This is a genomic window from Streptomyces pyxinae (assembly GCF_024756275.1).
Lineage (GTDB): Bacteria > Actinomycetota > Actinomycetes > Streptomycetales > Streptomycetaceae > Streptomyces > Streptomyces pyxinae.
This window is the reverse complement of record NZ_JANUGQ010000010.1, coordinates 1-57,671: the sequence shown is the minus strand read 5'-3', so window position 1 is coordinate 57,671 and position 57,671 is coordinate 1. Positions and strand designations below refer to the sequence as shown.

Below are 57,671 nucleotides of genomic sequence, written 5' to 3'. Positions count from 1 at the left end.
ATTCGACCGTGTTCGGCGGCGTTCGATTGCTTTCGGCCGCGTCTGACAAGGGCCGACAGCGTTTGACGGCGTGCGACGTCACCCCATGGCGTTCGACGAGTGGATGGAGACCATCATGACCGAGAACACCAAGCCGGTTGCCGACGACAACAACGACGAGACCCCCGAGGTCGAGGCGCACGGCGAGTCCGTCCTGGACCTCCAGGGCACCACGTCCGTGGACTCCGACCGGAGCGTCGAGGGCAGCTGTGTCAGCGTGCTGAGCGTGGTGATGGACCAGAACTGACCCCGGCACCGTGCGCCCCGGGGCACCACGGGGCGCACGGCCGGCGGTCCGGACCGGGGCGGCTCCGTCATGGCGGAGTCCGCCCCGCCGCCCGTCCGGGGTCTGCTCGCGTGGCCCCGCCGGCCTCCGGGGTCTGCTCGCGTGGCCTCCGCCGCCCGTCCGGGACCTCTTCGCGTGGCCTCCGCCGCCTGTCCGGTCCGCTGCCCCGCTGTCCCGCCGCCCGGCGGGCCCAGCCGACCTCACCGACCGTCCGTCCCCTCAGCCCGCGGGAGCCGGCGATGGCCTCAGCACTCCGCACCAATCGTGACTTCCGGCTGCTCTGGATGAGCGGCCTGTTCGCCGTGCTCGGCACCCAGATGACCGCGCTCGCCCTGCCGCTGCTCGTGCTGCGGGAGACCGGGTCGCCCGTCCGGGCCGGCGCCGTGGGCACCGTGACCGTGGCCTCGCTGCTGCTCACGATGCTGCCCGGCGGGGTACTGGCCGACCGGACCGAACGCCGCCGGCTGATGCGCCGCTGCGACCTGGGCAGCCTCGCCGTGGTCACCGCCCTGGTCGTCGCGGTGCTCGCCGGCCGGGTGCCGCTCCCGCTGGTGCTGCTGGTGGCCGGCGCGGGCGCGGTGATCGGCGGGGTGTACGGCCCCGCCGCCTCGGCCCTGGTGCGCTCGGTCGTGCCTCCGGCCGACATGGGTACCGCCACCGCCCGGCTCCAGGCCCGCTCCTCCACCGCCCGGCTGATCGGCCCGCTGGTGGGCGGCGCGCTCTTCGGGCTCCACCCGGTGCTGCCGTTCGTGGCCGAGGCCGCCGGGCTGCTGGCCTCGGCGGTCTGTGTCTCCCTGGTCCGTACCCGGTCGGAGCCGGCGGTGCGGTCCGGCCCGGTGTTCAGCCGCCGCGAACTCACCGCCGGGCTGGTGTTCCTGTGGCGGCTGCCGTATCTCCGTACCGTGCTGCTGGTCTTCGGGCTCGGCATGAACTTCGCCTTCGGCGCCCTCACCTTCACCGCGCTGACCGTCTTCTCGGACGGCGGGCGCTCCGGACTGGGCAGCGGGCTCGTGGTGGCCTGCACCTCGGCCGGCACCCTGGCCGGCGCGCTGCTGGCGCCCCGGCTCCACCCGGAGCTGCACGGCCGGCCGCTCATCACCGCCACCTGCTGGACCTGCGCGGCCACCGCCGGGGTGCTGGCCGTGGTCCGGCTGCCGCTGGTGGCGGGGGCGCTGTGCGCGCTCTGCATGTGCCTGGCGACGGTGGCCAGCATCGGCTTCCTCACCACTCTGCTGGTGGTCACCCCCGGCGACCGGGTCGGCCGGGTGCAGAGCGCGGCCGGGTTCCTCTCCTCACTGGTCCAGCCGCTCGGCCCACTGGCCGGCGGCGCCCTGCTCACCGCCCTCGGGCCCGGTGGGGCCTTCACCGCCCTGGGCGCGGTGCTGGCGCTCTCGGCCGCCGTGGTCACCCTCGCCCCCTCCGCGCGCGGCCCGGTGTCCCCGCCGGACGTCCAGGCGCCGGCAGCGGACGTCCCCGCCTCCGGCCCGTCCGGCGGGGCGGAGGCGGTGGACGTCCCCGCGCCGGCGGCGGACCCCACGGGAGCGGGAGCCTCCGCGACCGGCGCGACGGCCCCGCTGGACGGCTCCCGCCCCTCCGGCGGCGATCCCGTCCGCCCCGCCCCCGGACCCCGTCCCTGACCGGACCCCGGCCCGGTCGACCGGCTCCCGGCCCGTCGACCGGGCCCCGGCCCGTCCCGTACACCCCCACCCGGGGCCGTCCCGCGCCCGTACCCCCGAACGCGCACGGCCCCGGGCGAGCAGATGAGGAGAGACCGTGCCCCGCCTCCAGGAGACCCAGCTCCACTGTCTGGCCGACCGCAGGTACTACGAGGCCCCGGCCCGGCTCCGGGACGAGGCCACCCGGTACCCCCTGGACCGCGCCGAGCCGCCGGACGGCTGGGTCCGGGCGGGCGCCGGGCTCTGGACCTCGCTGATCCCCGCCGGTGTCGTCCCGCCCGAACAGGGCTGGAAGATCCATGTCTCCACCGTGCCCGCCGGGGCCGGCCGCACCCTGGAGATCACCGCCCGGCTCTGCCGCGAGCACCGGGTGCCGTTCAAGTTCCTCCGCAGCGAGCAGGCCCTGCGCCTCATGTCGGACAAACATATGAAGCGGAGCGGCAGCGGCAAGTTCCTCACCCTCTACCCGCCGGACGAGCCCTCCTTCCTGCGGCTCGCCGAGGCACTGGCCGTCGCGCTGAAGGGCCGCCCCGGCCCGTACATCCTCAGCGACCTGCGCATCGGGAGCGCCCCGGTCTTCGTCCGGTACGGGGCCTTCCGGGCGCTGTGGTGCCGGGACGAGCACGGCGCCACCGTGCCCGCCCTGCGCCACCCGGACGGCCGGCTGGTCCCCGACACCCGGGACGTGGTGTTCCGGTTGCCCGCGTGGGTGAAGGTCCCGGCGGAGCTGCGGCCGCACCTCGCGGCCCGGGCCGCCGCCCGCGACGACGGCTTCCCGTACACCGTGGAGCGGGCGCTCCAGTTCTCCAACGCCGGCGGCATCTACCTCGCCCGCCACCGGGAGACCGGGCGGCGGGTGGTGCTGCGCGAGGCCCGGCCGCACAGCGGGCTGGACCGGGCCGGCGACGACGCCGTCACCCGGCTGCACCGGGAGCACCGCGCGCTGACCCGGCTCGCCGGGCTCGACTGCGTACCCGCCGTCCACGGGGTGCGCCGGGTGTGGGAACACCACTTCCTGGTCGAGGAGTACATCGAGGGCACCACCCTCCTGGAAGAGCTCGTCACCCGGTACGCCATGGTGCACGGCGATCGGTCCCCGGCCGAACTCGCCGCCTATGGCGCCTGGGTGGCCGGGGTGACCGAGCGGCTGCGGCGGGCGCTGGACGCGATCCACGCCCGGGGGCTGCGCTTCGGCGACCTCCATCCGTCCAATGTCATGGTGCGGCCGGACGGCTCCCTCGTCCTGGTCGACTTCGAGTACGCCACCGACCTGGACGACCCCGCCACCCCGCTGGCGGGCGCCCCCGGGATGCAGGCCCCGGCCGGCACCCCGGGCGCCGCGGCCGACCGGTACGCGCTCCGGGCGCTCTGGCTGCATCTGCTGATACCGCTGACCGAGATGGCCCACCACGACCGGGACAAGGCCCGCACCCTGGAGCGCTGGGCCCGCGCCCGCTTCGGCCTCGGCCCCGACGCCGGCCCGCCCCGGCCTGCCCTCCCCGGTCCCGGTTCGACGGACGAGGGCGGTACGGGCGAGGCCACCGTGGCCCGGTTGTTCGGCGGGCCGGTCCCGGACTGGGCCGGCCTCCGGCGGGGACTGCTCGCCGGAATACGGGCCGGGGCGACGCCGGAGCGGACCGACCGGCTCTTCCCCGGGGACCCGGCCGGCTTCGGCAGCGGGGGAGTCTGCGCGGCGCACGGCGCGGCCGGGGTGCTGCACGCGCTGCGCCGTACCGGCGCCGAGGTGGCCCCCGAGTGGGTGGAGTGGCTCTCCGGCGCGGCCCTGCGGCGCGACCCCGCCCGGCCCGGCGGACTGTACGACGGGCTGCCCGGCGCCGCGCTGGTGCTGGACGCCCTCGGCCGCCGGGCCACCGCACGGGAGCTGCTGGACCGCGCCCTGGCCGCGCCCCCGGCCCCCTCCGCCGATCTGCTCACCGGCCGGGCCGGTACGGCGCTGGCCGCCCTGCGCCTCGCCACCTCCGCCTCCTCTGCCTCCACCACCTCCCCCTCCGTCTCCGCCACCGCCGCTGCCGGTGGGGCGGCCGCCCGGCCCGGCGCCACCCGGCCCGATCCCGCCCTGCTGGAGTACGCCCTGCGCACCGCCCGGGAGCTCGACGCCCTGGTCCGGGGCGACCGGCCGGCCGGGCTCACCGCACCCGCCTCGGCCGGGCTGCTGCGCGGGCTGAGCGGTGTCGCCCTGCTCCACCTCGAACTCCTCGCCCACACCGGTGAGTCCTGGCTGCTGGACGCCGCCGGCGCCGCCCTGCGCCGGGACGCGGCACACTGCGCCCCGGGCCCCGGCGGCACCGTCCAGGTCCGGGACGGCAGGCGGCATCTGCTCTATCTCGACCAGGGCAGCGGCGGCTTCGCCCTGGTGGCACGGGAGTATCTGGCCCACCGCCCGGACGCCGAGCTGGCCGGGCTGCTGCCGGGTGTCCGCCGGGGCTGCGGGCTGGAGTTCGTCCGGGAGCCGGGCCTGGTCACCGGCCGCGCCGGGCTGCTCGCCGCCGCCCACGCGCTGGACGCGCCGGACGCCGGTGCTCCGCAGGCCGGTGCTCCGCGCCCCGACGTGCTGGCCTCCGCGCGGAACCTGGCCTGGCACCTGGTGGCCGACGGGGACCGGCTGCTGGTGCCCGGCGCCGGGCTGCTGCGCTTCTCCGCCGACCTGGCCACCGGTGCCGCCGGGGTGCTGCTGTCCCTGCACACCCTGGCCGCCGCCCCGGGCGCGTACGGCCCGGGCGAACTGCTGCGGCTGCTGACCCTCGGCTGACGCCCGGGGCGGCGGCCACCCGGCCGCCGCCCCACGGCCGCTCACCGGCCGGCCGGGGCCCGGCCCCCACCGGCCCGTACGGTGTCCCCTCAGCGGCTCGCCCCGGCAACCACCGAGCCGGCCCCGGCTACCACCGGTCCGGCCCCGGCCCCCACCGGCCCGGCCCCCTCCGCCACGGCTCCGGCGGCGGCCCGCTCCAGAGCGAACAGCCTCACCATCCGGGGCAGTTCATAGAGCGCGGCATGCGCCGTCACCTCACCGCCCGGCGAGGTCACCGCCCCGGCGTCGATCAGCGCTTCCACCGCGCGCACCGCCTCCCGCTCCCCGCACCCCAGCGCCAGCGCCGCGTCCGGCAGGGCGAACGGACCCTCCGGCACCCGCCCGGCCAGCCGCTCCAGGTCCCGGCCGCGCGCGGGCGGCAGATCGCGCCAGCCGTGCGCCAGCCGCTCCCGTACCGACACGTCCCCGGCCACCAGTTCGTCCAGCGCCCCGGCCGGATCGGCCAGCCGCTCCGCGAACTCGGCCAGCGGCAGATGGCGCAGCACCGCCAGCCGCATCCCGCTCACCCGGACCGCCAGCGGCAGCAGCCCGCACGCCTCCGCCACCCGCAGCGCCGCCGCCCGGTCGGCGCGCACCCGGCCGGGCCCGAGCAGCCGCTCCAGCAGCGCCAGCGCCTCCGCCGGGGCCAGCGGAGGCACCGCCATCCGCTCCACCGGCGCCAGCCCCGGCAACTGGCCGCGCGCGGTCAGCACCGTACGGCCCAGGCCACTGCCCGGCAGCAGCGCCCGGACCGCGCGCTCGTCCGGTACGTCGTCCAGCACCACCAGCGCCCGGTGCCCGGCGAGCCAGTGGCGCCAGCCCTCGGCTCCCTCCGACGCCCGGCCGCCGGACTCCGCCCCGGCCAGCCGGCCCAGCTCCGCCAGCACCTCCGCCCGGGGCCGGGGCTCCCCGGCCGCGTCCCGCATCCGGACGACGCACCGCCCGTCCGGGAACCGGTCGCCCAGCCGCCGGGCCGCCCGCACCGCCAGCGCCGTCTTGCCCGACCCGGCCGGCCCCGACACCGCCACCGTCCCACCGCCGTCGGCCTCCAGCGCCGCCAGCAGCTCCCGCAGCGGTTCGCCGTGCCCGGTGAAGTCGGCCAGATCCGGCGGGAGTTCCGGCCGGCGCCCGGCCGCCGGAGCCGCCTCCGGGCGGAGCGCCTGCCGGTGCCCGCCGTCGCCCGCCAGCAGCGCCCGGTACCGCCCGGCCATCGCCCCGCCCGGCTCCAGACCCAACTCCCGTGCCAGCAGCCGCCGGTAGTCGTCGTACACGGCCAGCGCCTCCGCCTGCCGGCCGGACTGGTGCAGCGCCGACATCAGCGCGGTCTGCAGTCGTTCCCGCAGCGGGTGCCGCTCCGCCAGCTCCCGCAGCCCCTCCACCACGACCGCCGCGCGGCCCACCGCCGTCTCGGCCTCCGCCCAGTCCTCGTGGACGGTCAGACACCGGTTCTCCAGCCGCTCCGCCTCCGCCCCCAGCGACGGCGACTGCCGCAGCCCGTGCAGCGGCGGCCCCTGCCACAGGTCCAGGGCCTCGCGCAACAGCGGGGCGGCCGCCCGGGGTTCGAGCCCGTCGGCCGCCCGGGCCAGTCTTCGGAAGCGCAGCACGTCGAGCTCCTCCTCGGCCACCCGCAGCAGATAGCCGCCACAGTCGTGGACCAGCCGTTCCCGGCCCGGCACCCGGCCGGCCGGCGGGCCGAGCAGGGTGCGCAGCGCGCTCATGTACACCTGGAGGTTCTTGCGCGCCGTACGAGGCGGTTCGTCCGGCCAGACCGCGTCGGTGAGCGTCTCCACCGGCACCGGGGCGTTCGGCCGGGTGAGCAGCGTCGCCAGCACCACCCGCTGTTTGTACGGGCCCGGACAGAGCGGGGTGCCGCCCCGGTGGGCCGAGAGCGGCCCGAGGACCGAGAGCCGGAGCGGACCGGACGCCGGCACGGGCGGGAGCGAACGGGACATGGGCGGCCTCCGGGGGAGAGGAGCGGCGAACAGCCGTACGCGGGAGCGGAGATACCAGCGCCGGTACGAGAACCGGTGCTGCTGCTCCGATGGTTCGGCCGCGCGGGCCGCCGCGCATCGGTGCCGGACCCGTATGTTCGGCCGCGCGCCCCCATTCCGCGCCGCCGGGCCCGTACATTTCCTGCCGCCGCCCGCGCCCCCGGCCGCCGCGCCCCCATGTTGCCGCCCCCGCGCCCGCCCGGCCCCCGCGAGGCGCCCGCCGCCCGGACCCGCCGGGCCCACCGGCACCAACCGGCCCCCGGCCCCTTGACATCGGGCCCACCGCATCGGGTGCACCGGGCCCCCGCCCCCGCCGGACCGCTCAGCCGGCCTCGGCCGCGCACTCCGCCGAGAAGTCGCAGAGCGCCGAACGGTCCGGCCGCCCGGTCTTGTTCAGCAGGCTGGCCATGTGCTTCTCCACCGTGCGCGGCGAGATGGAGAGCCGCCGGGCGATCTGCTGGTTCCCCGGCCGCTCCGCGAGCAGCACGAACACCTCGTACTCCCGGGGCGTCACCCCGCTGGTGCGCAGGGACACCGGGATCCGGTCCCGGCCGTCGCGCCGCTGCGGCACACTCGCCCCGGCCCGCCGCAGCGCGGCCCGGCAGGCGGCGGCCACCGGCCGGACACCGGCGCCGTGGAAGTACTCCTCGGCCGTCCGCAGCCACCCCACCGGCTCGCCCCAGCCGTCCGCCAGCCCCGCCTCCGCTGCCAGCCGCAGCGCCAGATGCCGGACCACCGGGAACGGTCCCGCGGCCCGCTGTGCCTCCGCCAGCGCCCGTGCCGCGCCGCCCGGATCGCCCTCCCGGCCCCGCAGCACCGCGTCCGCCACCCCCAGGAACGACCGGTTCCAGGCCAGCCCGGCCCCCGGTGCCTCCGCCACCGCCGCGTACTCCTCCCGGCCCGCCGCCCCGGACAGCACCCGCAGCAGCGGACGCAACCCCCAGCGCCCGCCGAGGTAGTAGAGACTGGGGTGCGCCGACTCCCACTCCAGCGCCGCGTCCAGCTCGGCCAGCGCCCGCGCCCGGTCCTCCTCCAGCAGCGCCCCCACCGCCCGGCACAGCCCCCGCTCCAGCGGCACCAGCGGGGACTCGTCGCCGCCCGCCCGGCGCAGCCGCGCCAGTGCCGCGTCCCGCTCCCGGCGGTGCCCCCGGTGGGCCGCCAGGGTGGCGTCGGCCAGGAGCAGATAGCGGTGCGCCCCGAGGTTGCGCACCCGGGCGCTCGCCTCCACCGAGCCGTCCACGATCTCCCGCGCCCGCTCCCACCGCCCGCACAGCACGGCGTTCATCGCCAGCAGCCCGTCCACGGTCTGGGTCAGCGCCAGCGCCCCCACCTCCCGCGCCGCCGCCCGCGCCGTCTCCAGCCGGGCCGAGTCCCCGGTCCGCATGAACGCGTTGGCCCCCAGCCGGATCAGCGCCTCCACCCGCCACACCGGCAGCCGGTGCTGTTCCGCGATGGCCAGCATCCGCTCCAGACAGGCGTCCGCCTCGTCGAAGCCGTGCTCCCGCTCCAGCAGGGCGAGCAACTGCCACGCCTGGCAGGCCACCACCGGCAGCCCCTGCGCCCCGGCCACCTCCGCCGCCCGCCGGGCCCGTTCCCCGGCCGCCGCCCGCCGGGCCCGCTCGCCCGCCGCTGCCTCGTCCCGGGCCGTGTCCCGCCCTCCGCCGGCACCGTCGTCGCCCCGGTCCGGGAGCAGCGCCAGATGGCCCTCCACCACATCGAGCGCCGCCTCCTGACCGGGCAGCGGCGCCGGTCCCAGCAGGGCGCGGGCCGCGGCGATCTGCCGGGCCGCCTCCTCCCGCTGCTCGGCCATCACCGCCGCCCAGGCGATCCGGGTGTGCGCCCGCGCCCGCTCCCCGGCTGCCGCGGACCGCACCGGCACCGGCGGCAGCTCCCGGGCCAGGGCGAACGCCGTGTCCAGCCGGCCCGCCTCGGCCTGCGCCACCGCCAGCGAGGCGGTGACCCCGGCCCGGTCGCCGTCGGCGGCCAGCCCCCGGGCCCGCTCCAGCACCACCGCCGCCGAGCCGGACGCCCCGGCGGCCAGCAGCCGGTCCCCGGCCCGGGCGAACTGCCGTGCCGCCGCCGCCCGGTCGCCCGAGGCCAGCAGCAGCGCGCCCAGCAACTGCGGCCCGTCATCGGCCGGTTCACCGCCCGCCTCCTCGACGGCCCGCACCGCGCGCCGGGCCAGCGCCGCCCGCTCGGCCGGCAGCAGCGAGGCGAGCAGCGCCTCCGCCGTCAGGGCGTGCCGGAAGGCGTACCGGTCGGGCGCGGCACCGTCGGGCGCGATGATCCCCGCCTCGGTCGCCGACCGCAGATGGGCGAAGAGCGCCCGGTCCGCGAAGCCCGTCACGGTCTGGAGCACGGTCACCGAGAACCGGCCGCCCAGGGTCGCCGCCGTCAGCAGCACCTCCCGCACCGGCTCGTCGCACCGCTCCAGCCGGCGCGCCCAGCTGCGCACCACATCGGTGGGCACCGAGGGCCCCGGCCCGGCCGCGCACTCGGTGTACTCCCAGCCGCCACCGGTGCGTCTCAGCCGGCCCGTCTCCAGCAGATCCGCGAGCAACACCTCGACCAGATACGGGTTTCCGCCCGCGCGGCCGGCCAGCCCGCCGAGCGCGGCCTCCGGTATGCCGCCGGGCTCCGCCTCCAGACAGGCGGCGGCCATCTCCCGGACCCGCGCCTCCCCGAGCGGCGCCAGCTCCCGGACCACGGCGGTGCCGCGCCGCTCCGCCGACCGGGCCAGCTCCAGCGCCGGCCCCGGCTCCGGCCGTAAGGTGCCCACCAGCAGGATCGGCAGGTCCGCCACATTGTCGGCCACGTACTCGACGACCGCGATCGTCTCGGTGTCCGAGTCGTGCAGGTCCTCCAGCAGGATCACACAGCCCCGCTCCCGGCCCAGCACCGACAGCAGCCGCAGCAGCGCCTCCGCCAGCTCCACCACCGACTCCGGGTAGCCGGGCGCCCCGGTCTCCCGCCGCCACTCCGGCACCAGCCGGGCCAACGCGGGGCGGTACGGGTCGAGTTCGGGGTCGGTCGGGGTGCCGGCCGCCCGGAATCGCGACGCCAGTGCCTCCGCCAGCGGCCGGAACGGCACCACCAGACCGGTCGAGGTGGCCCGCCCGCGCAGCACCGGCACCTCGGCGGCGTAGGCGCGGAAGGCGCACTCGGCGGCCAGCCGCGACTTGCCTATCCCGGCCTCGCCGAGCAGAAAGACGGCGCGCCCCGCACGCCGTCCCGCGGCGTCCAGGGCGCTGCCCAGCAGGTCGATCTCGTCGTCCCGCCCCACGATGACCGATGACGTCGCACGCATGGGCGCAGGCTACTGGAGCGCCCGGCGGTGCGGCAGGGCCCGAAGGGCCCCCGGCCGCCGTGTGGTTGATCCGGCGATCCGGCGATCCGGCGGGATCACGCGCGTCCGGCGGGACCCCGTGTCCTCGCACCGGACCACGGGAGAAGGGCCGTCCGAACCGGGGGAGCCGGTCAGACGGGGATGGTCATGGTGGTGTACGGCACGTCGTGGCTGTATCCGGCGGTGCCGTCGGAGGCGCTGAGCAGCCGGCTGCGCAGCCCCAGGGCGCCGCCGAGCGCCAGCGTCACCCGGCCCGCCGGGTGCTCGGGAGCGGTCTCCTCGGCGGCGGCCGGTGCGACGTACATGGCCGGTTCGCTGATCTGCATGGTCCCTGCCTCATCGGGTGGTGGGATGGACGGTGAAGGAACGATACGGAAACGGTGCGGATCCGAGCGGTACGCGGTACGGGTCCGGCGGTGGGCGGTACGGGTCCGGCGGCGGGCGCCCGTCAGGGCGGTGCCTGCCCGGTGACGGGGGCCGGGAGCCGGGCCGCACCCGGGTCCGGGCGCGGCGGCGGAGCCGTACGGGACACCCCGCCGGGCCCCGGAGCGGTGCCCGCCGGCGTGAGCGGGCCGGGGGCCCCGGCCGGACCGAGCAGCAGCACCGACGGCACCCGGTCCGGGAACCCGGCCCGCAGCAGTCCGAGGCCGGTCCCGGCCAGCCCGGTCAGCAGCCCCGGGTGCGGAACCCCGCCCGGGGTGCCGCAGCGCGGCCCGGCCTCCTCGGCCGCCGCCAGCAGCGCCCCCGCCCGGCGCACCCAGTACGGCCGCGCCTCCGGCAGGGCACCGTGCCCGAGCAGCTCCAGCACCCCGGCCTCCCCGTGGCAGAGGCTGTCGTCCGGCGCCGGACCGCCCCGGCAGAGCGCGGCGGTGGTACGGCGGGCCCAGGCCGCCAGCTCCGGATCGGCCAGCGCCGCCGGGCTGTCCGCGATCGCCAGCGCCACCCCGGTACGGCCCCGGCACCAGGAACCGGTCCGGTCCAGGTCCGGTGAACCGGCCGCCGACCGCAGCGCCGCCAGCCCCGCGTCCCGGTGCCGGGCGCTCCCGGCCGCCGCCGCGTAGCGCAGCAGCGCCCAGCCGATCCCGGCCGCGCCCTCCGCGAACCCCGGCTCCCCGGCCGGGCCCGCCGCCAGCAACCGGTCGGCGCACTCCCCGGCCGCCCGCCACCACTCGGTCCGGCCCTCCGCCCGGCAGGCGGCGGTCAGCACCGCGAGGCCCCCGGCCGTACCGGCCCGGACGCCGTGCTCGCCCTCGGCCAGGGCGGCCGCGCCGGCCAGCCGCAGCGCCGGCCCGGCCAGCTCGGCGGTCCGCGAGTCGTCCAGCAGCCGGGCCACCCCGGCCAGCGCGTACGCGATGCCGCCCAGCCCGGCGAACGCCCCGGACCCGACCGCCGTCACGTCCGCCGGCCGCTCGTGCAGCGCGTCCAGCAGCCCGGCGACCGGCGCCAGGGCCGCCCCGGCCCCCTCCGCGTACCGCTCCGCCCCGGTGAGCGCGGCCAGTTGGGCGAGGAAGAGCGCCGGTCCCGGATAGCCGCCCGCGAGGTCGCCGGCCATCGGGCCGACCCGCCACCAGCGCTCACCGAGCAGTTCGAGCCCGATCCAGTTGGTCCGGCCGCCGTTCCGGTACGCCCCCGCCAGCAGCCGGTCGCCCACCGAACGGGCCGCCGACAGCAGCCGTTCCGGCTCCGGCGCGGCATCCGCCGTCCGGGTCCGCCGGGCACCGGCCGGCCGGTGCGCGGGCTCGGGCGAGGCGCCGGCCATGGCCGCCCGGATGAGCCACTCCTGGTCCTGGCGGTCCACCGTGTCCAGCGCCGCCACCTTCGCCGCCGCCCGCGCCAGCCCGCTCTCCGCGAGCCCCGGCAGTCCGCTCCCGACGAGCCCCGGCACATCGCCTTCCGCGCGTGCGGGCAGCCCGGACCCGCCCGGAAGACCACCGGCCCCCGAGCCCCACAGCCGTGTCCCGCCCGGCCGGGTGGTGAAGAGCGGCACATCACCGGCCCAGAGCTGGGCCGTCTCGTCGTCCTCCAGGCCCGGGAACCCGGCCGCGCCCAACTCCCCGGTGCGCAGCGCCCCGAAGACCTCCTGCCGGGCGGCGGCCTCGCGCAGCAGATCGGGATGGGTCGACTCGTCCAGCAGCGTGCTGTAGATCCAGGTCGGCCGGGCCACCACCCGCACCTCGTCCCCGGCGAACAGCTCAAGCAGCCCGCCCGGGCCCAGCAGTTCCTCCCGGGCCCCGGCGAGCGCGGTGTACGCCGCCCGGAACCCCTCGCAGAGCGCGTCCGTGTACGCCGCCGGGGAGACGCTCCGGCCGTCCAGCCGGGGGCGGTTGGCCGACTCCGCGAACCGCCCGGGCCGCCGCACCAGCCGCATCCGGTCGGTGCCCGCGTCCGCCCAGTCCGCCCGCGCCACCGGCGAGACCGCCGCCCGCCCGCCGCCCGCCGCCGACATGTCCAGCGCGCTGTCGTCCCCCACCAGCAGCTGCGGCAGCAGCCCGACCCGGTGCACCGAGGCATGGAGGGCCGCCGCCGCCGGATCCCCGGGCCCGGTGGCGGAGGGCGGTGGGGGGAACGGCGGATGGAACAGCGTCTCCACGTCCACCAGCACCGGGTGCTCACCGCAGGCGATCAGGTTCTCGTGGTGCAGATCGGTGCCGTCCAGTACGTGCAGCAGCGCCAGCAGCGCTCCCTGCCGCCGGTAGAACACCGCCACCCGCGCCGCCGAGGCGCAGGGCCGGGCCGCCATGAACTCCGTCCAGCCGTACGCCCCCCGGTCCAGCACCGCCGGGGTGCGCAGCTCCGGCACCCCGGGCAGCTTGCCGAACCAGGAGACCAGCTCGTTGAAGTGCCGGTGCGCGGCGAGCGGCCGGGGCTTGTAGACCAGCCGGGAGCCGTCCGCGAACCGCAGCAGCATCACACTCCGGCCGTCGCGGTGGCCGTCCCCCGCGCCCGCGACCACCGAGACCAGCCGCCCCGGGCTCCGGCCGCCCGCACCGGACGGACCGCCCGGCAGCGCCGGCCGGTCGGCGGCCAGCCTGCGGAGCATCTCCGCCAGCGCGGCGACGGCGTCGACGGCCGCCCGGCCGAGCAGCCGGCCCAGCACCGGATAGCCGCCCAGCAGCGCCGCGAGCCCCGCCCGGCCCCCGGTGCGCCGCAGAAAGTCCCGGAACCGCGCCCGGGTGTCCGTACCGCCCAGCAGCCCCGCCGCGCCGGCCCGGTGCAGCTCCAGCACCAGGGTGCGGGCCGCGAGAGCGGCCAGCCGCCGCCCGAGCCGCCGCTCGAAACCGTCCCGGACCGCCAGTACGTCGACCAGCTCGCGCACCTCGTCGGGGAGGTCCCGGGCCAGCCGGTCCCCCGCGCCGGCCGTCAGGGGGGCGAGCAGCCGTACGAAACCGGTCAGGCCGGGGTGCTCCTCCTCGGGGACCACGGCCTCCTCGGGCGCCGACGCCACCGTCTCCCGGACGAAGGCGGCCCAGTCCGGCTCGGCGCCGGCCGGCTCGCCGGGCAGCAGTGCCGGTGTCCACCACCGCCCGGCGAGCCCGTGGCACCCGCTCCCGGCCGTTCCGCCGGGAGCCGCCGCGCGCGGACCCGGGCCCGGCCGGACGGGCTCCGCGCGATCGCCCGCCGGACGCTCCCCGCCTGCCGTGTCCGCCGCCGCCATCGCACCTCCTCCGTCCCGCCGGTACCGGTCCGAGCCGGCCGGCCACGCCGCTCATCATGGCGCCTCCACCGGGCGGCGGGCATGGGGGAGTGGCCCCCATGTTCCGCCCGGCGCACCCACCCCGGGGCGCGCTCCCGGCGCGCCGCCCCCGAAGATCCCCGGGCGCCCCCGGCCGCCGTCCCTGTACCCGAGGACTCCGGCCGTCGTCCCCGTGTCCCCGAAGATCTTCGGCAGCCGCCCCTCGGGGCCCCGGCCGTCGTCACCGCCGCCACCGGGCGCGCCCGCCTCGCCCCGCAGCCGGCTGTCGCCCCCGCAGCCGTCCCGTCCGCCGTCCCCGTCCCCCTCCCGAAGGCCCCCGGCCGCCGTTCCCGTCCCCGGAAAGCCCCGGCCGTCCCCGTTCCCGAAGATCCCTGGCCGCCTCCTCCCGGGGCCCTGGCCCTCGCCCCCGTGGCGGCAGGGCCCGCCGTCGGTCCGGCCCGCCCCGGCTCCGGCGGCCGGTTCCGCTCGCCGCCCGTACCCCCGTGGCATGCGCTCCGCCCGCCGGGGCACCCGCTTCCCCGTCCGACGCCCGGCCTCCTCGGCCCCCTTTCCCCCGACGCCCCCGCCCCCGGACCGACCGGGTCCACCGGACCGACCGGACCGGCGCCCGGGGCCGACCGGCCCTCCCCGGCGGGGACCGGACCCGGCATGCTGATCACCACACGGCCCCGTCCCCCCGACCGGGCCCCATCCCGTACGGAGGCAGACCCATGACCCGCGCCGTGGCAGTCGGAGTGGACGGATCGCCGGAGAGCCTGGCGGCGGCCGACTGGGCCGCGCACGAGGCGGCCCTGCGGGGCGTACCGCTGCGCGTCGTGCACGCCTGGTCCTGGCAGCCGCTGGACGTCCCCGTGGTCCAGGACCGCGAGGCCGAGGCGGAGTCGGCCCGCGCGGTGCTGGCGGAGGCCGCGGCCCGGGTGGGCGGCCGGCACCCCGGTCTCGACGTCACCACCGAGCTGCTCGCCGACGCGGTCGTGCCCGGCCTGCTCGCCGAGGCCGGGCGCTCCGAGGTGCTGGCCCTCGGCACCCGGGGCCACGGCGCCCTGATGGGCTTCCTGCTCGGCTCGTACGGCCAGCAGGTGATCGCCGGCGCCACCCGGCCGGTGGTCTCGGTCCGCGCCCGCGACGGCGGCACCACCGTCCCGGCGGAGGGCGAGATCCTGGTCGGCCAGCAGGGTTCCCCCGAGGACAGCGCGGCGGTGCTGGGCTTCGCCTTCGCGGAGGCGGCGGCCCGGGGCGCCGGCGTCCGCGCGGTACGGGCCTGGAGCCTGCCGCCGCTGTACGCCTGGAGCCCCGGCTCGCTGGCGCTGGCCGACGAGGCGGGCGGCCTGGAACCCTTCGAGCGCAAGGCGCTGCGGGCGGCGCTGGCGCCCTGGCGGGAGCGGTACCCGGACGTGCCGGTGACCGAGCACGTGGAGATCGGCAGCGCGGGACAGGTGCTGCTCTCCGTGGTGGCCCGGGCCCAGCTCCTGGTGGTCGGCCGCCGGGTCCGCCGGGTGCCCGCCGGCGCCCGGGTCGGTTCGGTGGCGCATGCCGCGCTGCACCACGCCCCCTGCCCGGTCGCCGTCGTCCCGCACCCGGCCTGACCCCTCCGGGACCGGGTCCCTCTCCGGCCCGGTCCCGCTTCTGCTGCCGGCCCGGACCCGTCCCCGCCCGCCCTCTTCCGGCCCCGGGCCGCTTCCGGGGCGGGTCCCGGCCCGGGCCTCTTCCGTCCCGCCCCCGCTCCGGCCCGGCCCCCTTCCCGCTCCCCTTCCCCGCCCGCCCGACCGCCTTCCCGCTTCCCGCCCGGGTCCGTTTCCGCCTCCCGTCCCCGCCCGACCGCCCTCCGGCCGGGGCCCTTTCAGGTCTTCGGGGGCCCGCCCCGTCCCCGACCTGCCGGGCCGTCCGCGAGCCCGCCGCCCGGGTCGATAGTGTGGACCCCGGGCCGGTCGCCGACGGGAAAGGGATGTGTGTGGGCGTGGAGCAGCCGTTGTCACGGATGCCTCAGATGCGGTTGGACGAGCTGCTGGAGGAGTTGCAGGCACGGATCAACGCGGCGCGCGGTACCCGGGACCGGGTACACAGCCTGCTGGAGGCCGTGGTCTCGGTCGGCCGTGAGCTGGACCTCTCGCAGGTGCTGCGGCGGATCGTGGAGGCCGGGGCGCAACTCGTGGACGCCCAGTACGGGGCGCTGGGGGTGATCGGCCCGGACGGCCGGAGCCTGTCGCAGTTCCTCACCTCGGGCCTGACCGAGGAGCAGATCGCCAGGATCGGCCCGCTGCCGGCCGGCCACGGCCTGCTGGGCGAGCTGATCCGGCACCCGGAACCACTGCGCCTCTCGGACCTGGGCAAGCACACCGCCTCGTACGGCTTCCCGGCCCATCACCCCCCGATGCGCACCTTCCTCGGGGTACCGATCCGGGTGCGCGACGAGGTGTTCGGCAACCTCTACCTCACCGACAAGCGGGGCGGCCTCGACTTCGACGCGGAGGACGAGTCGGTCATCACCACCCTCGCCGTCGCGGCCGGCGTGGCGATCGACAACGCCCGGCTCTACGAGAGTTCCCAGCGCCAGCAGCGGTGGCTCACGGCGAGCACCGAGATCACCAACAGCCTCTTCTCCGGTGACGCCCGCCGCGATGTGCTGGCGCTGATCGCCCGCCGGGCCCGGGAGATCACCTCGGCCCGGCTGGCCGATGTCACCGTGCCGGTGCCGGGCACCGGCGACCTGGTGGTCGAACTGGCGGTCGGCGCGGACGACTCCCTGGACGGCCTGGTGCTCCCGGTGCAGGGCACCCTCTCCGGCGCGGCCAGGACCTCGGGCTCCCCGGTCACCTCCGTCTGTCTCTCCCGGGACGACCGCTTCCCGGCGGACCCGCGCCGTGAGCAGGACCTGGGGCCGGCCGTCGCGGTCCCGCTGGGCACGGCCGGCGAGGGCCAGGGCGTGCTGCTGCTGGCCCGGGACGCGGACCAGCCGGTCTTCACCGAGAGCGAGCTGGAATCACTGCTCTCCTTCGCCGGGCAGGCGGCGCTGGCCCTGGAGCTGTCCCAGCGGCGGCGCGACGCCGAGCAGCTGGCACTGCTGGAGGACCGCGACCGGATTGCCCGGGACCTGCACGACCTGGCGATCCAGCGGCTGTTCGCCACCGGCATGACGCTGCAGAGCGCCGCCCGGCTGGTCGAGCACGCGGGCGCGGCGGAACGGGTGAGCCGGGCCGTGGACGACCTGGACGAGACCATCAAGATCATCCGGTCGACGATCTTCGGCCTCCGGGCCCGGGAGGACTCCGCCGCCCCCAGTCTGCGGGCCCGCGCCGCCCGGGCGGTGGGCGAGGCCGGTACGGCGCTGGGCTTCCCGCCCCGGCTCAGCATGGAGGGCCTGCTCGACACCGATGTGCCGGCCGAGGTGGCCGACCATCTGGTCGCGGTCCTGGGCGAGCTGCTCAGCAACGCCGCCCGCCACGCCCACGCCACCCGGGTGGAGGTCGCCCTGCGGGCCACCCCCGGGGAGGTGACACTGACCGTCACCGACAACGGCCGGGGCGTACCGGAGGGCGGCCGGCGCAGCGGCCTGCGCAACCTGGCCGAACGGGCCCAGCAGGTGGGCGGCACCTTCGGGATCGGGGCGCCCGACGGCGGCGGCAGCCGCTTCGTCTGGACCGCGCCGCTCCCCGCGGCGTCCTGACCCACCGCTCCGGCCCGCTGTACGGTCCCGCTGTCCGTCCCGCCACTCCGGCCTGCCGTACGGGTCCCGCCGGCCGGTCCTGTGCCGCGACCCGGTGGCCCGGCCCGGGTCCCGGGCGGCGGGACCGACTCGGCGCCGCTCCGGCGGGGCGTCGGCACCGGTCCCGTACGGCCTCCGCCTGCCTCGGCCGGAAACCGTCACCAGGTCCGGACGGATGATGAGGGCCGCCGCCAGGGGCCGGTCACCGAGGGCCGGAGCGTTCTTCGGCGCCGCTCCGGGGCGACCGGGCCCACCGCCGGCCGGATGCGGCCGGGCGGTGGGCCGTGGCGGCGGCCGGTCCGCCCGTCACGCGTAACTGCACGGGACGTCGCGGTCGACGCCCAGCGCGCGCAGCACCCGGCCCGGCCACCTGGGCACCCGGCACAGCCGCAGCCGGGTGCCCGAGCGCGCGCAGCGCCGGTGAAGCCGGACGAAGAGATCGGCGCCCGAGCTGTCGCAGAAGGTCACGGCGGTCATGTCCACCAGCAACTCGTCTCCCGAGTCCTCGGTGAGCAGCCGGTCGAGCGCCGGCTCCAGCCAGCCGACGGTCTCGATGTCGAGCTCCCCCGCCAGGGCGACCGCGACGGTGGCGCCGTCCGGTCGTTCGGCGGTCAGCGAGAGCGGAGTACGGGACATGGCAGCCTCCACGGGGTCGTACGGCCCGCCGGTGTCTCGCCGGGCGAGTCCGGCCGGACGGTGGAGAGCGGACAGGACGCTCGGTGCCGGCCGTGCGACGCCCGGCCGTCCACCCACCCCATCAGGAGCCGGGACCCACCGGGAGGTCCGCAAGGCCCCGGGACGGGGCCGAAGGTCCCGACCACCCGCCGCCCGAGGCGTGCCCGCTGCCCGCTGCCCGGAGCCGCACCCGCACGGCCCCCCGGGGCCCGGTGCCGTACGCGCACGGCCGCGCGAGGTCAGGGGGCCTATAGGTCCGGTCCACCCGTCCTCCGTCCGTCGCGATCTCCGGCACACCGGAAGCGAACTCGCCCCCCGGGAAACGGCTTCGCGGTCCGCCCCGACCGCGCGGCCCCCCGGGTCCTCCGCGCGATCCCGGAGCCGGACGAGGCCCGCCGCGGCCTGAGTGGGCGTATGGCGGGCTTCAACGGCTCACTCACCGGCCGGAGTCGGGTGAGATGACGGGCAACCACCCTGTCTGCCGGGGCCGTTCCGCTGGTGATCTGTTCCTCCGGGGCGCCGGGCGGTCCCGGCGAGCGGGGTGGGCGGACCATCGGGCCTCCCCGCGCGGGACGCCGGTCGCCCTGAAGGCGGTCCGGCGGCGGCGGTACGCCGACGACCCGGCTCCGGGAGCGGTCGCGGCGCGGGGCCGGGATCGCCCGGCGGGTGGGCGGCCCCTGGATGGTGCCGCCGGCGGCCGCCGGGCCGCCCGGCTCACGCCCCGGCCACCAGCATCCCGCCCGTCGCCAGCATGGTCGCGGCCACCAGGCCGTCCAGCACCCGCCATGCCTTCGGACGGGAGAGCAGCCCGCTCAGCAGCCGGGCGCCGTATCCGAGTGCCGAGAACCAGAGGAGGCTGGCGAGCGCGGCGCCCACCCCGAACACCCAGCGCCCCGGGCCGTGGTCCGAGGCCACCGAGCCGAGCAACAGCACGGTGTCCAGGTAGACATGGGGGTTGAGCCAGGTCATGGCGAGACAGCTGAGCACCGCCGCCCGGCCCGAGCCCGAGGCGGCGCCCCGGCCGTCCAGGGCCGCCGCCCCGGCCGCCGGGCGCAGGGCCCGCCGCGCCGCCAGCAGGCCGTAACAGAGCAGGAAGGCGCCGCCCGCCAGCCCGACCGCCGTCAGCGCGGCGGGCCACGCGGTGACCACGGCCCCGACCCCCGCCACCCCCAGGGCGATGAGGGCCGCGTCCGACACGGCGCAGATCGTCACGACCCACAGGACGGCGTGCCGGTGCGCTCCCTGGCGCAGCACGAAGGCGTTCTGCGCCCCGATGGCGACGATGAGGGAGAGTCCGGTGCCGAAGCCGGCCAGGGCCGTGGTGAGGATGCCGTAGGTCATGCGGACGACGGTAGGGAGCCGCCGCAAAACAGTACAGCTAAAGATTCTTACGTATCATTAGCGGCTGTGATGGACGAGCTGCCCCTGGACCAGGTCAGGACCCTGCTCGCCGTGGTGGACGAAGGCACCTTCGACGCCGCGGCGGCCGCCCTGCATGTCACGCCCTCCGCGGTGAGCCAGCGGGTCAAGGCCCTGGAACAGCGCACCGGCCGGGTGCTGGTCACCCGGACGAAACCGGTGCGCCCCACCGAATCCGGCCGGATCGTCGTACGGTTCGCCCGGCAACTGGCCCGGCTGGAGCGGGACGCCCGCGCCGAACTGGGCCTCGACGACGCCCGGGGCCCGGCCCGGCTGCCCATCGCGGTGAACGCCGACTCGCTCGCCACCTGGCTGCTGCCCGCGCTGACCCGGGTGCCGCAGGACCCGCCGATCTGTCTGGAGCTGCGCCGCGAGGACGAGGCCCATACGACGGCACTGCTGCGGGAGGGCCAGGTGATGGCGGCGGTGACCTCGTCCCCGGACCCGGTGGCGGGCTGCACGGTGCGCCGCCTCGGACTGGCCCGCTATCTCCCGGTGGCGAGCCCCGCCTTCACGGCCCGGCATCTGACCGGGTCCCCGGACCAGGATCTGCGGGACGCCCCGGTGATCGTCTTCGACCGGCGCGACGACCTCCAGGACGCCTTTGTACGCTCCCTCTCCGGCGGTGCCTCGGGGGCGAGCCGGGTGCGCCACTGCGTGCCCACCTCGGAGGGGTTCGCGGACTCGGTGGTGGCCGGTCTCGGCTGGGGTCTGGTACCGGAGCCGCAGGCCCGGCCCCTGTTGCGCGCCGGCGCCCTGGTGCCGCTCGCCGAGGCGCGGCCGGTGGACGTCCCGCTCTTCTGGCAGCAGTGGAAGCTGGACTCGCCGGCGCTGGCCACGGTCGCCCGGGTGGTCACCGAGGCCGCCGCCCGGGCCCTCCGCGAGCCGGGGACGGCCGGCTGAGGAGCCGATGGCGGGAGTGCCGGCGGCGCTGGCTACCGTAGCGCCATGATCAACGCCGAGGATGTCCGCCGCATCGCCCTGTCCCTCCCCGAGACCGTGGAGAAGGAGGCATGGCGCATGCCCACCTTCCGGGTGGCCGGGAAGATGTACATCACCGTCCCCGACGACCAGACCTCGTTCGCGGTGCGCTGTCCCCGGCACGAACGGGCCGAACTGATCGCCGCCGAGCCGGAGAAGTTCTGGGTGCCGCCGCACGAGGCCGCCTCGGCGTGGGTGCGGGTACGGCTCGCCGCGCTGGAGGACCTCACCGAGCTCCGCGACATCCTGGTCGACTCCTGGTGCCAGGCCGCCCCGGACCGGCTCACCGAGGCCCACCCCGGGCTGCGCCCCGGGTCCCCGGCGGCGGACTGACCTCCCGGCCGGTCCCGGAGGAGCGCGGACCGGTTGCGCGAATGATCTTCGGCTGCGTACTGTCCCGCACGGACGTCGTACGGCCTCTCCCGGGGCCGCCCGTTCCCGCCTTCTCCCTCCGAGCGGGCCCGCGCCGTCCCGCAGGGTGGCGCTCGCGCCACCGCCACGGGGTCAGAGAGTGAGCACACCGATGCAGCCGACGTTCGTCCTGGTTCACGGAGCCTTCGCGAGCTCCTTCTCCTTCGCGCCCCTCCAGGCCGAACTCGGCCTGCTCGGACACCGTTCGGTCGCCGTCGACCTGCCGGGACACGGCTTCGGGGCGAGCTGTCCGCGCGCGTACCAGGCGCCGCAGAACCTCGAAGAGTTCGCCGGCGCACCCGGCTCCATCAAGGGGGTCACGCTCGCCGACAACGCGAACCACCTGATCGGAATCCTCGAACGGGCCAAGGACAACGGCCCGGTGATCCTGGTGTCGCACAGCCGTGGCGGCATCACGGCCACCGCCGCGGCCAACACCCGGCCGGACCTGATCGACCGCATCGTCTACGTCTCGTCCTGGTGCCCGGTCACCCTGGACGTGGGCGACTACTACGCCGAGCCGGAGATGGCCACGGTGGACACTGCCGCCCTGGCCTTGGCGCTGGCCGGGAATCCGGGCGAACTCGGCCTGCTCCGCGTCAACTTCCGCACCGCGGACGCCACCGCCCTCGCCGCCTTCAAGGCGGCCTTTCTCGCGGACGGCACCGACGACGAGTTCCTGGTCCTCCTCAACTCCTTCCAGCCCGACGAGAACCTGGACACCGGCACCTCCGCCGACCGGGCGCAGGCGGCGACCTGGGGACGCGTCCCGAAGACCTATGTGCGGCTGGCCGACGACGCGAGCCTGCCCCTCGCCCTGCAGGACCGGCTGATCCGGGAGGGCGACGCGCTGACGCCGGACAACCCCTACGACGTCCGCACCCTTCCGGGCAGCCATCTGAAGTGGCTGCTCGACCCCGCTCCGGCGGCCCGGCTCCTGGGCGAACTCGCCGCGCTCACGGCCCGGTCCGCCTGATCCCGGGCGGAGCGGCGCCACCCCGGAAGGCGCCCGGGGGGAAGCCGCCACCCATCCCCTTCGAAGCGATTCCCTTCGAAGGGCCGCGGGGCCGCGGGGGTCGCGGGGACGCGAGAGGCCACGGGGCGGGGCCGTCGCCGCAACGGCTGTCAGTGGCTCCTGACAGGATCCCGGGCATGCGACCTCTGCTCCTCGCCGACATAGAACACGCCGTACGCGCCAGCTGGAGCGCCGAGACATGCACGCCCGAGTTCCGGGCGCGCTGGACCGGGGACAACCCGGCCCGGGACCAGTGCGGGGTGACCGCGCTGGTTCTGGGCGATCTGCTGGGCGGCGCGCTGATGCGCGGCGAGGTCCATGTCGGCGGAGTGCGCGTCGACTTCCACTGGTGGAACCGCCTGGAGCCGGGGATCGAGATCGACCTCACCCGGGAGCAGTTCGCACCGGAGGAGACCGTCACCGAGGGCGTCGTCGTCCCCCGCCCGCCCGTCACCGAGCTGCGCCGGCTGCGCGAGGAGTACGAACTCCTGCGCACCCGCGTCCTGGAGAAGCTCGGGCTGCCGAACACCCCGGTGCGGTGAGGCCGGCCCGGCACCGGACGGGCTGCGGGCGCCCGGGACGGCCACCGCCGCCCCCGCGCACCGGTGAGGAGGCGAGCCGCCCCTGGCTCCGCCGCACGGCTGAGGAGGCGGGCCGCCCGGCCGCCCCCGGCCCGGCGGCGGAAGGCCGGGGGCACCCCACGGCGGGGGCCGGTCCATCTCACGCCGAAGGCCCAGGGCGTCCGACGCCCACTCAGGGGCGGGGACTGGATCCCACCCGGGGCCCCTGATGGTCCCGGCGCCGCCCGGGGCCCCGGCACCGCCCATGGTTTCCGGGCTCGCGGGGCGCCGCCCGGGTCGGGCCCGGGCGGCGCCCCGCCCACTCGCCGGATCCGCCTCACCCACCATCCGCCGTGGTGAGCCCGCCCCATGGCCGGCGGGCCGCTCCGGGCCGGTCCCCCGGCCCGGCGGCGGTCGGCCCGGCCCATGCGCCGGACCCCCTCCTCACCCGCGCCCCGCCGCGCTGAGCCCGTCCCGCAGCCGGCGGGCCTGCGCCGCGAACCGGGAGGAACCGGTCCGCCCGGCCGCCGCGTCGAGTCCGGCCGGTACCGGTCCGGTGGCACCGCACCGTTCGACGCAGTCGGCGGCCACCGCCAGCAGCTCGCCCGCCCCACTCGGCACGGAGCCGGGCTTCTCGCCCTGTCCGGCCCCGCCCTGTCCGGCCCCGCCCTGTCCGGCTCCGCCCTGTCCGGCCCCGCCCTCCACCGGCAGCAGGGCCGGCAGCGCGGGAGCGAGCACCGCCCAGGTGGTGGCACAGGCGCCGGTGGCCGCCGCCGTACGCGCCGCGTCGGCCAGCCGGTTCGGCTTGACGGTGCCCATCCCGATCAGCTCGGCCAGGTCCCGGCCGACCCGAGCGGCGTCCAGCTCGCCCCGGGCCGCCAGCACCAGCAGCGCGTCGACCGCCGCGAGCCGGTCCTCCGGGTGCCGGGCGCCCAGTCCGGTGGCGACCGCCAGATGCAGCACCGGGCCGGCCTCGCCGCCGAGTTCGGCCAGCCGGGGCAGCTCCGCGCAGGCACCGCGCTCCCCGGACACGGCGCAGGCGGTGAACCCGGGCAGCGCCCAGGCGGCCTGGAGCTCGCGGTCCTCGGGCAGTACCGCGCCGCGCAGACCGTCCAGCGAGTCCCAGTGCCAGCAGCGCTCCGTGAGGCCCGTGTGGGCGCGGCCCAGCGTATGGAAGGCCGGCGGGAACTCCCGCAGCGGCAGCAGCCGTTCACGGGTGGCCACCACGACGCGGCGTACCCCCGCGCGGGCCCGCCCCCACAGGTGGCCGGGCCGGTGCGGTGCGGGTTCCTCGACCCGGCGCTCCAGCCGGTCCGCCGCGTCCCCGGGAGCGACGAGCCACCGCGCCAGCCGGTCGCCCGCCGGGCTGCCGGCCGCCGCGGCCAGGGAGGCGGCGGCCGGGTCGCGCCGCACCCGCAGCAGCGCCTGCGCGAAGTCGGCGGGGGCCGGCTCCAGGCCCAGACGGTGATAGGCGGCGAGCCGCCCGGCCAGCTCCTCCGGCTCGATGGCACCCGTCTCCCAGCTGGGCGTGGCGAGCAGGAACGGCGGCGGAGCGGTCCGCACCCGGTGCGCGACCTCGTACAGCCGCGCCCTGAGCACCCGCTCCAGCGCCTCGTGCGGGCAGTCCCGGCGGCTGCCCTCCGCGATGTCACCGGTCAGGTCGGCCGGCCGCACCCGGCGCAGGACCGCGGCGGCCACCAGCTCCAGCCAGCCAAGGCGACCGGGGTCCACCCGCCCGTGCTCGTCCCGCTCCCAGCGCCACCCGGTGGCGAGCACTGGCTCCAGCGCCTCGGCCAGCGCCGCCCGGTCGCGGTGCGCGTGCCGCACCAGCCCGTCGAGCGCGACCTCGAACCCGGCGGGGTCCGGCCGCCGGGCCCGTACCAGCGCGGCCACCAGCTCCACCGTCTCGGCGACCGTCTCCGGCGCGGGACACAGGCGGCGCGGCACCGGTGCGGGTGGCAGTGTCTCCTCGTACGGCTCCCCGGCGGTAGGGGAGAGGTCCGCACCGAACAGGGCCGCGGCGGCCGGCTGGTGCGCCGGGCTCAACAGGGCCGCTTGCCCGGCCAGTTCCTCCCGCAGCGCGTCGTCCCCGGGCCGGAGATGGCGGGTGACCAGCGCCAGCGCGCGTTCCTGGAGGGCGGTGTCCCCGTGGCCGAAGGCACCGGCCACGGCGGGCAGCAGCACCTGCCGGGCGCCGGGGTCGCGCCGCAGAGCCTTGCCCAACAGCACCAGTTGCGCGCGGACCAGCTTCTTCTCCGGGCGGAACAGCACCGCGTCGGACAGCTCCGCCAGCCGCTCGGCGGTCAGCTCGCCGGCCTCCCAGAGGCGGGTCGCCACCTGCTGGGCCTCGGCCGCCACCGGGGACGGGGCGTCGGCGGCCAGCGCGATCCAGTCGGCCAGGTGCCGCCGCTCCTCCTGCGGTGTGAGTTCCAGCTTCCGGAGAACGGCGGTGAAGACGCGCAGCTGTTGCGGCCGGCCGCCGCGCAGCAGCCGGGCGAGGGTGCTCCGGACCAGCGCGGGCCGCTCCAGGGTGCCGTCCCCGGCGAGCCGGGCGAGCGCCGCCGGCCAGTGCTGCGGCCGCTCCGGGTCGCCGAACCGGACGAGCGCGTCAGCGGGCTCGACGGTCTCGAACAGCCGCGCCACCAGCTCCCGGACGGCGGGTTCCGCGCGCAGCGCGTCGTCGAGCCGCACCCGGTCCCGGTCGCCGTATCCCAGCGCGACCATGGCCGTCGCCCAGCCGCGGACGAACGCATCGGTGGTGGGAACCGGGCAGCCGGCCAGCCGGACCAGCCCCCTGATCAGTGGATAGTCCTCCTCGGCGGTGCTCGCCCGGTTCGCCAGCCGGTGCGCCAGATCGCCCAGCCAGGCCGGGTCGCGGTCGGCGTAGAGGGCGAGCAGCCGCTCGGTGGGCAGCCCTTCCCAGTCCCGCAGTTCACGCGCCCCCAGCCAACTGGCCGACGCGGCGGCACCGGTGTGGCAGACCGCGCCGGCGAGCACCAGGGCGACCCGCATGTTCTCGCGCTCTTCCCACCGGTTCCAGCCCAGGGCACGGAACTCCTTGCGGAGACCGGGGAGTTCACGGGCCAGATCGCACCGCTGGGCCGGGGTGAGCCGGGCGGCCAGCGCGGGCACCGCCTGGTGGCGGCCGGCCCGGATCGCAGCGGCGACATACCCGGCCACGCCGTGGGAGACCCCGGACACGGTGCCGTCGCCGGGGGTGTCGGGGGCGCCGGCCGGGCCCGTGGCGACCGTGGCGTCGGCGGGGTGGCCGATGGCCAGGGCGCGGGCGGGGCCGGCGATGAGGGCCGCCTCGGCGCCGGTGGCGGTGTTGGTGTCGGCGGTCCGGCTCATCGGGTGGCTCCGGCGGTGGCGGCGGTCGGGGCGACGGGAGCGCCGGCGGCGCGCCGCGCGATACGGACGGCGAGCGCGTGCTTGCACGGGCCCCGCCGGCCCCGGTACTCGGCCCACCAGAGGCAGGTGCAACTCAGGACGGAGCCCGCCGACTCGCGGACCTGGTAGCGCTGTTCGCCGGAGACCACCTGCGCGAGGCCGCCGCCGCCCAGCGTCACGGCACCCTCCGCCACCAGGGCGCGGGCGGCGGTGAGCCGCGGGTTGTGGCGCTCGGCGCGCCCGGCGTCGTACGGCAGCTCGCGATGGAAATAGGCCGCGTCGGCCATGTCGTAACCGACCCGGCCGGCCGTGCCCAGCCGGGCCAGCGCGGCGCGCACCCGGGCGACGCCCAGGCCGGACTGCCCGGCCAGGTCGGCGGGGTCGATCCGGGGCTCCCAGGCGAGCAGGACGGACACCAGCTCCGCGTCCCCGGCCGCCTCGTCGGTGGCCAGCGCCTCCAGCACCCCGCCCTCGCCGGAGAACCCGCGAGCGGGGTCCGGCGACAGGGTCAGTGTGAGCCGCATCCCGGGCAGGGACACCTCCCAGGCGCTGGAGGTGGCCGCCCCGTCGGGCACGGCGGGCCCGTACACCCGCAGTCCGGTGGCGTGCCGCAGCACCCGCTGGAGCGCGGCCAGCCGCTCCGGGCCCGGCAGGCAGACGGCGCCGGGGACGGGGCGGGTGGTGGGGCGCAGCGTACGGCCGGCCGCCACCACCCACATCGGGCCGCGCGCCGACGCGGAGCCGGCGGCGGTACGCGGCAGCGAGCGCAGGAAGCGCACCGCCTCGGCCGCGTCCAGTTCGGCGCGCAGGTCGAAGCCGGCGCAGACCACCTGGGACTCGGCGAAGCCGCGCAGCCAGCGATCGGGCAGCGGCACCTTCTTCTCCACCACCGGGCCGTCCAGGGTGGCGACCGCCAACTCGTCCGGACCGACCCGCAGATGCATCGGGTCGTCACCGCCGAGCCGTGACAGGGCCTCGCGCAGCGGGTTGTTGACGTCGACATTGGTGGTGCCGTGCCCGGTACCGGCGCCGTCCAGGCCCTCCGGGAGAATGTCGAGGCGGGCGTAGACCCCGCAGCATCCCGAGAACGACTCGAAGCGCAGCCGGTCGCCGTTGCCCGTGACGACCGGATCCAGCGAGGAGCGCAGGGTGCGCTGGTAGTAGCGCGTGCCGGCCACGTCCGCGACGGCCAGCAGCGCGCGGGCGGCCGCCCCGGGAGAGGTCAGGAACCCGGCGAAGAAGGCCGGATGGGCCTCCGCCCCGACCGGTGTCGACCCGCCCGCGGTCTCCAGACCGAGAGCGGCGCCACCGGCCTCGGTGACCAGGGCGGAAGGGCGTGCGTAGGCGTATGCCTGAACGGATCGGCTCATGGTCGGCACGCTAGACGCCACCACTGACAACGTCCCCGGATCCGTGTTTTCACGACGGCCGTTGGCCACCGGCGGCACCGGCCGGGCCGTGGACCGGACCCCGGGAAACGGTCGCGACGCGCGGTGGCGCGGCGCACCACGGCACCGCGCCACCCCGGGAGACCGGACGGAAGGTCAGGCGCCGCTCTGGACGGGCCCGATGAGAGTGCCGGCGGCGACCGCCAGCCTGCCCTCGGCGAAGGACGTGCCGGGAATGTCGCCGCCCGGGGCCCGGAGCGTGAAGGACACCTCGTCCGCGGGGACGCTCCGGGCGTTGTTGGGAACCTGGATGTCGAAGTGCACGGGATGCCCGGGCCCGAAGACCACCTTGGTCCGCTGGTCGCCGTAGTGGCCCGCGGTGACCCGGCTCTGCGAACCGCGGTACGAGAAGTGGACGCCGGCCGGGGAGCCGGCGAGGTCGCACGCCTCGTATCCGCGCGGCGCGGTCAGGGTGACGCGGTAGTGGTGGTGCCCGGCGCTGCCGGGCGCGTCGGTGATCTTCGCGGTGTGGTTGGCCGGACGGCACGCGGATGGGGCGCCGCCGCTCCGCGCGGGCGCGGCCTGCGCGGTGCCCGCCCCCGCGGCACACAGCAGCGCGGCGGCGAGAACGGCGGCGCTCTTCCGGGTGGTACGCATGAACACTCCTAGCCTTGCTTGGCCTTGCTCACTATTGCCTGGCTCGACGGTCCGTCGGAGCGGGTGCCCCGCCAGAATCATGGTCAGTACACCTTTGCCCTGCCGCTACGGGGAAATGCCGTGGATACCCCATACGGCCGGATCTCCTCGCCCCCGCCCCCGGACCGCGGCCGGCCTGTTACCGTGCCGCACCCGACCACCGGAGCCCACCTCTCTCCACCCCTCCCCGGCCTGCCCCGGCGCACCGCGCGACAGGCCCGGCGACCGGGCGAGTCCGGCCCCGGCCCCATGGCGCGCCACGGGAATCGGCGGTCCACGGCGGGCGCGGCCGTACGTTTCACGCCAGACTCGGCAGCATGCGTCCGGGAGATCGAACCCGCGTCCCGCGCCTGCCTCCTCCAGGTGAAACCGCCGGGTGGTGTCATAGGGCGGCACGGACCGGGGAATGTCTGTCTCGGCGGGCCCGGTTCAACCGGCGCGGCTCCCGCCCGGAGTGGTTTCGCAATAGCTTTCCAGCAGGGCCCGCTGCGCCGAATTCATCAGATGGGGCCTCCGGCGTGCCGGGCTCCAGCAGCCGGACAGGACGTACGCCTCGGCGAAGGGTGTTTTCTCCTCGCCGACGATTCCGTGCAACTCGACAGACGACGGCCGGATCCGCAGAACTCGGAGGGATACGCGCAGCGGCGCGGACTGCCAACGGACGAGCCGGTAGTAGCGAATGCGCTGGCGCAGCGTGAGGTGGATCGTCTGGGGCGCGTCCGGCGCCCCGGGGGCCGGCGATTCCGCGAGTTCTCTGACCAGGGCGCCTCGCGCCTCCTCGACATAAGCGGCGATCGTGGCGTCGCCGACCACTCCGAAGGCGTTCACGTCGGACCAGCGAACTTCCACGTGGTGAATGAACGCTTTGTGGTGAATGAACGCTTTCACGGATGTTTCCCCTTCTCGCGTCCTGGGGCCGGTTTTCCCGAACTACCCCTGTTCTGCGGCGGTTATCCCTTTCCCATGACGTAGGTGCGGAGGACTTGTGGCTGTGGCAGATGGCGAACCGGTCCGCGCGGCGGTGCGTGAACTGGCGCTGTTTCTCGGGACGAGTGTGGAGGACCCCGGATTTCTGGCCGACCCGAACCGGTGCCTGACACCCGCGATGCGCGCCCGGTCCGTGCACCGGCTGCCCGGCGGTGCCCTGGCCGTCCTGGGACACGCCGCCTGCGCCGAGGTGCTGGGCGACGCGCGGTTCGGCCATGGCGCCGGCGAGCTGTACGAGACCTCTCTGCTCGGGCTGCCGGCGCGGTCCTTCCTCCAGCTCGACGCCCCCGCGCACACCCGGCTGCGGGGGCAGGTCGCGCGGTACTTCAGCGGACGCCGGGTGCGGGTGCTGGCCGAGCGCGTCACCCGGCACAGCCGTGAGCTGGTCCATGGGTGCCCGGACGGCCCCGGCGACTTCGTCGCCGGCGTCGCCGAGCCCTTGGCGATGGCGGTCATGAGCGAGGTGCTGGGGGTGCCCGACCAGGAGCGGAAGGCCTTCCGGCGCGATGCCCGGCTGGTCGTCCAGGGTCTCGACCATCCGGCCCGCGTTCTCGACGAACCGGCCGTCGCCCGGGCCCGCTTCCGGCTGGTGCGGTTCTTCCACCGCCAGGCCGCCCGGCCCCGTGGGCCGGCGGAGCAGGACGGTCTGCTGAGCACTCTGCTGCGCCCGCCGGACGGTCCTCCGGCCGACATCCGCGAGGCCGTGACCACCTGTGGTCTGCTGCTGAGCGCCGGGTACGACACCACGGTCAGTCTGCTCTCGCACGCGGTGGCGCAGCTGAGCGGCGACCGTTCCGGGCGGCTGTGGGCGCTGGCCCGCGACCCGGCGCTGGTGGACGCGGTGGTGGAGGAGGTGCTGCGGCTCCACTCTCCCGTGCAGGTCGCTCCCCGCGCCGCGCTGTGCGATGTGGTGCTGCGGGGCGTCCCGGCGGCGCGCGGCACCGTTGTGCTGCCCCTGCTGGCCGCGGCCAACCGCGACCCGGACGTCTTCGATGCCCCGCACGCCTTCCGGCCCCGGCGCCATCTGCCGAGGGACGGTGGGAGCCGGGCGGCACGCCACCTGGCTCTCGGGGCCGGCGCGCACTTCTGTCTGGGAGCGGCCCTGGCCCGGCTGACCGCGCGTACCGCCCTGTCGGTCCTGGCCGGGCGGCCGCCGCGGCTGCGCGAGGCGCCGCGCGACTACCAGAACAACGTCGTCGTACGCGGTCTGCGCCGCCTGCCGGTCGACTGGCCCCCGCGCCGGACGGCGACCGCCCCCCACCCGTCGTCCGGTGACCCGGCCCCGGCCGAAGACACCGCACCGGGCGGGGGCGCGGCCCCGACCTGTCCGGTCCTCCACCCCCGAGGAGCAGCACATGACCAGTAACCTCTTCCCGCACCTGGTGAGCGAGTTGGAGCGGGTCTTCGACGTCGAGCCCGGAGCCGCCACCCCCGACACGACCATCGAAGCGCTGGGACTGGACTCCCTGGCGCTGCTGGAGCTGGTGACCCGCTACGAGGACGAGCGGGGTGTCGAACTGCCGGAGGCCGCCGAGGCGGAGCTCGGCACCTCCTCCACTCTCGCCGACATCTGCGCGGTCCTCGAACGGGCCCAGTCGCCGGTGGGGAAGTCCGGCCCGTCCGGCGAAGGAGCGCACTCGTGAGCCGGGCCGCGGCGGTGACCGGGATGGGGCTGCTGACCCCGGCCGGTACCGGCGCCCGGGCCCTGTGGGAGTGTCTGTGCCGGGCCGAGTCGACCGCGGCCCACGACCCCGCCCTGGCCGGGATGCCCGTCGACTTCTCCTGCCGGGTACCGGACTTCGACCCGGCGGGCCTCAGGAACATCGCGTGGCGCACCAACCGGTTCATCCAACTGGCGGTGGCGGCGGCCCGCATGGCGGTCACCGACTCCGGACTGGCCCCCGGCGGGTGGGACGCCCCGCGCGTCGGTGTCGTCATGGGCGTCGGCACCGCCGGCATGGAGCACTGGCCCGGTGAGGCGGAGAAGCTTCTGCACGGCAGGCTGCGTGCCGTGTCCCCGCTCGCTCTCCCGCGCTCCATCCCCAACATGGCAGCCGGTGAGATCGCTCTCGACCTGGGTGTCACCGGCCCCAACCTGTCCGTCTCCACCGCCTGCGCCTCCGGTGCCACGGCCCTGGGTGTCGCCAAGGACCTGCTGGCCAGCGGCCGCTGCGACGTGGTCCTGGCCGGCGGGGCCGAATCACCCCGCGCGTCACAGATGGCCGCCGTGTGTTTCGCCCGGATGTCCGTCCTCTCCCGAGGCCGCCACGGTCCCTCGGGAGCCTCCCGTCCCTTCGACGCGGACCGCGACGGGTTCGTGCTGGGAGAGGGGGCGGCGGTGCTGGTCCTGGAGAGCGCCGAACACGCCCGGGGCCGCCGGGCCGCCGTACGGGCCTGGCTGTCCGGCTACGGCGCCTCCGCCGACGCCCACCACCCCACCACCCCCGACCCCCGGGGCGGCGGCGCCTCCGCCGCGATCGGCGCCGCCCTGGCCGAAGCCGGCCTGCGCCCCTGCGACATCGACCACGTCAACGCGCACGGTTCCTCCACCGAGCTCAACGACCTGTACGAGGCCCGGGCCCTGTGCCGGATCTTCGCCGAGCCGCCACCGGTCACCGCCAACAAGGGGTCCCTGGGACACGGGATCGGTGCCGCCGGAGCCATCGAGGCGGCCTGCGCCGTGCTGACTCTCCAGCACCAACTGCTGCCGCCCGTCGCCAACTTCACGCGCCTCGATCCGCGCATCGACCTCGATGTCGTCGCCGGCACACCCCGGAGGCGGACCGTGCGGGCGGTCCTGAGCAACTCCTTCGGTTTCGGCGGCCAGAACGCCGCACTCGTCCTCACCCGGGCCTGATCCACGCGCCCGGCCGCCGGCCCCGCGAACCGTACTTGCCGCCGGCCGTCGGCCCCGTACCGGGCTCCGGTCCGGCCGCCGGCCGCCCGCCCAGCCCAGCCAAGGAGCACGCCATGTGTGGAATCACCGGATGGGTCGACCACGAGCAGGACCTGACCACCCCGGCGGCGCGCGCGGCCCTGACCACCATGACCGCCACCCTGGCCGGCCGCGGCCCGGACGCCGAGGGCCTGTGGACCGGCCCGCACGCCGCGCTGGGCCACCGGCGCCTGGTCGTCATCGACCCGCCGGGCGGCGGCCAGCCGAAGAGCGCCACCGAGAACGGCCGCACCCTGGCCGTCCTGGTCCACAGCGGAGAGGTCTACAACTACCGCGAACTGCGGTACGAACTCCAGGGCCGCGGCCACCGGTTCGAAAGCGCCGGCGACACCGAGGTCGTTCTGCGCGCCTACCTCGAATGGGGGCCGGCCTTCGCCACCCGCCTCAACGGCATGTACGCCCTGGCGGTGTGGGACGCGCGCAGCGAGCGACTGCTGCTGGTGCGCGACCGCCTGGGCGTCAAACCCCTCTACTACCACCCGACCGGTACCGGCGTGCTCTTCGCCTCCGAACCCAAGGCGCTGCTCGCCCACCCGGCCGTCGACGCGGCGGTGGGCACCGACGGACTGCGGGAACTGCTGTCCCTGACCGGGACCCCCGGCCACGCCGTCTACAGCGGAATGCGCGAAGTCCGTCCCGGCCACGTCCTCACGGCCGGCCGCCAGGGCATCAGCGAGAGCCGCTACTGGCAGCTGCGGGCCCATGAGCACACCGACGACCTGAAGACCACCGTCTCCACGGTGCGCGGCATGCTGGAAACCGTCCTGGCCCGCCAGACCGTCGCGGACGTGCCACTCTGCTCCCTGCTCTCGGGCGGCCTGGACTCCAGCGCCATCACCGCCCTGGCCGCCCGCCGGCCGGGCCGTGCGCGGCTGCGTTCCTTCTCCGTCGCCTTCGACCACCACGAGCGGGACTTCACCCCCGACCTGATGCATGTCGAGTCCGACCGCCCCTACGCCCGGGCCCTGGCCGGTCATGTGGGCACCGACCACACCGACATCGCCCTGGCCACTCCCGGCCTGATGAACCAGGCCAACCGCCGTGCCGCGCTGCACGCCCGTGATCTGCCCTCCGGCCTCGGGGACTTCGACATCTCCGCGCTGCTGCTCTTCCGGGCCGTACGCGCCCACGCCACCGTGGCCCTGTCCGGCGAGGGCGCCGACGAACTCTTCGGCGGCTACTTCTGGTTCCACGACCCGCGGACCGCCCGGGCCGACACCTTTCCCTGGCTCGCGGCCATGGACGTCTACACACAGGCGGGCCTCGGTGACGCGCCCCTCTCCACCCGTCTGCTGGATCCCGCCCTGGTCGGCGCGCTCGACCTGCCGGCCTACCGGCGCGACCGCTACCGGCAGGCGCTGGCCGGGGTGGCGCACCCGGGCCGGACCGACGCCCTGGAACACCGCATGCGGGAGGTCGGCCATCTGCACCTGACGCGCTTCCTCCCACTGCTGCTCGACCGCAAGGACCGCATGAGCATGGCCACCGGCCTCGAAGTGCGCGTCCCCTTTTGCGACCACGAACTCGTCCAGTACGTCTTCGGCGCCCCCTGGAGCATGAAGACCTCCGACGGGCGGGAGAAGAGCCTGCTGCGCGCCGCCGTGGCCGACCTGCTGCCCGAGGCCGTCCTCCGGCGCCCCAAGAACCCCTATCCCACCGTCCGGGACCCCCGGTACACCCGTGCCCTGCGCACCGCTCTCACCGAGCTCGCCCACGACCGCGCGGCGCCCGTGCACACCGTGCTGGACCGGGCCGCCGTCCGCCGGGCCCTCGCGCCCGGGACCGATGCCAAGGACATGCGCTACGCCGCCGAACTCGTCCTGGACCTCAACACCTGGCTCACGGACTACCGCGTACGGCTGGACCTCTCCTGACCGCCGGCCGGGGGCGGGGAAGAGTCCGCCCCGCCCCCGGCCGGCTCAGGTGGCCGGTCCGCTCACACTCCTCCCGGGGCTCCGCCCGGGAGCGGGCAGGCCGCCCGGGTGTGGTCGTAGGTGGCCGTCGCGCGGGAGTGGGCCCACTGCGGGGCGAGCAGCGCGTCCGCGAGCTGGGCCGCCGCCGCCGGGCTCTCCACGATGTAGCCGTAGTCCTGCAGCCAGGACGGGTAGAGGTTCTTCGACCCGAGGTAGAAGGCCGACCCGTCCACGGAGACGAGTTTGTGGTGCTGGGCGTAGGGGTGGCCGTCGGCCCAGGTGGCACTGCCGGAGTGCCGGGCGGTGGCGAGTTGCAGGGTGGCGCACATCACCGCTTCGGCCCGCGGCACACTCTTGGTGGTGAGGGCCAGGCGGTTGCGCAGGGCGTCGCTGATCTCCTTGAGGGAGGTGATCTGCGAGTAGCCGCCGCTGCCGATCGCCCCGCGGTTGGCGGGGTCGCTGACCACGATGCGCACCTTCACCCCGGCCGCCATCCTGGCCGCGAGTGTGTCGTACAGGCGGACGTCGTAGCGCGGCAGTGGGGGACAGGTGGCGTGGAGATCCTGCTGGGAGATCTCGATGTGACTCCGCGCGCTGCCGACGAGTGCCCGGAGGGCGCTCTCCTCGGGGTTGACGGTGTCGTAGTCGCGGTCGGTGTTGGTGTGGTCGTGCAGCCCGACCAGACAGGTGGTGTCGGACGCGGGGGCCGTCGTGGACAGGGCCGGCCGGTACGACGAGGAGGGGTCGGCGCTCTGCACCCCGACTCCCAGTCCGCCCACGGCGATCACGGGAACGTTCCCGGTCGCGGCGAGCGGGGGGAGGGCCTTCTCCAGCGAGGCCAGGCAGCCGGCGCCGGGGGAGGCGGCGAACCAGACTTCGGTGACGCGGTGGGCGCGTTCGCAGGTCCAGGACCACAGCCGGTCGAGATAGCGGCTCGCCGAGCGGGCCGCGGGGCCGCTCAGCGCCAGGTCGGCGTCGGAGACGGGGTGGGTGGTGGTGAGGTAGTCGTTCTTCCAGCCGTTGATGCCGCCGGTGATCACCGACTGGCCGTCCACCACGAGGAGTTTGGAGTGGTTCCAGGACAGACCGGTCTTCGAGGTCGTCATCGTCGCGACATTCAGTGTCACACTGCCGGCGGCCTCACCGAGCCCGGCCCGCAGCTGGTCGCGGTAGGCCGAGGGCAGCACGTTCAGGTGGTAGATCGGCGCGGCCCCCGCCAGGACGCGCACCGAGAGTCTGTGGCCCGCGGCGACCGACTGCTTCAGCCCCGCGACGATCGCGTCCTGGAACGCCCCGTCCGGGAAGGGCGCCAGCGTGGATATGTCGACGCTGGTGGTGGCGCGGGAGATGTTCTCGGTCATCCTGGCCAGCAGCTGCCGGCTGCCGGGGCGGTCGGCGCAGCCGGCGTCCCCCCAGCACCCCGGTGTCTGCAACAGCCAGTCGGACGCGCCCCCGCCACCGGTGTCCAGCGCGTTGCCGCCGGTGCGCTCCCAGACCTGACCCTCCAGACCCGGGGAGACGTCCCGCAGGACGCTCTCGACGGCGTCCAGATGCGGCGCCGGTTCCGGCACCGGGGCCTGGACCGGCGGCGCCGGGGGCAGAGCCGCCGCCGGAGCGGCGGGCAGCGCCGGGCCGATCAGCGCGCACAGCGCAGCGGCGGTCGCGAGACGGCGTAAACGGCCGAACCGGGGAGAAGTCATGGTCCCTGTCCTTGTCGGTCGGGGTCGGTGGTCGGAAGTCGGAGGCCGAAGACCTCACGAAATCCGCAGGCGTCCCTGCGGACACCCACGGATGATCATGAGAATCTACCAACCCGGACCCACCACCCCGCTCCCCCGGGGACCACTCCCGCGCCCGGCGCCCCTCCCGGCGGGCGCGACTCAGGACACGACGGCGATACGGGCGGCCACGCAGGGGTCCTCGTTGCGGTACCCGAGGCGGGTGTAGAGGCGTTCGGCCGGGGCGTTGTGAGTGAGCTGCCACAGCGTGCAGAAGCCGTACCGGCGTACGGCGGTACGGGTCAGCCAGGCGGTCAGCGCGGCGCCCAGTCCCTGGCCGCGCAGCGCGGCGTCGGTGGCGACGGACGCCATCAGCGGAGCGCCGCTGTCCCGCAGGCTGCTCAGGGCGCCGCAGGCCACCAGCCGTCCGTCGGCGCCGTCGCGGATCCCGGCCCAGAGGCTGACGTCATGGGAACCGGGGCCGGTCGAGTGGGCCGGGCTGTGCCTCCCGAGAAAGGCGCGGAGCTCCTCGTGGTGGGACCCGTCGAGCGCGGTCACCCGCTCCTCGCCCCGCTGGACGGCCGGCTCCTCCAGGGTCCAGCGGAAGACCCACTCGACGGCGTCGGTCACCGGCAGATGCCTGGCGACCAGGGAGTCGGTGCCACCGGGGCCGGTGAACTCCCGTACGGTGCCGGGCAGTCCGTGCGCGGCGCGCAGCACGAGTCCGGCGGCGGCGTGCGGAGCGCCGACGCTCCACAGATGACCGCGCGCGCCGTCGAGCCAGGCGGCGGCACCGTCGGCGGACCAGCTGTACCGGTCGGCCGGGCGGTGCCGCGCGGCACCGAAGCGCAGCAGGGCGGAGCCGGTGCGCGACTCCAGGCCCTGGTCGAAGAGGCCGGCGGTCGGGGGAAGGAGCGTCGTTGCCTGCATCACTCTCTGAGAGGGGAAGGAAGGGACGGGCGGGCTCTGAGAGGGGAAGGAAGGGACGGGCGGGCTCTGAGAGGGGAAGGACGGGACGGGCGGGCTCTGAGAGGGGAAGGACGGGCGGAAGCAAGGTGACGACCGGTCACACGCGCGGGCGCGGACGGTACGTCCGGGGCGCGGACGGTAGGACAAGGGTGGGGCAGGGCCGCGCCTGCCGGGCGCACCACTGTCGCACACCGCCCCCGCCCCGGCGCAAACGCGCGGGGGCGGGGGCGGTGATGGCCACGGCGGGGGTGCCTCAGGCCATCGGGGTGTCCAGCACCGCCTTGCGGTGGCTGAAGGTCTCCAGCGAGTAGTGGCCGTGGTAACGGCCCATGCCGCTCTCCCCGACACCGCCGAACGGGAGGTCGGGAACGGTCAGATGCGCCACGGGCAGGCCGAAGGTGAGACCGCCCGAGGACGTCTCGGCGGTCAGGCGCTGACGCGTGGTGTCCGACTCGGTGAAGGCGTACAGGGCCAGCGGCTTGTCGCGCTCGCGGATGAAGGCGATGGCCGCGTCGAGGTCCGCCACCTCGACCAGGGGCAGGATCGGCCCGAAGATCTCCTCCCGCATCACGGGCGAGTCCGCCGCCACCCCGGCCAGCACGGTCGGGGCGATGTAGCGCGTGTCCCGCTGGTGCGTGCCACCGGTGACCGTGCGGCCCGAGCCGAGCAGTCCCGCCAGCCGGTCGAAGTGCCGCTCATTGACGATCCGCCCGTACTCCGGGCAGGCCGCCGGGTCCTCCCCGTACAACTCGCGCACCGCCGATGCCAGTTCCTTCTCCAGCGCGCGGGCCGTCTCGGGGTCGGTCAGGACGTAGTCGGGGGCGACGCAGGTCTGGCCGGCGTTCATGAACTTCGTCGCGGCCAGCCGGGCCGCCACCACCGCCAGGTCGGTGTCCCGGTCCACGAACGCGGGTGACTTGCCGCCCAGCTCCAGGGTCACCGGCGTGAGGTGCTCGGCGGCGGCCCGCATCACGATCCGGCCGACCGTGCCGTTGCCGGTGTAGAAGATGTGGTCGAAGCGCTGCTCCAGCAGGGCGGTGGTCTCGGGCACCGCGCCCTCCACCACGGCCACCGCGTCGGCGTCGAGGTAGCGCGGCAGCAGGTCCGCGAGGGCGCGTGAGGTGGCCGGCGCCAGTTCGCTGGGCTTGGCCACCACGCAGTTGCCGGCCGCCAGCGCGCCCACCACCGGGGCCAGCAGCAGCTGCACCGGGTAATTCCACGGGGCGATCACCAGGACCACACCGAGCGGGTCCAGCACGGTGTGGGCGACGGAGCCGCCCAGCCGCTCCGGCACGGCCGCCGGCCGCGGCCGCAGCCACTCGTCCAGGTGCTCCAGGGTGTGGTCGATCTCCCGGATGGTGAAGTCGATCTCGGTGCGGTACGCCTCCGCCCGGCCCTTGCCGAGATCGGCGCGCAGGGCGGCGGCCAGGTCGTCCCCGCGCTCGGTCAGCATGCCGCGCAGGGCTTCCAGCTGCCCGGTGCGCCAGGACACCGTCCTGGTGCGCCCGGTACCGAAAACGGCACGCAGCCGGGCGACGACATCGGCGGGGGAGGGGTGGTTCGTCATGGTGTCTGCTCCAGGGAAGGGGCGGGCCTCACGGTCTTCCGGCCGGCGGATCGAGACCCGTTCGGTGCATATAGCAACTATATCCGTCCGGATATTCCGCCCCACCGGGGTGTCGTCGCGATGCGGCGCCGGGGCCGGCCGGGTGGTGGTCAGGTCACCAGGCGCAGTGAGGTGGCCGCGATGCCCAGGCGTACGCTCTGCCCCCAGGTCAGCTCCAGGGCGTCGGCCTCCATCCCGTCCCCGAAGGCCACGATCCGGTCCGACTCGACGGTCAGCCGCAGCTCCTGCCCCCGTTCCAGTCCGCCGGCGGTCCTCGATGTGCCGGTCGCGGGAGAGGGCCAGGCCTCGCGGACGAACCACAGGAGGCGTGGGTCGCACGGCGCGGGCAGCGGAGTGGTGCTGTGGCGCTCCAGCCACAGGGAGCGGAGCCAGCCGGTGGCGCCGGTGCCGGTGCCGACCAGTATTCCGGAGGAGGCCTGGGCCTCGCCCGGGCCGCTCCCGCCGTCGGCGTCCAGACGATAGCGGGCCGTCTGGTGACCGGGCGGGCCCAGATAGATCTCGTTCAGCGCGAGGAGGCGCTGGCTGTCGTCGGCGACGGCCTGGACCATGGTCAGTTCCTCCGCCCGGCCCCCGGCGGCGGTCGCGGCGCGCAGCAGGGCGGCCGTGTCGGCCGGACGATGGCGGACCAGTACGCCCGGGTTGCGCCCGGGGTCGGTGTCGACGCCCACCACCGGCTGCCCGGAGAGGTACTTGGCGGTGTTGGCGACCAGCCCGTCCTGGCCGACCACGACCACGACGTCCTGCGGGGCGAACAGAAAGCGGTCCAGGTCCGCCCGCTCCACCCGGGAGCTGCGCCAGGTGAGCGGCACCGCCGCCGCCACGTCCCGCAGCGCCCGCCGGTTGCGGTCGTGGCGGCGGACCACCTCGTCGATCGTGCGGCCCCGGGTGGAGAGGAAGAACGCGGCCTGCCCGTGTGTTCCGTGCCGGGCGAGGAGTTCCTCGTACTCGGTCCTGCGGTGTACGAGCACGGCCCGCGGGGCCAGGCTCACGCGTCCGCCCCACCGTGCGGGCGCCCGAGCCGGGTGAGGAGCCCGGTGAGGACGTCGGGGGAGAGGGTGACGCTCTCGATCCGCGGCAGGTTCTCCGCCAGGTGGGCCGCCGCCAGGGCGTGCAGCGTGGCCGGGTCGGCCTCGCCGTGCACCCGCAGCCAGGCCGCCTGGGCCTCGGCGCGCGCGGTACCCGTCTCGCGCGCCGCTTCGGCTTCCGCGCGGGCCAGGCGGACCTTGCGGGCCGCCTCGGCCTCGGTCCGTACACCGTCGGCCGCCGCCTGCTCCTCGGCCTCGCGGCGGGTGTTGGTGCCGCGCTGGTCGACCAACTGCTCTTCGCGGCGCGCCAGTTCGATCTGGCTGGCCAGCTCGTTCTCGGCGATGGCGCGCTCCCGCTCGACGGCGACGGCCCGCCGTTCGTAGGTGGCCCGGTCCGCCTCCTGCTGGATCTGCTCGCGGGCCGGGGTGCGCAGGGCACGCTCCACCTCGGCCTCGGGGCGGATCGCGACGACGCGCACGGCCACCACGTCGATGCCGGTGGCCGGCAGCCGGGGCTCGGCGGCCAGGCCGGTGGCGACCCGCTCCCGTACGGCGGCGACGCCGTCCACCAGGGCGGTGGCCAGCGGGGTGCGGGCCAGCACGTCCAGCGTGTGCTGCTGGGCGGTCTCGGTGAGGAGGGTGGCGATCTGTTCCAGGGGCGCGCCGCGCCAGCTCCCGGTGTCGGGGTCCACGGAGAAGTCGAGCCGGTCCGCCGCCTGGGCCGGGTCGCTGATCCGGTAGGTGACGGTGGCCTGCACGGTGACGTCCTGGAAGTCGGCCGTACGGGCGTGGAAGGCCATGGCCAGTTCCCGGTCGTCGACCGGCACCTCGGAGAGCGCCGCCGACAGCGACCGGTACCAGAAGCTGAGGCCCCGGCCGTCATGGGTGAGCCGGCCGCGCTTGTGGTGGCGGATGTGGGCGGTGGGCGCGGAGCGCAGATGGCGCCAGCCGAAGCGCCGGGTGATGTCGGCCATGGTGGATCCCCTCGATGTCGTCACCGCGACGATAAGGGCGCCACCTGCATATCGTCAAGGGGACGAAAAGGGAGCGGGCGGCGCCCGCGGGCCTCCGCCGCCCGGCGGCGCCGAAGGGGCGGCCCCGTCGCCGCCACCGCACTTCCGCGACCGCCGCGGGGGGTCGTCCGCCCCGCAGACTCTGCTCGGCATCGGCATCGGCATCGGCATCGGCTTCTACTTCGCCGTCGACATGGCCCTGGCGACCGAAGTCCTGCCCAGCTCCGACGATCTGGGCAAGGACCTCGGTGTCATCAACAGCGCCGACGTCCTGCCGCAGTCCATCGGCCCCGCGCTCGCCCCTCTCCTCCTCGCCATCGGCCGAGGACACAACTGCACCGCCCTCTACCTGTTCACCATGGCCGTCGGCCTGCTGGCGCTCCTCACCGTCACCCGCATCAAGAAGGTCCGCTGACCCCGTCCGGAAGGACCCCCGATGATCTACGAGAACGCGTATCTGTACATCACCTCGGGCCGCGAGGAGCAGTTCGAACAAGCGCTGCGCGCCGCCGCGCCGATACTCGAGTCGGCCGAGGGATGCCGCTCGGTCGAGCTTCACCGCGACGTCGAGACGCCCGGCGCCTACCTCCTGCGGGTCGGCTGGGCGTCCCTCGAACACCATGTGGAGATGTTCCCCAGGAGCGAGCAGGCACCCCGTTTCGCCGAGGCGATAGAACACTTCTTCGCCAAAGCGCTGGAACTGCGGCATTTCGCGGCCGACCCCGTGGGAACGCCCGGCTCGCCCGGCTCAGGGGGACAGGCGCCGGCACCGACCCCATGAAGGCGCCTGACGACTACCCGACGGCCTCCTCCCGGCGGCCGGCCCGACCGGGCTCCGGCAGGCAACTGGCCCGGAGGCGGCGGGCGGTGCGGTCGGCGCCATCGACCACGGCCCCTCGGTTCGCCGTGGGTCCGGGGCCACCGGGATCCCGGCCACCCGGCCTCAGGCGCCGCGCTCATGAGAGCACGGCACCTCGGGCGACTGGGACTCCTGTCCGTTCAGCGAGGGACGGGACTCACTTCTCAGGCGGCGCCGGCCTTCACGGCGTCCGCGGCGCCGGTCGCCCTGGCGGCGGCCGGTCGCGGCTCGCGGAGGAGCGGGACCGTCGCGCACGCGGCCAGGAGGGAGGCCGCGGCGAGCGCGTACCAGCCGTGCCGGAACGCGGCGACAGCGTGTCCGGGGGCCGGGGTGTCGAGGATGCCGACCAGGATCGCGACGCCGAGGACCGCGCCGATCTGGCGGCCCATCGAGGTGATGGCCGAGCCGGTGGCGAAGCGGGCCGGCGGCAGGGCGGCCGCCGACGCCCCGGTCAGGACCGGGAGTGTCATGCCGACGCCGAGGCCGGTCAGCACCATGCCGGGCAGGAGCGAGGCCGCGTAGGCCGAGCCGGTGCCGAGTGTCGCGGCCCACCACAGGGTGCCGGCCGCGAACACGACGGATCCCGCCAGCGCGGCGCGGCCCGCACCCCATCTGGCGACGGCGGGCCCGAGCAGCAACGCGACCGCCGGCACCAGCAGGGGTCCCGGCGCGATGGCGAGGCCGGTGCGCAGAGCCGAATAGCCCCACACGCCCTGGCACCACAGCACCGCGCCGAGCAGCATTCCGGCGAACGCGACGGTGAACAGCGTCAGGGCGGCCGCGGCGGAGGCGAACGCCGGAACACGCAGCAGCGGCAGCTCGACGATCGGCACCGGGTGACGGGCCGAACGCAGGACGAACCAGGCGCCGAGCAGCACCGCGGCAGCCAGGCCGCCCACGGTGCCGGCGCTCGTCCACCCCCAGTCGGGAGCCTTGACCAGGCCCAGCGCGAGCGTCGCGATCGAACCGGTGAGCAGGACGGCGCCGAACAGGTCGGGCAGCGGGCTCTTCGGCGTCCCGACGCGTCCGGGCGACGGCAGCACCTTGACACCGAGCGCGAACGCCGCGATCCCCACCGGCACGTTGACGAGGAACACCCAGCGCCATCCGGCCTCGACCAGCAGCCCGCCGGCCACCGGCCCGAGCCCGGCGGCGATCCCGCCGAGCGACGCCCAGGCCCGCACCGCTCCGGCGCGCCGCTCGGGTGCCGTCGTGTCGAGCAGCAGCGCGAGCGACGTCGGCATCACCAGCGCGGCGCCGGCGGCCTGCACGAGCCGCGCCGCGACCAGTGTCCCGACGTTCGGAGCGAGTGCGCAGCCGACCGAGGCGAGGGTGAACACCGCCAGTCCGGCCAGGAAGACGGGCTTGTGGCCGGAGCGGTCCGCGACGCGGCCGGCGACCACGAGGAGCGCCGCGAAAACGATCGCGTAGCCGTTGAGTACCCAGGAGAGGGAGCCGAGATCGCTGCCGCCGAACGAGCGGCCCATCGCCGGGAGAGCCACGTTGACGATGAAGAGGTCGAGGTTCGACATGAAGACCGCGGCCGCGACCGTCGCGAACACGGCTCGGGACGCTCTGTGTGGGTTTGAAATTCCAACTCTCATGGACCGGAGGCTAGCCGTGTGGGTTTGAAAACACAACGGACGCGAGGGATGATGGAGATGTGACCCCGAACCCGAAGCAGGGCGAGAAGTCGGTTCCGCACCCCGAGGTGCCCGCCCGGCCGTGCTCCGTGGCCGCCGCGCTGCACCTGGTCGGCGAACGCTGGGCCCTTCTGGCGATCCGTGAGATCTTCTACGGCAACCAGCGCTTCGACCGGATCGTCCGCAACACAGGCGCCCCCCGCGACCGCCTCGCCGCCAGACTGCGCGCCCTGGAAGAGGCGGGCGTGGTCGAGCGCCGCGCCTACAGCGAGCGCCCACCGCGCTTCGAATACCACCTCACGGAGGCCGGCCGCGATCTCGCACCGGTCCTGCACGCGCTGCTGACCTGGGGTGATCGCTGGGCGGTGGACACTCCGCCGGTCGTCTTCCGCCACCGCGGCGGGCCCGGCGCCGAGCACGACCTCGATCTGGCGTCGTCGACGTGCCGGACCTGCGGTGAGGAGGTCGGGCCGGAAGGTCTCACGATCGAGGTGCGGGCGCCCGGATGGGATCGGGCCGGGCCGGTCGAAGACTCCTGAACTCGGCAGCGATCAGGAGGGCAAGGGGTGCCTTCGGGCCGTCGTCCCCGAGCCGGCCGGGCGGGCCGCCGTGTCGTACGACGCGGGCTCCGGCCGGCCGGCCATGTGCCCGGAGCCGTCGGTCCGGGCGGCGAAGGCCCGGCTGGAGCGGACCGGCGTGGATCCGGTGGAGTCGGCCGGCCGCTGGCGGCATCTGCTCGCCTGAGCGGCCCCCGGCCGACGGCGGGCATCGACCGCCGGGGCCGGATCGGAAGCAGGGGGCCGAGGAACGGAGCGCCGGCGGACATCGCGATCCAGCGTCTGATCCGCGCGTATCCCGGTCTCCACCCGGCTTTCCCCCGGGCGGCCGAGACGAGTGCCCCGCCGGACTGATGCCGGACCCCGCCGGTTCCTCGATCCGGGCTCCCGCGCGCCGGCGGACGTGCCGGGGCGCGAGCGGCCGGGGCCCCGCGCCTTCGTCGGCCGCCCCCGCGCCGGCGGGGGGCGGCCCTGCGGCCACGGTGGAGCACCGGCCGTTCTCGATGGGCGCGCGGCCCCAGGCGGCAGTTGCGTACTTCAGGCCTGGTCCCGAGCCGGAACCTCAGCGGTTGGTCAGAGCGCGGTCCAAGAGAGGGAGCAGACGGTCCCAGTGGCGCTGCAGCCCGGAGGCGCTGAAAGCGTCGGTGTCGGACATGGTGAAGCCATGGATCGTGCCGGGGTAGATCTCGGAGGTGTGGCTGACACCCGCGGCACTGAGAGCCTGGTTGAGCTCGCCGAGGGCCTCGGTCGTCATGTCGCCCTCGGCGTGGCCGAGGTGGACTTGGGCGGTGAGTCCGGAGAACAGGCCGGGCCCATCGGCGCCCACGGGGCCGTGGAATGCGGCGACGGCGGCCACCTGGCCGGGGTGGGCGGCGGCGGTGCGCATCGCCAGGAGACCGCCGATGCAGTAGCCCGTCACCGCGACCGGGCCGGCGCCGACCTCGGGCTGGGCGGTGAGGAACCTGACGTAGGCGTCGGCGTCGCTCAGAACACGGTCGGCGGTGTGCGCCTCGATCAACGGCATCAGCCGGGCGAAGATCGCGGGTCGGGCCTCTTCTCCGATGTGCCCGGGCAGCTCGATCACCGGTGCCGGGCCGTGCCGGTAGAAGAGGTTGGGGACGAGCACGTAGTACCCGTGCCCGGCCAGTTCGAGGGCCATCTCCCGCAGCACGGGCCGGATGCCGAAGCCGTCCGCGTACATCAGCACCCCCGGGTGCCGTTCGCCACGGTCGGGGAAGGCGGCGAACGCGTCGGCCCGGCCGTCCGCGGTGGGGATCCGCAGTGTCCTGGTGGGCATGAACTCTCCTGTCGTGGTTGATGTGTCGAGCCTGTGATCAACCCGAAGGAGGCGGAGCCCGCGCGGCCGCGCGGGATCCCCGATCGAACGGCGGGCCCGCAGTGGCCCGTTCGGCGCTCAGGGCAGCACCGGGTCGCCCATCCGTGTGTGGCGCGATGCCGTCCCGGTAGTCATCCTCACAATGTAGTCCACAGCCTGATCATCTGGTGCGACAAACTGACCGCAAGCGACGGGCCTGGGGCCGTGACCGGCGAGATGGTCACCGAGCCGGCCGGGGGAGTCCCGGTCGTCGGCACCCCACTGAGCCGGCGGTGCGACCCGGCCGCGCCCCCGGCCGGGCCGGGAACAAGGCGCGGGCCCCCGCCTGCGCGGGTACCGCCCGGTCACTCCCGGCCGGAAAGAGGAGCGCGCAGCTCCACACGGAGCCGGATGGACGCGTCGATGGGCAGCCCGAACTTCGCATGACGCAGCTCCGCCGCACGCGCGGCGATGAGGTCGAGGTCGTGCAACTGGCGCCGCAGCTCAGCGATCAGTGCCTCGTCCGGGTCGGGAGGGTCCTGCTCCTCCTGCTCGGTGAGGTACTCACGATGCTGGTCGACGGCGTCCACGGCCCGGCTGCTCGCCCAGACGGCGAAGTCCGCGCACCCGAAGAGATACGCATGCGCTGCGAACAGAACCGCGGCCGCGGCGGCCTCGTCCGCGTCGTCGGGCCCGTCCTGGCCGTCGTTGTGGCAGTAGTCGCTGAGCATGTACTCGGCCACACCCCGGTTGACGGCGGCGAACGCCGTCGAATCGCCCAGGGCGCCCTCCCGGACCGAGTTCAGGAGCGGACGCAGCCCCGTGGTGAACGGTGCCTGTTCGTCCTCAGGCAGGGCCTCGCGCCGGCTCATCAGCCGCTCCGCGACGCCGGCCGCGAAAACGCTCCGCTCACTGGACGACGCGGCCTCCAGGCGCCCCTTCACCAGCGTCGAGAGTTCCTGCCAAGCACCCATTCGAGCCACCCCCGAGTCGAGATCCCAGTGTGCTCACGCCCGCCCCGGGGATCATCCCACCCACCGCTGACAACGCCTTGGGCGGTCCTCCGGCGAGCGGCGAGCCGGCTCTCGACACCAAAGAGGCGGGCCCGTCCGCACCACGCCTGTCAGGGACACGGACCGGCAGCGCCAGACCACCGGACCACTCGCCCGCGTCCCGTCCCTCCGCTGCCCAGAACACTTCCGGAACCAGCGGCACCCCCGGCCCTTCCGCCCCGAACCGGGCAACCACCGAACCGGGCAACTACCGGGCCGGGGCGGCGGGGGCCGGGGTCGGGAGGAGTTCTTCCACACGGGCGAGGGATCCGGCGCGCGGAGCGGCGGCCGGCCGAGGCGGGCCTCCGCCGGCTTCGGCCGCGCCCGACGCCTCGCCGCGCCCGACGCCTCGCGGGCCCGCCGGCAAGCGCCCTTCCGCCGTCCGTACAGTCTTCGACCTCGTCACCGCCGGACGCCCGCGAGCGGACGCACTGAACGGGTCCGACGCCGGCCGGCAACGGACCCGTCCGCCCAAGGAGCGGAACGGTCCGCGCGTGGGGGACGAGGACGACGCCCCAGGAGCGGGGCCGCGCCGCTGGTCGGCGGAGGTCATCCGGGACAGGATCCTGCGGGCGGTCCCGGCCGGCTGCCGGAATGCGTCCCCGTCGGTCCCGGTGGACGTGTCGCCGGGCGCCTGCCGGCCGGCACGGCCAGGAGGGCGACGGCGGCGACGGCAGTGGCCAGCGCGAAGGCCGCCGCGTAGTGCGAAGTGCCGATCAGGGCCCCGGCGAGCGGCGGAGTCAGCGAGGCGATCAGGTTCTGACCGGTGTTCTGGACGCCCAGTGCGCGGCCGGCCCAGTGGGGCCCGGCCAGCTCCGCCGTGGAGGTGAAGGACAGGCCGTTGGTGCTGCCGGCCAGACCGCAGGCGACGACCAGGACGACGGCGGCGGGCCATGAGGGCCAGTGGGCGCAGAGCGCGAGCAGGGCTGTCAGCGCGGCGGTCGCTGTCGCCAGTCGACGCATCGGGCGCAGACGGCTGCCGACGCGGTCGGACCATGTGCCCGCCCCGATCCGGGCCATCGCCCCCAGCAGTTGGCCCAGCGCCATCAGCCGGCCGGCGCCGGCCGGGCTCCAGCCCAGCGCGTCGATCAGGAAGACCAGGCCGAAGGCGCTGATGGTGAACTGCGGCCAGACCAGCAGGGCGCTGGCACCGTGGATGCGCCACAGGGCCGGTGTCCGGTACGGGGACGCCGGTTTGCCGGTGAAGGCGTTGGTGGCGGGCCTCGCGGGCCGCGGCGGATCGCTGACGTACAGCGCCACCGCGAGGGCGACGGCGCCGGTCAGGACGGTGGTGAAGAGCAACACGCCCCGCACCCCCCACCGGTCGGCGAGAAGCGGGACGGACAGGGCGGCGATGCCCATGCCCAGCGGGGTGGAGGTCTGCCGCACGCCCATGGCCAGACCGCGCCGGCGATGGTCGAACCAGCCCATCACGACGCGACCGCTGGCCGCGTACACCGACGCGCCCGCGGCGCCGGCCAGGAAGAACGTGACACCCAGCGGCATCGGTCCATGGACGAAGACGCCCGCGAGCAGGGCGAGGGCCGACAGGGTCAGTCCGCTCAAGAGCACGACGCGTTCCCCGTAGTGGTCGGCTGCGGCTCCCCAGGCGACGAGGGCGACGACCAGACCGAGGGTGGGCGCGGCGATGACTCCGCCGGCCTGTGCGAGCGAGAGGTGATCCTCCGTCCTCAGCGCCGGAACCAGGTACGGGACGCCGTAGACGAAGACGCACGCGGCGGTCTGCGCCGTGGTGCCGAGCGCGAGCATCAGCCAGCGCTTGCGGCCGATGTCCATGGTGGCCGGGGGCTCTATGTCTTCCTGCATGGTCGGCTGCCTTCGTCCCGTCGCGGATGCCTCGGCGCAGTGGTGTCCGGCCCGCTGTTCAGCCAGTGCCCGGAGGCTCCCGCCCCCCTGCGTCATGCCCCGGAGCTTAGGACGGATTCCCTGATGCTGGTCAAAATGTGATACGCATTGTCTCTCATGGTGAGACATCGTTCGGAGTGATGGAGACGGCCCCCCCCCGCGTGGGCCCGGCCGGAGTCCGCCCGGGGCGGTGGCCGGGTCTGCGTGGGGCGAAGGGGAGCCGGGGCGTGGTGTGCTCGGTCGGTCGGGCTGACGGGACCCGAGCGGAGCCGGCCGGCCGGACAGCACGTCGTCTCCTGGCCGCCCGGCCGCCCGGCCCGGAGACCGGAACCGGCCCGAGCGGCACGGCGAACACGAGGCTCACCGTGACCGTCGGATCCGGCCGGCCCCCACCGGCGACCTGCACCCTCACCGTCCAGCAGGGACGACGAAGGGGAGGCCGCCTGTCGGGGTGGCCTCCCCGCTCTGCCGGGGAGGCCGCGTGGCGCGGCCTCCCCGGACCCGTCCCACGGATCAGAAGGCGAGGGTGAAGGCGTCGAGGGTGCCGGTGTCGAACCGGTAGACGTCTCGCACCCGCAGCGTCCAGGTGCCGTTCGCGGGCTCCGTCGAGGCGTCCACGGTGTAGGTGGTGTGGATGCCCGAGGACGAACCGACGCCGCCGGCCTTCCTCAGGATGAAGACGGCGCCGCTCGGGCCGACCAGTTCGACCGCCAGGTCGGCGGTGTGGCTGTGGCTGATGTCCACCTTCACCGGCAGTGCCGCCGGCGCCTTGCCCTCGCAGCCCTCCTGGGTGACCGAACGGGAGACCGCCTCCCCGGCGTCGGGGATGGCCACCGGAGTGGTGTTCGACTTCGCACCGCACTTCGCGGGCGGGGTGCCGCCGCCGATGAACGACACGTTGAGCAGCTTGTTGGGCGAGTTGCTCCCGGCGTTCTTGATCGCCCCGTCGGTGGCACCCCCGACCAACGCGTTCCGTGTCGCCTGCGGAGTGGCTCCGGGGTTGGCCGCCAGGTAGAGCGCGGCCGCGCCGGCCACGTGCGGCGTGGCCATCGACGTACCGCTCATGTTCGACGTACTGCCGTTGTTGAGCCCGAGCGAGGTGATGTTGTTGCCCGGGGCGAAGAGGTCGGTGCAGCGGCCGTAGTTCGAGAAGGACGCGCGAGTGTCCGTGTTGTCGGAGGCGTTGACCGTGATGGCCTCCGGTACGCGCGCCGGGCTGGTGCCGCAGGCGTCGGTGCCGCTGTTACCGGAGGCCACCGCGTAGACGACGCCGGCCGCGACGGACCGCTTGAGCGCCTCGTCCCCGACCCCGACCTGGTCCATGGTCAGGCTCATGTTCGCCACGGCGGGCTTGACGGCGTTGGCCGTCACCCACTCGATGGCGTCCACCGTCGCGGAGTCCGGTCCGGTGCCCTGGCAGGTCCCGCCGATGACCTTCAGGGCGACGAGCTTCGCCTTCTTGGCCACGCCGTAAGTCCGGCTGCCGATCGTGCCCGTGACGTGCGTGCCGTGGCCGAAGCAGTCGGAGCCGCCGCTGCCGACGAAGTCCTTGCCGATCGAGGCCCGCCCTTCGTACTCGGGGTTGTCCGGCTTGATCCCGCTGTCGAGGACATAGGCGGTGACGCCCCCACCGGTGTTCGGGTAGGTGTAGGACTTGTTCAGGGGCAGGGCCTTCTGGTCGATGCGGTCCAGCCCCCACGTCGGGTTGGACTGCGTACCGGCGGCACGCGTGGTGCCGTCTTCGTAGACGGCGGCCACCGCGGGATCGGCCGCCAGCCGCCGCGCCTGCTGCCCGGTCAGGCTCCGCGCGGAGAAGCCGCGCAGCGCCCGGCTGTAGGTCGAGCGGACCTCACCGCCGTAGCGCCGGGCGAGGGCCGAGGACTCGGCGATCGCCCCGGCGTCCTTGAGCACCACGATGTACTGCTCGCCGTAGTGCTCCCGGGCCGGGATCACGGTTCCTTCGGGCCGGGCCGCGACGGCCGGCGCCTCAAGGCCGAGTCCGAGGCCGAGGGATATCGTCGCGGCCGCGACGAGGAGTCTGCGCATGCTCTTGCTCCACCTGTCCGCTCAGAGGGATCACGGCGCGGGATCCGCGCCGCGGACGGTGGACGCTCGCCACCGACGGCTCACTGTCGGGCGCGGCTCGCCAGGTGAACAAGCGGGGTATCGATCCGTAGTGTCACCCGACCAATGCGGCCGGCCACCTTCCGGAGCGGTCGCGCGGGTTCCGCTCGCCGCGGGGCCGATCTAGACTCCGGTCCACTCGGGCCGGACGGGCCGGACGGCGCGGCGGCGGGCTCGGCGGACCGGATCGGGGGCTGACGATGGGTTCCAGGATCGTGGCCGGAACCGGCTCGCCGGTCCTCGTCGGCCGGGCCGCGGAGCTGGACGCACTGGTGTCGGCCGCGCAGTCCCCGCCCGCCGTGCTCCTCCTCGAAGGCGAGGCGGGAGTCGGCAAGACACGGCTGATCGAAGAGTTCCTGGCGCGCCCCGAACTGGCCGGGCACCGCGTCCTCGCGGGACGCTGCCAGGCGTCGCGGGAGCCGTTCCCGTACGGTGTCGTCGTCGAAGCCCTGCTGAGCGCGGAGAACCGGCTGCCGGCCGCGGTGCGGCACAGCCCCCTGTTCGGCGTCCTGGGCCGCCACTTGCCGGAACTCGTACCGCAGCTGCCGCCGCCGCCCGAACCCGCCGGTGACAGCCGCGGCGAGGCGCACCGTCTCTTCCGCGCCGTACGCCGGCTGCTCGCCCTGCTCGGTCCGCTGGTGCTGGTGGCGGAGGATCTGCAGTGGGCCGACGACGGCTCCCGGCGTCTGCTGCGGTATCTCATGAGTGACCCGCCGCCGCAAACGGTGGTACTGGTGACGTACCGGCCGGAAGAGTCGCCCGGCGGCACGCCACTGGGCCGCGCGCACCGGCCGGCGCCGGGCCGGACGAGTATCCGCGTCCGGCTCGACCCGCTGGACGCCGGTGACGTGCGGCGTTTGGCGGCGGCGCTGCTCGGGGAGCCGGATGTGTCCGCGGAGTTCGCGGCCTCGCTGCACCGGTGCACGGCCGGTGTACCGCTGCTCGTGGCGGAGACCGTGGACGCGCTGCGCGACACGGGGGAGGTCGCCTCGGCGGATGAGGCGGCGGCGCGAAGGCTGCTCGACGCCGCCGGAGTGCCCGCCTCGTCGCGGGAGATGGCGGCCGAACGCCTCGGGGCGCTTTCACCGGCCGCCCGGCGGGTCACCGAGGCCGCGGCGGTACTGGCGGAGCCCGTGCCGGCCGGCGTGCTCGCCGCCGTCGCCGGTCTGGACGCCGCGCGGGGCGGGCGCGCGCTGGACCTCGCCCTGGAACGGGCCGCACTGATCGAGACCGCCGGATTCTGCTACGGCTTCCGGCACGACCTCGCACAGCGGGCGGTTTACGGGACGATTCCGGGGCCGCGCCGGCAGGAGATGCACCGCCGGGCGGTGCGCGCACTGCTCGGGCAGCGGCCCGAACCCTGGGCGCGGCTCTCCGAGCACAGCCGCAGGGCGGGCGACCCGGCCGGCGCCCTGCGGTTCGGCGAGGCCGCCGCCGACCGGGCGATCGACGCCGGCGACCCGGCCACCGCGATCGGGCTGCTGCAGGCCCTGCTGGCAGCGCCGGACCTCGGCCTCGCGACCTCCGATGTGGACCGGCTGGCGGCGAAGCTCGGCGCCGTGGCCGCCAACGGCGTCTCCCAGACCGAGGTGCTCGGCACCCTGGAGGGCCTGCTCGCCGACGGCCGCCTCTCCCCGGCACTGGCCGCCGAGATCCGGCTCGGACTCGGACTGCTGCTGGTCCGGCAGGCCGACGGACTCGAGGCCGCGCGCGTGGAGATCGAGGTGGCGCTCACCGGTCTCGGACACCGGCCGGACCTCGCGGCGCGGGGCATGGCGGTCCTCGCCCTGCCCTTCATCGGTGCGACACCGCTGCGTACGCATCTGCCGTGGCTCGACCGGGTGGAGGCCCTCATCAGCGCCACGGACGATCCACGGCTGCGGCTGACACTGACGGCCAACAACCTCTGCTCCCGGCTGCACACCGGCGATCGCGGTGCCTGGGCGGTGCTCGACGACCTGCCGGCGGACGCCGGCACACCCGAGGAACGGCGCCAGCTGGCCCGGCTCTACTGCAACGCCGCCGACGCGGGCGCCTGGACCGGGCACCACCGCTGGGCCCGCAGCCTGCTGCGGCGCGGCTCGCGGCTCGCGGCCGGCTCCGGAAGCCCGTACGTGGTGAGCACCGCGAGAACGACCGGCATGCACGTCGACTGGCTGGAGGGCGCCTGGAACGGCTTGGAGCAGCGTGCGACGGCGCTGCGGGAGGAGTACCGGGACCTGCTGCCGGTGGCCAGTGAACTGTCCCTGGTTCTCGGCCTGCTCGCGGCGGCCCGGGGCGCCTGGGAGCGCGCCGCCGGGTACTGGGCGGCGACCGGAGTACACCAGGCGGACAACGCGGTCACGCCGGTGGCGATCGCCGCGCACGGCGGGATGGCCGGCGTGCTGCTGGCCCAGGACGCCGCCGGGCCGGCGGCCGCCGAAGCCGATCGGGGCCTGGAACTGCTGCGGACCAAGGGAGTCTGGGCCTGGGCGGGTGACCTCATCCCGGTGGCGGCCGAGGCGTACTGCCGGGCCGGCCGCCCCGCCTCGGCGCACGCGCTGCTCGCCGAGCTGGACCGGGAGACCAGCGCCTTGGCCGCGCCGATGGCCCGCGCCGCCCTGGCACACGCCCGGGGGATCGTCATGGCCCACGAGGGCGAACCGGAGGCGGCCGCCCGGTCCTTCGAGCAGGCCCGGGCACAGTACGAGCGGCTCCCCGCGCCGTACCCGGCGGCCCTGACGGCCGAACGCCTGTCGCACTGCCGCCTCGATCAGGGTGACACCGAGGCAGCGGGCGCCCTCGGTGTCCTGGCTGATGCCTTCGCCGCGCTGGGGGCGCCCCGGGACGCCGCCCGCTGCCGCCACGCCTTCCGCTCCACGGGCGCCGTCACCCCGTCCCGGCGGGGCCGCCGCGGCTACGGGGACGAACTGTCCCCCCGCGAACACGACGTGGCCCGCCTGCTCGCGGACGGGCACACCAACCGCGAGATCGGAGAGGCACTGTTCCTGTCGGTGCGGACCGTGGAGCAGCATGTGGCGAACGTCCTGCGCAAGCTGCGGGTTCGCTCGCGCACGGAGGTCGTCGCCATCGCGCCGCGCGATCGGCCTCGGCCCGTACCCGACGAGGCGTGATGAGTGACCGCGGCGACGGACTCCGGCGCCGCCCCGCCCGCCCCCCGAAAGCCCGGGGTCGCGCACTCCGGGGGAGCGTTGCCGGTCATGGCCGGGCCTGGCCGGGTCGGTCCGGCCCTGGACCAAGTCCGGTTCGATGAGCGAGCGGTCCCGGACGGTCGGCGCGGTGCGCCCCGGGCTGCCGCCGGTATCGCGGCGGCGTTCGGGCGGGAGCCGGACGCGTATGCGCTGGAGGAGCTGTCCGGGCCGGTGGACCGGTGGACACCGGTAGCCCGGTCGTCGAGGCGGCCGCCGCCACGGTCCGCTCCTGGTGGGGGCTGGCGCCTTCGGCCCGGATGAGGTGTTCCCGGCGCTGACGGGGGGCCTGGACCGGTGCCGGGTGCCCGGCCTATCGGCTGCCGAAGTCGGGAAGCGTGATCGAGCCGTCCTCGGCGAGGGGGAACCCGGAGTTGTGCGCGATCTCCCAGGCGTGGCCTTCCGGGTCGGTGAAGGTGCTGGAGTAGAACCCGATGGCGTTGACGGCCGCGGGTCTGGTGACGGTCCCGCCGGCCCGCTCCGCCACCGCGAGCAGGGCATCGACCTCCGCCTCGGACCGCACGTTGTGTGCCAGGGCGATCCCGCCGTAACCGGTCGCCGGTCCGGGCTCCAGACCGCAGTCCTCCGCGAGTTCGTCCCGATCCCACAGGACGAGCCCCAGGCCGCCCGCCTGGAAGAAGACAGTTCCCTCGACTTCTTGCCCCTGCCAGCCCAGAGCTTCGTAGAAGCCCTTGGCGCGAGCGAGATCGCGGACTCCTGGCGTGACCAGAGTGATGCGCTGTTCCATGCGGTCACGGTAGTCCGCCCAGAGGGCCCGGCTGCGGACAGTGGGCCCGGCCGGTTCCCGCCCGAAGCCGGAACCGGCCAGGCGACGCGGGGCGCCCGGGCAGCGGTTCGCTCATGCGAAACCGAAGCGACACGCCGGTACAGGCGCAGGGCGCGGAAGGCTGTGAGCCGCTCGGGTCGGGTATGGCGCTCGGCCGGGCCACGACCGGGCGCGGCATGGTCATGGCCCCGAGCCGCAGGCGCCTCGCCGTGAGAGCGGTGGGCGGCCGTCGCCCAGGAGCCGGCCGTGCACGTCCCGGCTCGGTCGGCCATGACGCAGGCACCGGCTGGCTCACCGTGTGCCCGCAGTGGTCGGCCTGGGCGGTGAAAACGCGCCTGGAGCAAGCCCGAGTCGGTACGGTCGTCGACGAGCCGGCCGACCGTACGAGTCGTCCGCGCCCTGCGGATTCCGGCGCCCGGCCCGGTCCCGATGCCCAGCCGGCCGACGCCGGCCCGGCGTCCGCCACCGCGCCCACCGGGCCGGCGCTCACCCGCGCCGCTGCGCCGCAGAGCCAGAAGCAGCGGTAGACGTCCAGGTACGTCTGCCCGGACCGCGTACCCGTACCAGCCCGGCCGCCGCCTCTCCCGCCCACGCCGCCCGCCGCGTTGCCACCTTCGCTTGCGGGGATCAGGACCAAGTGGGCCTTCAGCACCGTCAACTCCTCGGCCGCGTACCGTCGCCGGTGCCAGGCCGATAGTCTGACCGACATAAGAGACGGCATCGTGTGGATAGGCGCGCACCACCACAGCCCTTCACCGGCCGTGCCCGGCATGCCCGGCGGCATCTCGCCGACCCTGGCCCGGGGCGTGGATACGGATGAGTTTCTCATCAGCCTGGGTGCCGACCTGGACGAGCTGGCCGCGCGCGTCCCGTGCATGCCCTCCCTTCACCTCAACCGTGCCATGTACGGCACGTGTGGTGAGTGGACGTACGTGCTGGAGGACTGGGGCATGGCAACCTGGGTGACCGGCTACCAGGGCAAGGTCGAGTCGATGCTCCCCGGCCAGGGCGAAGAGATCCTGTGCCTGACGGCCAACCGTTCCAGCCCCCCGGCCCTGATCATCCACGCGGTCGATACCTGCGCGTACCGGTCTGACTTCGGTACCGACACCGGGCAGGGCTCGGCTCTCGATGCTTCCCTCAGCGCCGCGGGCGCGGTGTACCCGTCGATGCCCGAGGCCAGCGAGGCAGAGGTCGCCGCGTACTTCAAGGAGCACGGTGAGCGCCTGCCCGAGCCGGTCTTCACCGCCGTGGGCGCCTACACGGGCGTGGCCGTCGACCGGGACGCCGCGAAAGCCGGCGACCTTCCCGGCGTCCTCATCGCCCGGCCTGACCACTCCGCGTGGACCAGACCGGCCCCTGCCCTGATCGCAGGGCGGGGGCCGACGCCGCTGAGACCGGAGAGCCTACCTCGCGGCCGGCTTGCAGATCACCGGCTGACCGCCGTCGGTGCCGTACGCGCAGGTGCCACCGTCGTCCATCCACGTGTCCAGCCAGTACGGATCCTTGTCCATGATCCGCATGTCCCGCATGAACGTCGCGAAGTGGTCGCCTATGGACTCCCCGGTGCCGTTCAGCGAGAACAGGTGGACCATGCTGCCGAGCTTCTTCGCGTAGGTGCCGATGCACGCCGCACCCGTCAGTGTGGTCCCGCCCGGGAGCAGAGCGGGGTTCAGACCCCCCTCAGCGGACGACACGCCGCCGCTGTTGTAGGAGGTGCCGAACGCGAACTCGTCACAGTGCAGCGCGTCGGCCGCGTCCACCAGGGCGGAGGCGTCCAGCGACCACTGGTAGCCGGTCATGAACTGTCCGACGGGCTCCCACCGGTCGGGTATGGATGAGCTGGCCGGGCGGTTCTCGGCGGGATCGAGGCGGTGCTCCGGATCTGCCTCCTGATCTGGAGCGGCTGCTGGTGGTGGAGCTCTGCCTGGAGCTGTCCCTGACCCGGGTGAGGGAGGAGATCACCCGCCGGCAGGCCGAGGCCGCAGCCGCCGCTGTGGCCGCTGCGCGCCCGGCCGCCCGGCCGGAGCCGGCGCCCGGGTACCGGCTGGAGCGGCTGCGGGACGCCGCCCGGACCCCGGTCCGGATCCACCGGGCCGACCGACTGAACGACTTCCCCCCTGAGCGGCACGTGCCCCAGCCCGTGTGCCACCGCATCGAACTCGCCCAAGGCTTCGGCGGCGAACTCCCGATGTGACCCGAAGTCCGCCACATCATGCGCTACCCGCGCCTGCCCACGGTCCTCGCCGCCCACTGCCCCCCACCCACTGCGGCGGCCGGCTCCCCACCCACTGTGGCAGTCGCTGAACTTGGCAGGGTGGCCAGAGGGACTTCGACCGTTGTGAAGCGGAAGCGCTGTGCTGGCTCCCGCCATCGCGCTGGCTGGAGGCGCGGCATCCGGTTCACCCTGTAGGAGCGCGAACCGGGGCTCGGCGGCATGAGCGAGGCCCCTGTGGCCGGAGGGCCCGCTACTCGACCCTGGGGGCCACGCGGCTGGTCATGAGGGCACTGAAGTGCCGCTCCTGGTCTTGCTCGAGGAAGGTGATCGAGCTGGTCGCGTGTCCGTCGGCGCCGATGAGCACGAAGAGGTCCGGACCGAGCGGGCGGATCTCGTGCCGTGCCGTCACGGGTGTGGCGCCGGCCAGCCGGGCCATGGTCACGCTCTCGTTCCGGGGCTCGTTGGTCAGCCACAGCCGGCCTTCACCGTCGCGCGTGACCTCGAGCAGGGACTGCCGGGTGGAGTACCGTCCCAAAAACGGCCTTGGGTCGGCCACGCGGACCTCGACGCCGGGCGTGGGAAGGGAGGCAGCGGCCGGCATGCCGGCCAGTTCGGTGAGGACCAAGTCCAGCAGGTGTCGGGCGACTTTCGCTCCGGTGTCCGCATTGGTCAGAACGACTGCGGCGAGGTTCTGGTCAGGGACGATGAGGAGCATGGTGGCCACGCCGGGACAGCCGCCACCGTGTTCGGCGACTTCTGGTTGCGGTAGGTGCCACCCCAGTCCCTGATGCGTCGGGGCAACCGATGATTGACGGTGCCGGACTTGTGGTTGCAGCGTGAGGGCCACCGAAGGCTCGGAAAGTATCCGAACGCCGTTCGCCGACGCGCCGGAGAGGAAAAGGTTCCCCAGCCGCACGAGACCACGGGCGGACATGGCCAGCTGATTGCCGGCGGCCGGGTTCGACGGGGGCATCAGGGCCCAGTGCCGCGCCGGGATCAGTGGGCCGGATGGTGTGGGACGCACATGCCCGATCGCCGTCCGAAACGCCAAGGCCTGGTCCGCCGAGAAGGCCAGTTCGTCGATGCCCAGCGGCTCGGCAAGGTGATGCCTGAGGGCTTGCTCATAGGTAGTGCCGCGCAGAACTTCGACGAGTCGGCCCAGGGTGCCGAAACCAGCGTTGCAGTAGGAGAAGCGTTGCCCCGGACGGCTGTGCTGCGGCGCCAGGGCCACCAGATCGCGTACGAACCGGTCGAGGGCGTCGGGGCCCGAGGTGGTGGGTTGCCACAAGTCGCCCTCGAAACCGCCAGTGTGTGTCAGGAGATGACGGACCGTGACTTTCTCACTCGCTGCCGGGTCGGTAGTACGGAACTCGGGCAGGTAGGTCCCGATGGGCTGATCGAGCTGTACGAGACCCTCGTCGACGAGTTGCATGACCAAGGCGGTGGTGAAGATCTTAGTGATGGACTGGATCTGGAAAAGGGAGTCGGGCGTGACGGCAATCCGAGTCCGTGTGTTGAGCACCCCGCAGGTGGCCTCCACGGAGTGACCACCAGACGACAGGGCGACCGACACTCCAGGCACTTCGTGCGTGTCGGACAGGCGGGACAGTTCCGTCTCCAGCCAGGTCTGCAGGCATTGCGGCTTCACCATGTCCTCCTTGGTTGATAAGCGGATCACGCCCCCTGATCGGGCGTGGCCGAGTCCAGTGTGGGGCCGGCCGGGAGAGAGGCCCTGGCAGGTCCGGCCGGTCGGCGCCCCGGCTCGCACCGAAACG

The 57,671-nt window shown here is 75.4% G+C and carries 42 protein-coding genes; 19 read left to right on the top strand and 23 right to left on the bottom strand.

Annotated features, from left to right (window positions below):
• Positions 1 to 70 precede the first annotated feature (70 nt).
• From NX801_RS13780 to lanKC, 3 genes are all read left to right on the top strand, one after another.
• Positions 71 to 286 (top strand): hypothetical protein, encoded by a 216-nt coding sequence (locus NX801_RS13780; RefSeq protein WP_258788112.1) that lies wholly within the window; start codon positions 71 to 73, stop codon positions 284 to 286.
• A gap of 278 nt (positions 287 to 564) precedes the next feature.
• Positions 565 to 1,962: an MFS transporter gene (locus NX801_RS13775; RefSeq protein WP_258787972.1), complete on the top strand. Its 1,398-nt coding sequence runs from the start codon at positions 565 to 567 to the stop codon at positions 1,960 to 1,962.
• Between the two features lie 136 nt (positions 1,963 to 2,098).
• Positions 2,099 to 4,771, top strand: a complete 2,673-nt coding sequence (lanKC, locus tag NX801_RS13770) for a class III lanthionine synthetase LanKC (RefSeq protein WP_258787971.1) — start codon at positions 2,099 to 2,101, stop codon at positions 4,769 to 4,771.
• Between the two features lie 89 nt (positions 4,772 to 4,860).
• Here lanKC and NX801_RS13765 read toward each other — a convergent pair whose 3' ends face one another.
• From NX801_RS13765 to NX801_RS13750, 4 genes are all read right to left on the bottom strand, one after another.
• On the bottom strand, positions 4,861 to 6,762 hold the full coding sequence (locus NX801_RS13765) for an AfsR/SARP family transcriptional regulator (protein WP_258787970.1): 1,902 nt from the start codon (positions 6,760 to 6,762) through the stop codon (positions 4,861 to 4,863).
• Between the two features lie 361 nt (positions 6,763 to 7,123).
• Positions 7,124 to 10,108: a helix-turn-helix transcriptional regulator gene (locus NX801_RS13760; RefSeq protein ID WP_258787969.1), complete on the bottom strand. Its 2,985-nt coding sequence runs from the start codon at positions 10,106 to 10,108 to the stop codon at positions 7,124 to 7,126.
• A gap of 170 nt (positions 10,109 to 10,278) precedes the next feature.
• On the bottom strand, positions 10,279 to 10,473 hold the full coding sequence (locus tag NX801_RS13755; protein ID WP_258787968.1) for a hypothetical protein: 195 nt from the start codon (positions 10,471 to 10,473) through the stop codon (positions 10,279 to 10,281).
• Positions 10,474 to 10,595: 122 nt separating this feature from the next.
• Positions 10,596 to 13,802, bottom strand: a complete 3,207-nt coding sequence (locus NX801_RS13750) for a type 2 lanthipeptide synthetase LanM family protein (protein ID WP_258787967.1) — start codon at positions 13,800 to 13,802, stop codon at positions 10,596 to 10,598.
• Between the two features lie 749 nt (positions 13,803 to 14,551).
• On the opposite strand from NX801_RS13750, the gene NX801_RS13745 reads away from it, so the two are divergent.
• Entirely contained in the window at positions 14,552 to 15,427 is an 876-nt protein-coding gene (locus NX801_RS13745) for a universal stress protein (RefSeq protein WP_258787966.1), read from the top strand.
• A 401-nt stretch (positions 15,428 to 15,828) separates the two neighbouring features.
• Positions 15,829 to 17,505 carry a sensor histidine kinase gene (locus tag NX801_RS13740; protein ID WP_309505829.1) on the top strand — a complete coding sequence of 559 codons (1,677 nt, stop codon included), beginning with the start codon at positions 15,829 to 15,831 and terminating at the stop codon, positions 17,503 to 17,505.
• 345 nt (positions 17,506 to 17,850) lie between these two features.
• Here the strand turns inward: NX801_RS13740 and NX801_RS13735 are convergent, their stop codons facing one another.
• Both NX801_RS13735 and NX801_RS13730 read right to left on the bottom strand, forming a co-directional pair.
• Positions 17,851 to 18,180: an STAS domain-containing protein gene (locus tag NX801_RS13735; RefSeq protein WP_258787964.1), complete on the bottom strand. Its 330-nt coding sequence runs from the start codon at positions 18,178 to 18,180 to the stop codon at positions 17,851 to 17,853.
• 753 nt (positions 18,181 to 18,933) lie between these two features.
• On the bottom strand, positions 18,934 to 19,560 hold the full coding sequence (locus NX801_RS13730) for a LysE/ArgO family amino acid transporter (RefSeq protein WP_258787962.1): 627 nt from the start codon (positions 19,558 to 19,560) through the stop codon (positions 18,934 to 18,936).
• Between the two features lie 69 nt (positions 19,561 to 19,629).
• On the opposite strand from NX801_RS13730, the gene NX801_RS13725 reads away from it, so the two are divergent.
• The 4 genes from NX801_RS13725 (at position 19,630) to NX801_RS13710 (ending at position 22,587) form a co-directional block, all read left to right on the top strand.
• Positions 19,630 to 20,541 carry a LysR family transcriptional regulator ArgP gene (locus NX801_RS13725; RefSeq protein ID WP_258788095.1) on the top strand — a complete coding sequence of 304 codons (912 nt, stop codon included), beginning with the start codon at positions 19,630 to 19,632 and terminating at the stop codon, positions 20,539 to 20,541.
• A 45-nt stretch (positions 20,542 to 20,586) separates the two neighbouring features.
• Positions 20,587 to 20,952 (top strand): MmcQ/YjbR family DNA-binding protein, encoded by a 366-nt coding sequence (locus tag NX801_RS13720; RefSeq protein ID WP_258787959.1) that lies wholly within the window; start codon positions 20,587 to 20,589, stop codon positions 20,950 to 20,952.
• Between the two features lie 190 nt (positions 20,953 to 21,142).
• A complete protein-coding gene (locus NX801_RS13715; protein WP_258788094.1) occupies positions 21,143 to 22,006 on the top strand; it encodes an alpha/beta fold hydrolase in 864 nt (287 codons plus the stop codon).
• Between the two features lie 176 nt (positions 22,007 to 22,182).
• Positions 22,183 to 22,587 carry a YunG family protein gene (locus NX801_RS13710; protein WP_258787957.1) on the top strand — a complete coding sequence of 135 codons (405 nt, stop codon included), beginning with the start codon at positions 22,183 to 22,185 and terminating at the stop codon, positions 22,585 to 22,587.
• 462 nt (positions 22,588 to 23,049) lie between these two features.
• Here NX801_RS13710 and NX801_RS13705 read toward each other — a convergent pair whose 3' ends face one another.
• From NX801_RS13705 to NX801_RS13690, 4 genes are all read right to left on the bottom strand, one after another.
• Positions 23,050 to 25,956, bottom strand: coding sequence for a DUF7824 domain-containing protein (locus tag NX801_RS13705; RefSeq protein WP_258787956.1), 2,907 nt, complete (start codon positions 25,954 to 25,956; stop codon positions 23,050 to 23,052).
• Complete coding sequence (locus NX801_RS13700; protein ID WP_258787955.1) at positions 25,953 to 27,365, bottom strand: SWIM zinc finger family protein; 1,413 nt, start codon at positions 27,363 to 27,365, stop codon at positions 25,953 to 25,955. The genes NX801_RS13705 and NX801_RS13700 overlap by 4 nt, the downstream gene beginning before the upstream one ends.
• A gap of 174 nt (positions 27,366 to 27,539) precedes the next feature.
• Complete coding sequence (locus NX801_RS13695) at positions 27,540 to 28,040, bottom strand: DUF4232 domain-containing protein (protein WP_258787954.1); 501 nt, start codon at positions 28,038 to 28,040, stop codon at positions 27,540 to 27,542.
• A gap of 468 nt (positions 28,041 to 28,508) precedes the next feature.
• Positions 28,509 to 28,967 carry an acyl-CoA thioesterase gene (locus tag NX801_RS13690; RefSeq protein WP_258787953.1) on the bottom strand — a complete coding sequence of 153 codons (459 nt, stop codon included), beginning with the start codon at positions 28,965 to 28,967 and terminating at the stop codon, positions 28,509 to 28,511.
• Between the two features lie 103 nt (positions 28,968 to 29,070).
• Here NX801_RS13690 and NX801_RS13685 point away from each other — a divergent pair, with 103 nt between their 5' ends.
• From NX801_RS13685 to asnB, 4 genes are all read left to right on the top strand, one after another.
• The gene (locus NX801_RS13685) at positions 29,071 to 30,432 is read left to right on the top strand and encodes a cytochrome P450 (RefSeq protein ID WP_258787951.1); all 1,362 of its coding nucleotides are present in this window, start codon (positions 29,071 to 29,073) and stop codon (positions 30,430 to 30,432) included.
• On the top strand, positions 30,422 to 30,709 hold the full coding sequence (locus NX801_RS13680) for an acyl carrier protein (protein WP_258787949.1): 288 nt from the start codon (positions 30,422 to 30,424) through the stop codon (positions 30,707 to 30,709). Before NX801_RS13685 ends, NX801_RS13680 begins: the two co-directional genes overlap by 11 nt.
• Positions 30,706 to 31,923, top strand: coding sequence for a beta-ketoacyl-[acyl-carrier-protein] synthase family protein (locus tag NX801_RS13675; RefSeq protein ID WP_258787947.1), 1,218 nt, complete (start codon positions 30,706 to 30,708; stop codon positions 31,921 to 31,923). The genes NX801_RS13680 and NX801_RS13675 overlap by 4 nt, the downstream gene beginning before the upstream one ends.
• Positions 31,924 to 32,036: 113 nt before the next feature.
• On the top strand, positions 32,037 to 33,896 hold the full coding sequence (asnB, locus tag NX801_RS13670) for an asparagine synthase (glutamine-hydrolyzing) (protein WP_258787946.1): 1,860 nt from the start codon (positions 32,037 to 32,039) through the stop codon (positions 33,894 to 33,896).
• 62 nt (positions 33,897 to 33,958) lie between these two features.
• Here asnB and NX801_RS13665 read toward each other — a convergent pair whose 3' ends face one another.
• The 5 genes from NX801_RS13665 to NX801_RS13645 form a co-directional block, all read right to left on the bottom strand.
• On the bottom strand, positions 33,959 to 35,635 hold the full coding sequence (locus tag NX801_RS13665; protein ID WP_258787945.1) for a phospholipase D-like domain-containing protein: 1,677 nt from the start codon (positions 35,633 to 35,635) through the stop codon (positions 33,959 to 33,961).
• A 180-nt stretch (positions 35,636 to 35,815) separates the two neighbouring features.
• Positions 35,816 to 36,583: a GNAT family N-acetyltransferase gene (locus tag NX801_RS13660; RefSeq protein WP_258787943.1), complete on the bottom strand. Its 768-nt coding sequence runs from the start codon at positions 36,581 to 36,583 to the stop codon at positions 35,816 to 35,818.
• Positions 36,584 to 36,875: 292 nt separating this feature from the next.
• Positions 36,876 to 38,189: an aldehyde dehydrogenase family protein gene (locus NX801_RS13655; protein WP_258787941.1), complete on the bottom strand. Its 1,314-nt coding sequence runs from the start codon at positions 38,187 to 38,189 to the stop codon at positions 36,876 to 36,878.
• Positions 38,190 to 38,338: 149 nt separating this feature from the next.
• Positions 38,339 to 39,238: a hypothetical protein gene (locus tag NX801_RS13650; RefSeq protein WP_258787940.1), complete on the bottom strand. Its 900-nt coding sequence runs from the start codon at positions 39,236 to 39,238 to the stop codon at positions 38,339 to 38,341.
• A complete protein-coding gene (locus NX801_RS13645) occupies positions 39,235 to 40,248 on the bottom strand; it encodes an SPFH domain-containing protein (protein ID WP_258787939.1) in 1,014 nt (337 codons plus the stop codon). Before NX801_RS13645 ends, NX801_RS13650 begins: the two co-directional genes overlap by 4 nt.
• Here NX801_RS13645 and NX801_RS13640 point away from each other — a divergent pair.
• On the top strand, positions 40,247 to 40,702 hold the full coding sequence (locus tag NX801_RS13640; RefSeq protein WP_258787937.1) for a hypothetical protein: 456 nt from the start codon (positions 40,247 to 40,249) through the stop codon (positions 40,700 to 40,702). The two genes, NX801_RS13645 and NX801_RS13640, sit on opposite strands and share 2 nt — an antisense overlap.
• A 21-nt stretch (positions 40,703 to 40,723) precedes the next feature.
• Positions 40,724 to 41,068, top strand: coding sequence for an antibiotic biosynthesis monooxygenase family protein (locus NX801_RS13635; protein ID WP_258787935.1), 345 nt, complete (start codon positions 40,724 to 40,726; stop codon positions 41,066 to 41,068).
• A 242-nt stretch (positions 41,069 to 41,310) separates the two neighbouring features.
• On the opposite strand, the gene NX801_RS13630 is transcribed toward NX801_RS13635, so the two are convergent.
• Complete coding sequence (locus NX801_RS13630; RefSeq protein WP_258787933.1) at positions 41,311 to 42,708, bottom strand: MFS transporter; 1,398 nt, start codon at positions 42,706 to 42,708, stop codon at positions 41,311 to 41,313.
• A gap of 101 nt (positions 42,709 to 42,809) precedes the next feature.
• Between NX801_RS13630 and NX801_RS13625 the strand changes: the two genes are divergently transcribed.
• Together NX801_RS13625 and NX801_RS13620 are read left to right on the top strand one after the other, a co-directional pair.
• Positions 42,810 to 43,328, top strand: coding sequence for a winged helix-turn-helix transcriptional regulator (locus tag NX801_RS13625; RefSeq protein WP_258787932.1), 519 nt, complete (start codon positions 42,810 to 42,812; stop codon positions 43,326 to 43,328).
• Positions 43,329 to 43,398: 70 nt separating this feature from the next.
• Positions 43,399 to 43,533 carry a hypothetical protein gene (locus NX801_RS13620; RefSeq protein WP_258787930.1) on the top strand — a complete coding sequence of 45 codons (135 nt, stop codon included), beginning with the start codon at positions 43,399 to 43,401 and terminating at the stop codon, positions 43,531 to 43,533.
• 375 nt (positions 43,534 to 43,908) lie between these two features.
• Here NX801_RS13620 and NX801_RS13615 read toward each other — a convergent pair whose 3' ends face one another.
• The 4 genes from NX801_RS13615 to NX801_RS13600 all read right to left on the bottom strand — a co-directional run bounded on the left by NX801_RS13615 (position 43,909) and on the right by NX801_RS13600 (position 49,625).
• Entirely contained in the window at positions 43,909 to 44,643 is a 735-nt protein-coding gene (locus NX801_RS13615) for a dienelactone hydrolase family protein (RefSeq protein ID WP_258787928.1), read from the bottom strand.
• A 383-nt stretch (positions 44,644 to 45,026) separates the two neighbouring features.
• Positions 45,027 to 45,635 carry a hypothetical protein gene (locus NX801_RS13610; protein ID WP_258787926.1) on the bottom strand — a complete coding sequence of 203 codons (609 nt, stop codon included), beginning with the start codon at positions 45,633 to 45,635 and terminating at the stop codon, positions 45,027 to 45,029.
• 627 nt (positions 45,636 to 46,262) lie between these two features.
• Positions 46,263 to 47,540, bottom strand: a complete 1,278-nt coding sequence (locus NX801_RS13605) for an MFS transporter (protein ID WP_258787924.1) — start codon at positions 47,538 to 47,540, stop codon at positions 46,263 to 46,265.
• 552 nt (positions 47,541 to 48,092) lie between these two features.
• A complete protein-coding gene (locus NX801_RS13600; RefSeq protein ID WP_258787923.1) occupies positions 48,093 to 49,625 on the bottom strand; it encodes a S8 family peptidase in 1,533 nt (510 codons plus the stop codon).
• Between the two features lie 278 nt (positions 49,626 to 49,903).
• Here NX801_RS13600 and NX801_RS13595 point away from each other — a divergent pair, with 278 nt between their 5' ends.
• Positions 49,904 to 52,816, top strand: coding sequence for a helix-turn-helix transcriptional regulator (locus tag NX801_RS13595; RefSeq protein WP_258787921.1), 2,913 nt, complete (start codon positions 49,904 to 49,906; stop codon positions 52,814 to 52,816).
• Positions 52,817 to 53,204: 388 nt separating this feature from the next.
• Here the strand turns inward: NX801_RS13595 and NX801_RS13590 are convergent, their stop codons facing one another.
• Complete coding sequence (locus NX801_RS13590; RefSeq protein ID WP_258787919.1) at positions 53,205 to 53,639, bottom strand: VOC family protein; 435 nt, start codon at positions 53,637 to 53,639, stop codon at positions 53,205 to 53,207.
• A gap of 1,445 nt (positions 53,640 to 55,084) precedes the next feature.
• A complete protein-coding gene (locus NX801_RS13585) occupies positions 55,085 to 55,480 on the bottom strand; it encodes a hypothetical protein (protein ID WP_258787917.1) in 396 nt (131 codons plus the stop codon).
• A 110-nt stretch (positions 55,481 to 55,590) separates the two neighbouring features.
• Between NX801_RS13585 and NX801_RS13580 the strand changes: the two genes are divergently transcribed.
• Positions 55,591 to 55,875 carry a hypothetical protein gene (locus NX801_RS13580; protein ID WP_258787915.1) on the top strand — a complete coding sequence of 95 codons (285 nt, stop codon included), beginning with the start codon at positions 55,591 to 55,593 and terminating at the stop codon, positions 55,873 to 55,875.
• Between the two features lie 271 nt (positions 55,876 to 56,146).
• Here NX801_RS13580 and NX801_RS13575 read toward each other — a convergent pair whose 3' ends face one another.
• A complete protein-coding gene (locus tag NX801_RS13575; RefSeq protein ID WP_258787914.1) occupies positions 56,147 to 57,547 on the bottom strand; it encodes a serine hydrolase domain-containing protein in 1,401 nt (466 codons plus the stop codon).
• Positions 57,548 to 57,671 lie beyond the last annotated feature (124 nt).

Coding starts and splice junctions, on each gene's coding strand:
- NX801_RS13590 (WP_258787919.1), bottom strand. CDS start 53,639: ATGGAACAGCGCATCACTCTGGTCACGCCAGGAGTCCGCGATCTCGCT.
- NX801_RS13760 (WP_258787969.1), bottom strand. CDS start 10,108: ATGCGTGCGACGTCATCGGTCATCGTGGGGCGGGACGACGAGATCGAC.
- NX801_RS13605 (WP_258787924.1), bottom strand. CDS start 47,540: ATGCAGGAAGACATAGAGCCCCCGGCCACCATGGACATCGGCCGCAAG.
- NX801_RS13710 (WP_258787957.1), top strand. CDS start 22,183: ATGCGACCTCTGCTCCTCGCCGACATAGAACACGCCGTACGCGCCAGC.
- NX801_RS13745 (WP_258787966.1), top strand. CDS start 14,552: ATGACCCGCGCCGTGGCAGTCGGAGTGGACGGATCGCCGGAGAGCCTG.
- NX801_RS13750 (WP_258787967.1), bottom strand. CDS start 13,802: ATGGCGGCGGCGGACACGGCAGGCGGGGAGCGTCCGGCGGGCGATCGC.
- NX801_RS13700 (WP_258787955.1), bottom strand. CDS start 27,365: ATGAGCCGATCCGTTCAGGCATACGCCTACGCACGCCCTTCCGCCCTG.
- NX801_RS13725 (WP_258788095.1), top strand. CDS start 19,630: ATGGACGAGCTGCCCCTGGACCAGGTCAGGACCCTGCTCGCCGTGGTG.
- asnB (WP_258787946.1), top strand. CDS start 32,037: ATGTGTGGAATCACCGGATGGGTCGACCACGAGCAGGACCTGACCACC.
- NX801_RS13705 (WP_258787956.1), bottom strand. CDS start 25,956: ATGAGCCGGACCGCCGACACCAACACCGCCACCGGCGCCGAGGCGGCC.
- NX801_RS13595 (WP_258787921.1), top strand. CDS start 49,904: ATGGGTTCCAGGATCGTGGCCGGAACCGGCTCGCCGGTCCTCGTCGGC.
- NX801_RS13755 (WP_258787968.1), bottom strand. CDS start 10,473: ATGCAGATCAGCGAACCGGCCATGTACGTCGCACCGGCCGCCGCCGAG.
- NX801_RS13600 (WP_258787923.1), bottom strand. CDS start 49,625: ATGCGCAGACTCCTCGTCGCGGCCGCGACGATATCCCTCGGCCTCGGA.
- NX801_RS13715 (WP_258788094.1), top strand. CDS start 21,143: ATGCAGCCGACGTTCGTCCTGGTTCACGGAGCCTTCGCGAGCTCCTTC.
- NX801_RS13635 (WP_258787935.1), top strand. CDS start 40,724: ATGATCTACGAGAACGCGTATCTGTACATCACCTCGGGCCGCGAGGAG.
- NX801_RS13610 (WP_258787926.1), bottom strand. CDS start 45,635: ATGGGTGCTTGGCAGGAACTCTCGACGCTGGTGAAGGGGCGCCTGGAG.
- NX801_RS13665 (WP_258787945.1), bottom strand. CDS start 35,635: ATGACTTCTCCCCGGTTCGGCCGTTTACGCCGTCTCGCGACCGCCGCT.
- NX801_RS13615 (WP_258787928.1), bottom strand. CDS start 44,643: ATGCCCACCAGGACACTGCGGATCCCCACCGCGGACGGCCGGGCCGAC.
- NX801_RS13775 (WP_258787972.1), top strand. CDS start 565: ATGGCCTCAGCACTCCGCACCAATCGTGACTTCCGGCTGCTCTGGATG.
- NX801_RS13660 (WP_258787943.1), bottom strand. CDS start 36,583: ATGCAGGCAACGACGCTCCTTCCCCCGACCGCCGGCCTCTTCGACCAG.
- NX801_RS13720 (WP_258787959.1), top strand. CDS start 20,587: ATGATCAACGCCGAGGATGTCCGCCGCATCGCCCTGTCCCTCCCCGAG.
- NX801_RS13735 (WP_258787964.1), bottom strand. CDS start 18,180: ATGTCCCGTACTCCGCTCTCGCTGACCGCCGAACGACCGGACGGCGCC.
- NX801_RS13680 (WP_258787949.1), top strand. CDS start 30,422: ATGACCAGTAACCTCTTCCCGCACCTGGTGAGCGAGTTGGAGCGGGTC.
- NX801_RS13695 (WP_258787954.1), bottom strand. CDS start 28,040: ATGCGTACCACCCGGAAGAGCGCCGCCGTTCTCGCCGCCGCGCTGCTG.
- NX801_RS13740 (WP_309505829.1), top strand. CDS start 15,829: ATGCGGTTGGACGAGCTGCTGGAGGAGTTGCAGGCACGGATCAACGCG.
- NX801_RS13730 (WP_258787962.1), bottom strand. CDS start 19,560: ATGACCTACGGCATCCTCACCACGGCCCTGGCCGGCTTCGGCACCGGA.
- NX801_RS13575 (WP_258787914.1), bottom strand. CDS start 57,547: ATGGTGAAGCCGCAATGCCTGCAGACCTGGCTGGAGACGGAACTGTCC.
- NX801_RS13645 (WP_258787939.1), bottom strand. CDS start 40,248: ATGGCCGACATCACCCGGCGCTTCGGCTGGCGCCATCTGCGCTCCGCG.
- NX801_RS13655 (WP_258787941.1), bottom strand. CDS start 38,189: ATGACGAACCACCCCTCCCCCGCCGATGTCGTCGCCCGGCTGCGTGCC.
- NX801_RS13585 (WP_258787917.1), bottom strand. CDS start 55,480: ATGACCGGCTACCAGTGGTCGCTGGACGCCTCCGCCCTGGTGGACGCG.
- NX801_RS13640 (WP_258787937.1), top strand. CDS start 40,247: ATGGTGGATCCCCTCGATGTCGTCACCGCGACGATAAGGGCGCCACCT.
- NX801_RS13765 (WP_258787970.1), bottom strand. CDS start 6,762: ATGTCCCGTTCGCTCCCGCCCGTGCCGGCGTCCGGTCCGCTCCGGCTC.